The sequence below is a fragment of the Arenimonas sp. genome (genome assembly GCF_035312645.1).
In the GTDB taxonomy this organism is placed as follows: domain Bacteria; phylum Pseudomonadota; class Gammaproteobacteria; order Xanthomonadales; family Xanthomonadaceae; genus Arenimonas.
In genome coordinates, this window is record NZ_DATGBO010000053.1 from 1 (window position 1) to 42,290 (window position 42,290).

48 protein-coding genes are annotated in these 42,290 nt (G+C 61.9%); 36 read left to right on the plus strand and 12 right to left on the minus strand.

From position 1 onward, the window contains the following. From VKM35_RS04700 to VKM35_RS04735, 8 genes are all read left to right on the plus strand, one after another. Positions 1-558 (plus strand): hypothetical protein (locus VKM35_RS04700; RefSeq protein WP_324318870.1); only part of this gene is annotated, 558 nt, incomplete at its 5' end. Positions 559-635: 77 nt separating this feature from the next. Beyond that, a complete protein-coding gene (locus VKM35_RS04705) occupies positions 636-1,049 on the plus strand; it encodes an SRPBCC family protein (protein ID WP_324318872.1) in 414 nt (137 codons plus the stop codon). 85 nt (positions 1,050-1,134) lie between these two features. Beyond that, positions 1,135-1,596, plus strand: a complete 462-nt coding sequence (locus VKM35_RS04710) for a hypothetical protein (protein ID WP_324318874.1) — start codon at positions 1,135-1,137, stop codon at positions 1,594-1,596. A gap of 30 nt (positions 1,597-1,626) precedes the next feature. Further along, complete coding sequence (locus VKM35_RS04715) at positions 1,627-1,998, plus strand: VOC family protein (protein WP_324318876.1); 372 nt, start codon at positions 1,627-1,629, stop codon at positions 1,996-1,998. A 232-nt stretch (positions 1,999-2,230) separates the two neighbouring features. Beyond that, on the plus strand, positions 2,231-3,301 hold the full coding sequence (locus VKM35_RS04720; RefSeq protein WP_324318878.1) for a hypothetical protein: 1,071 nt from the start codon (positions 2,231-2,233) through the stop codon (positions 3,299-3,301). Positions 3,302-3,315: 14 nt separating this feature from the next. Further along, positions 3,316-3,813 carry a DinB family protein gene (locus tag VKM35_RS04725; RefSeq protein WP_324318880.1) on the plus strand — a complete coding sequence of 166 codons (498 nt, stop codon included), beginning with the start codon at positions 3,316-3,318 and terminating at the stop codon, positions 3,811-3,813. Next, complete coding sequence (locus VKM35_RS04730; RefSeq protein ID WP_324318882.1) at positions 3,810-4,175, plus strand: MmcQ/YjbR family DNA-binding protein; 366 nt, start codon at positions 3,810-3,812, stop codon at positions 4,173-4,175. The genes VKM35_RS04725 and VKM35_RS04730 overlap by 4 nt, the downstream gene beginning before the upstream one ends. 12 nt (positions 4,176-4,187) lie before the next feature. Further along, a complete protein-coding gene (locus VKM35_RS04735) occupies positions 4,188-4,730 on the plus strand; it encodes a DUF1697 domain-containing protein (RefSeq protein WP_324318884.1) in 543 nt (180 codons plus the stop codon). 94 nt (positions 4,731-4,824) lie between these two features. On the opposite strand, the gene VKM35_RS04740 is transcribed toward VKM35_RS04735, so the two are convergent. Both VKM35_RS04740 and VKM35_RS04745 read right to left on the minus strand, forming a co-directional pair. After that, positions 4,825-6,102 (minus strand): FAD-binding oxidoreductase, encoded by a 1,278-nt coding sequence (locus VKM35_RS04740; protein ID WP_324318886.1) that lies wholly within the window; start codon positions 6,100-6,102, stop codon positions 4,825-4,827. A 135-nt stretch (positions 6,103-6,237) separates the two neighbouring features. After that, complete coding sequence (locus VKM35_RS04745; protein ID WP_324318888.1) at positions 6,238-7,605, minus strand: glutamine synthetase family protein; 1,368 nt, start codon at positions 7,603-7,605, stop codon at positions 6,238-6,240. A 236-nt stretch (positions 7,606-7,841) separates the two neighbouring features. On the opposite strand from VKM35_RS04745, the gene VKM35_RS04750 reads away from it, so the two are divergent. The 16 genes from VKM35_RS04750 (at position 7,842) to VKM35_RS04825 (ending at position 22,168) form a co-directional block, all read left to right on the plus strand. After that, positions 7,842-8,609 (plus strand): gamma-glutamyl-gamma-aminobutyrate hydrolase family protein, encoded by a 768-nt coding sequence (locus VKM35_RS04750; protein ID WP_324318890.1) that lies wholly within the window; start codon positions 7,842-7,844, stop codon positions 8,607-8,609. Between the two features lie 2 nt (positions 8,610-8,611). After that, positions 8,612-9,997, plus strand: coding sequence for a glutamine synthetase family protein (locus tag VKM35_RS04755; protein WP_324318892.1), 1,386 nt, complete (start codon positions 8,612-8,614; stop codon positions 9,995-9,997). A gap of 128 nt (positions 9,998-10,125) precedes the next feature. Then, positions 10,126-11,502 (plus strand): aspartate aminotransferase family protein, encoded by a 1,377-nt coding sequence (locus VKM35_RS04760; RefSeq protein ID WP_324318894.1) that lies wholly within the window; start codon positions 10,126-10,128, stop codon positions 11,500-11,502. Positions 11,503-11,611: 109 nt separating this feature from the next. Next, complete coding sequence (locus tag VKM35_RS04765) at positions 11,612-12,751, plus strand: polyamine ABC transporter substrate-binding protein (protein ID WP_324318896.1); 1,140 nt, start codon at positions 11,612-11,614, stop codon at positions 12,749-12,751. 78 nt (positions 12,752-12,829) lie between these two features. Continuing rightward, entirely contained in the window at positions 12,830-13,978 is a 1,149-nt protein-coding gene (locus tag VKM35_RS04770; RefSeq protein ID WP_324318898.1) for an ABC transporter ATP-binding protein, read from the plus strand. Positions 13,979-13,980: 2 nt separating this feature from the next. Further along, on the plus strand, positions 13,981-14,892 hold the full coding sequence (locus VKM35_RS04775; RefSeq protein ID WP_324318962.1) for an ABC transporter permease subunit: 912 nt from the start codon (positions 13,981-13,983) through the stop codon (positions 14,890-14,892). Further along, a complete protein-coding gene (locus VKM35_RS04780) occupies positions 14,889-15,731 on the plus strand; it encodes an ABC transporter permease subunit (RefSeq protein ID WP_324318900.1) in 843 nt (280 codons plus the stop codon). The genes VKM35_RS04775 and VKM35_RS04780 overlap by 4 nt, the downstream gene beginning before the upstream one ends. Before the next feature lie 12 nt (positions 15,732-15,743). Further along, the gene (locus VKM35_RS04785) at positions 15,744-17,105 is read left to right on the plus strand and encodes an NAD-dependent succinate-semialdehyde dehydrogenase (RefSeq protein ID WP_324318902.1); all 1,362 of its coding nucleotides are present in this window, start codon (positions 15,744-15,746) and stop codon (positions 17,103-17,105) included. A 246-nt stretch (positions 17,106-17,351) separates the two neighbouring features. Continuing rightward, positions 17,352-17,663, plus strand: a complete 312-nt coding sequence (locus VKM35_RS04790) for a DUF883 family protein (RefSeq protein WP_324318904.1) — start codon at positions 17,352-17,354, stop codon at positions 17,661-17,663. 19 nt (positions 17,664-17,682) lie between these two features. After that, positions 17,683-18,063: a phage holin family protein gene (locus tag VKM35_RS04795; protein ID WP_324318906.1), complete on the plus strand. Its 381-nt coding sequence runs from the start codon at positions 17,683-17,685 to the stop codon at positions 18,061-18,063. Beyond that, on the plus strand, positions 18,060-18,383 hold the full coding sequence (locus VKM35_RS04800) for a hypothetical protein (protein ID WP_324318908.1): 324 nt from the start codon (positions 18,060-18,062) through the stop codon (positions 18,381-18,383). The genes VKM35_RS04795 and VKM35_RS04800 overlap by 4 nt, the downstream gene beginning before the upstream one ends. Before the next feature lie 134 nt (positions 18,384-18,517). Next, positions 18,518-19,051, plus strand: coding sequence for a hypothetical protein (locus VKM35_RS04805; protein ID WP_324318910.1), 534 nt, complete (start codon positions 18,518-18,520; stop codon positions 19,049-19,051). 97 nt (positions 19,052-19,148) lie between these two features. After that, entirely contained in the window at positions 19,149-19,511 is a 363-nt protein-coding gene (locus VKM35_RS04810; RefSeq protein ID WP_324318912.1) for a hypothetical protein, read from the plus strand. Between the two features lie 138 nt (positions 19,512-19,649). Next, positions 19,650-20,495: a DUF3667 domain-containing protein gene (locus tag VKM35_RS04815; protein ID WP_324318914.1), complete on the plus strand. Its 846-nt coding sequence runs from the start codon at positions 19,650-19,652 to the stop codon at positions 20,493-20,495. 72 nt (positions 20,496-20,567) lie between these two features. Next, positions 20,568-21,215 (plus strand): YdeI/OmpD-associated family protein, encoded by a 648-nt coding sequence (locus VKM35_RS04820; protein ID WP_324318916.1) that lies wholly within the window; start codon positions 20,568-20,570, stop codon positions 21,213-21,215. A 95-nt stretch (positions 21,216-21,310) separates the two neighbouring features. Then, positions 21,311-22,168: a PA4780 family RIO1-like protein kinase gene (locus tag VKM35_RS04825; protein ID WP_324318918.1), complete on the plus strand. Its 858-nt coding sequence runs from the start codon at positions 21,311-21,313 to the stop codon at positions 22,166-22,168. Positions 22,169-22,313: 145 nt separating this feature from the next. On the opposite strand, the gene VKM35_RS04830 is transcribed toward VKM35_RS04825, so the two are convergent. From VKM35_RS04830 to VKM35_RS04850, 5 genes are all read right to left on the minus strand, one after another. Beyond that, positions 22,314-23,195 carry a sterol desaturase family protein gene (locus tag VKM35_RS04830; RefSeq protein WP_324318920.1) on the minus strand — a complete coding sequence of 294 codons (882 nt, stop codon included), beginning with the start codon at positions 23,193-23,195 and terminating at the stop codon, positions 22,314-22,316. Continuing rightward, positions 23,195-23,665 (minus strand): SRPBCC family protein, encoded by a 471-nt coding sequence (locus VKM35_RS04835; protein WP_324318922.1) that lies wholly within the window; start codon positions 23,663-23,665, stop codon positions 23,195-23,197. The genes VKM35_RS04830 and VKM35_RS04835 overlap by 1 nt, the downstream gene beginning before the upstream one ends. A gap of 22 nt (positions 23,666-23,687) precedes the next feature. Then, positions 23,688-24,794 carry a hypothetical protein gene (locus VKM35_RS04840; protein ID WP_324318924.1) on the minus strand — a complete coding sequence of 369 codons (1,107 nt, stop codon included), beginning with the start codon at positions 24,792-24,794 and terminating at the stop codon, positions 23,688-23,690. A 142-nt stretch (positions 24,795-24,936) separates the two neighbouring features. After that, a complete protein-coding gene (locus VKM35_RS04845; RefSeq protein ID WP_324318926.1) occupies positions 24,937-26,010 on the minus strand; it encodes an SPFH and helix-turn-helix domain-containing protein in 1,074 nt (357 codons plus the stop codon). A gap of 74 nt (positions 26,011-26,084) precedes the next feature. Then, entirely contained in the window at positions 26,085-27,035 is a 951-nt protein-coding gene (locus VKM35_RS04850; protein WP_324318928.1) for a hypothetical protein, read from the minus strand. A 214-nt stretch (positions 27,036-27,249) separates the two neighbouring features. On the opposite strand from VKM35_RS04850, the gene VKM35_RS04855 reads away from it, so the two are divergent. Further along, on the plus strand, positions 27,250-28,143 hold the full coding sequence (locus VKM35_RS04855; RefSeq protein ID WP_324318930.1) for a pseudouridine synthase: 894 nt from the start codon (positions 27,250-27,252) through the stop codon (positions 28,141-28,143). Between the two features lie 12 nt (positions 28,144-28,155). Here VKM35_RS04855 and VKM35_RS04860 read toward each other — a convergent pair whose 3' ends face one another. Next, complete coding sequence (locus VKM35_RS04860; protein WP_324318932.1) at positions 28,156-28,590, minus strand: FKBP-type peptidyl-prolyl cis-trans isomerase; 435 nt, start codon at positions 28,588-28,590, stop codon at positions 28,156-28,158. 182 nt (positions 28,591-28,772) lie between these two features. Here VKM35_RS04860 and VKM35_RS04865 point away from each other — a divergent pair, with 182 nt between their 5' ends. The 3 genes from VKM35_RS04865 (at position 28,773) to VKM35_RS04875 (ending at position 30,998) form a co-directional block, all read left to right on the plus strand. After that, positions 28,773-29,096: an I78 family peptidase inhibitor gene (locus VKM35_RS04865; protein ID WP_324318934.1), complete on the plus strand. Its 324-nt coding sequence runs from the start codon at positions 28,773-28,775 to the stop codon at positions 29,094-29,096. A gap of 81 nt (positions 29,097-29,177) precedes the next feature. Further along, complete coding sequence (locus tag VKM35_RS04870; protein WP_324318936.1) at positions 29,178-29,567, plus strand: MAPEG family protein; 390 nt, start codon at positions 29,178-29,180, stop codon at positions 29,565-29,567. Then, positions 29,568-30,998: a dihydrolipoyl dehydrogenase gene (locus VKM35_RS04875; protein ID WP_324318938.1), complete on the plus strand. Its 1,431-nt coding sequence runs from the start codon at positions 29,568-29,570 to the stop codon at positions 30,996-30,998. It abuts the gene before it with no gap. 148 nt (positions 30,999-31,146) lie between these two features. Here VKM35_RS04875 and VKM35_RS04880 read toward each other — a convergent pair whose 3' ends face one another. Then, on the minus strand, positions 31,147-32,127 hold the full coding sequence (locus VKM35_RS04880; protein WP_324318940.1) for an alpha/beta fold hydrolase: 981 nt from the start codon (positions 32,125-32,127) through the stop codon (positions 31,147-31,149). A gap of 207 nt (positions 32,128-32,334) precedes the next feature. Between VKM35_RS04880 and VKM35_RS04885 the strand changes: the two genes are divergently transcribed. After that, the gene (locus tag VKM35_RS04885) at positions 32,335-32,616 is read left to right on the plus strand and encodes a GNAT family N-acetyltransferase (protein WP_324318942.1); all 282 of its coding nucleotides are present in this window, start codon (positions 32,335-32,337) and stop codon (positions 32,614-32,616) included. A 15-nt stretch (positions 32,617-32,631) separates the two neighbouring features. Continuing rightward, positions 32,632-33,234 (plus strand): YdeI/OmpD-associated family protein, encoded by a 603-nt coding sequence (locus VKM35_RS04890; protein WP_324318944.1) that lies wholly within the window; start codon positions 32,632-32,634, stop codon positions 33,232-33,234. 302 nt (positions 33,235-33,536) lie between these two features. On the opposite strand, the gene VKM35_RS04895 is transcribed toward VKM35_RS04890, so the two are convergent. The 3 genes from VKM35_RS04895 to VKM35_RS04905 all read right to left on the minus strand — a co-directional run bounded on the left by VKM35_RS04895 (position 33,537) and on the right by VKM35_RS04905 (position 38,099). After that, positions 33,537-35,237, minus strand: a complete 1,701-nt coding sequence (locus VKM35_RS04895) for a serine/threonine-protein kinase (protein WP_324318946.1) — start codon at positions 35,235-35,237, stop codon at positions 33,537-33,539. A 3-nt stretch (positions 35,238-35,240) separates the two neighbouring features. Further along, entirely contained in the window at positions 35,241-37,013 is a 1,773-nt protein-coding gene (locus VKM35_RS04900; protein WP_324318949.1) for a M14 family metallopeptidase, read from the minus strand. Positions 37,014-37,088: 75 nt separating this feature from the next. Then, positions 37,089-38,099, minus strand: coding sequence for an NAD(P)H-binding protein (locus VKM35_RS04905; RefSeq protein WP_324318950.1), 1,011 nt, complete (start codon positions 38,097-38,099; stop codon positions 37,089-37,091). Positions 38,100-38,194: 95 nt separating this feature from the next. Here VKM35_RS04905 and VKM35_RS04910 point away from each other — a divergent pair, with 95 nt between their 5' ends. The 6 genes from VKM35_RS04910 to VKM35_RS04935 form a co-directional block, all read left to right on the plus strand. Further along, the gene (locus VKM35_RS04910) at positions 38,195-38,773 is read left to right on the plus strand and encodes a GbsR/MarR family transcriptional regulator (protein ID WP_324318952.1); all 579 of its coding nucleotides are present in this window, start codon (positions 38,195-38,197) and stop codon (positions 38,771-38,773) included. After that, complete coding sequence (locus VKM35_RS04915; protein ID WP_324318954.1) at positions 38,770-39,240, plus strand: DUF393 domain-containing protein; 471 nt, start codon at positions 38,770-38,772, stop codon at positions 39,238-39,240. The genes VKM35_RS04910 and VKM35_RS04915 overlap by 4 nt, the downstream gene beginning before the upstream one ends. Before the next feature lie 92 nt (positions 39,241-39,332). Further along, positions 39,333-40,226, plus strand: a complete 894-nt coding sequence (locus VKM35_RS04920) for an acyltransferase (protein ID WP_324318956.1) — start codon at positions 39,333-39,335, stop codon at positions 40,224-40,226. Positions 40,227-40,329: 103 nt separating this feature from the next. Further along, on the plus strand, positions 40,330-41,001 hold the full coding sequence (locus tag VKM35_RS04925) for a glutathione S-transferase (RefSeq protein WP_324318958.1): 672 nt from the start codon (positions 40,330-40,332) through the stop codon (positions 40,999-41,001). Between the two features lie 78 nt (positions 41,002-41,079). Next, positions 41,080-41,688, plus strand: coding sequence for a rhomboid family intramembrane serine protease (locus VKM35_RS04930; RefSeq protein WP_324318964.1), 609 nt, complete (start codon positions 41,080-41,082; stop codon positions 41,686-41,688). A 61-nt stretch (positions 41,689-41,749) separates the two neighbouring features. Beyond that, positions 41,750-42,290, plus strand: a 541-nt coding sequence (locus VKM35_RS04935; RefSeq protein WP_324318960.1) for a DEAD/DEAH box helicase, incomplete at its 3' end; no start/stop codon positions are given.

Below are 42,290 nucleotides of genomic sequence, written 5' to 3' on the forward strand. Positions count from 1 at the left end.
GTTGAAGCTCGCGACCTGGCTGCAAGTACTGACGCTGTTGAGATATATGCAAGTTTTCTTGACGGCTGGGCAGGAAAGGAAAAAGATCCGATCAATGTCGCGTCTAGGCTCGAGGCACTTTCCTCGAATGACCTCAAGAAGTTTTCGAACTGCGCATACGAAGATGGAAAGCTCCGTGAGCTGTCAGTCGAATCAGTCGATGACCTCACAAGCTCTCTAGGCAAGCTCTCCTATGTTCATCTTGTGGACCCGCGTAAGTGGAAGCCTCGGGACCCGGGCGATCTGATTTCGCGAGGGAAAACAATTGAATCGGCCGTTGGGGAGGGGATTGCCAGCGGGCTGCTGACCTTTTCAGCGATTGCGTTCGATCCCTCTCGCGAGACGGCGATGTTTACGTATTCGTTCGTATGCGGTGCTCTCTGTGGCAATGGCGGCACGATAAAATTCAAGAAAGTGCGAGGAAAATGGGTTCAGGCCGAGAACCGCTGCGAGCGGTGGGTTTCCCACGCTCGGATAACCAGGTCTACCATTTCATCTCAGCCAGTCACTGCGGTCTAAGAGCTTGAGCAAAGACCCATGCCAGTCAACAACGAATTATTTCAGGCACCAAGCCTCATCAAAACAGGAGCCGCGAATTGGACATCACCGTCGAAACAACGATTGCCGCGCCGATTGAACTCGTCTGGCAAACCTGGACAACGCCGGAAGACATCAAGCAATGGAATGCCGCGTCCCCGGACTGGCATACGACGCAGGCGTCTGTCGATCTTCGCGTTGGCGGCGTCTTTTCGTCCAGGATGGAGGCGAAGGATGGAAGCATGGGCTTCGACTTTGCTGGCACCTACACAAAGATCGTTGATCACCAACTTATCGAAGCCGTGTTCGGCGAACGAACGCTGCGGGTCGAGTTTCTTCCAGTGCCGGGTGGCGTGACCGTCCGTGAGACGTTCATGGCGGAACAGACGCATTCGGAAGAGCAGCAGCGACAGGGCTGGCAGGCCATCCTCGACAACTTCGCCCGCCACGTCCTGAGCAAGCAAGCTTCTTGAGCCCGCGCACCAAGTACGCCGCGACCGAAAATTCATTCCAGCGGGCTGTCCTCGGCAGCTTGCGAACTCAGGCATCAATTGCCAAATGAAACCATTGCGCAACCTCGTGTTTCTTTTCTCGTGCCTCGCCTGCGTTGGTGCTGTTGCCGCCCAGCGTATTACGCACATGCGCTCCTTCTTTCCAAGGAAGGAAGTTGCCGCATCCCTGGTGAGCAGTCTGGATATCGCCAGCTTCCGCAGTTCGCTGGGGCCGAGGCGGGGGAGCAAGCGAACGTTCGCCGAGTTGGGAATGGTTCCGAGCAAGGTCACGGAAAGCGCGATCGAATTCGAAGACGCGGATTGGTACTACGGTATTCGCGTCCTGCAACGCTCGGACAGCAACAATGACGGCGTGGAGGACCTGGAAGTCTGCTTCACCGACCGCGCGAAGCAGGGTTCCTACTCCACCCAGCAACCCATGTTGGTGACGAAGTATTCCGCTTCCTCGCTTGCGGTAGCTTTGGCTTACCGGATTGACGGCTGCGACAGGATCGGCGGCGAAGACTGACAATTCATTCATGCCATTGGGAGGCCAGCCATGCGCATCAACTACGCAATCATCTTCATCAGCGACATGCAGCGCTCACTCGTGTTCTATCGCGATGTACTGGAGTTGCCGCTGCGCTTCGAGTCCCCGCACTGGTCGGAGTTCGCGACTGAAGGTGCGACCCTGGCGTTGCATGCAACCAATGTGGTTGCCGCGCCCTCCGATGATCGAAGCCATGAACATCCGGGCAGCTGTCGCCCTGGCTTCAGCGTCCCTGATCTGGATGCCTTCCATCAAAGAATGATCGCCGCGCATGTGGTCTGCGTGCAGCCACCGAAACCGGTATTCGGTGCGCGCGTCGCCCAATATCTTGACCCGGATGGGCTGGTGCTGTCGGTAGGTGAGGAAAGGCAGGGGCGGTAGCCTGCTTGCAGCCCGTCTCGAAGTAGAAGGCAAATTTCCACGATCAATTTTCATCCCGTCATCCCCGCGAAGATGGGAGGAGCTTTTCAACGGCGACAGCCGGTCATCCAGTGTCTTTGAATCGTTGAACAGCAAAAGACACTGGACCCCCGCCTTCGCGGGGGTGACGAGCACCAATATTCGGCGCGAGCAATCTGCGATGATGCAGGCATCAGGGGCTGGGGAGCTGCCGATGCAATCGATCAGGTCGTGGTTAGCGCAAGGCAGTCATCGGCTCTGGCTGTGCCTGTTGCTGGTCGCCGGCGCCGCCGAGGCGCATGTGAAATGGTTTGCGAAAGTCGATCCCGCAGAGACGCCGCGGCCGATTGGCGAGGTGCTCAGCGAGCCGTTCTTCGTGCAGATGCTGATGCTGTCCTTGGTCGCGATCTATTTCTTCTTCATCGTCGACCGCATCGCCTTGCGTCGCGGCGTGTTTGCGGCGCTGGACGCACGCATGAAGCGCTTCGACCATTCCTCGATCTGGGTGATGCGCGTCTGCGCGGCGATTTTCTTCCTGGCGCTGGCCGCTTGGCATTATCTCAACGGCGTCAGTTTCTACCTGACGCCGGAACTGGTCACGCATGCCGCCTGGGTGCCGTGGCTGCATCTGCTGATGGCGGTCTGCGCACTCTGGCGGCGGACTGCGCCGATCACCGGCGCTGGCATTGTCGTGTTATATGCGGCGGCGATTGGCGACTACGGCGTCTACCATCTGATCGACTACATGATCTTTCTGGGTATTGGCTATTTCTTCCTGACGTCCGGAATCGAACGCGGCAGTTGGCGCAAGTCCGGTTTCATCGTGCTGTTTGCGGCCACTGGTCTGACGCTTACCTGGGCGGCGATCGAGAAATTCGCCTATCCGCAATGGACGTTTGCATTGCTCGCGGCCAAGCCCGGCATGCTGATGGGCATGACGCCGATGAACTACATGATTCTGGCCGGCTTCGTTGAGTTCAACATCACCTTCGTGTTGCTGGGCGCCGCCTCGATGGTCGGGCGCGTGGTCGCATTCGGGCTGCAGACAGTGTTCGTGTTGGCGATCTTCGAGTTCGGCATGATCGATGCGATCGGCCACCTGATGATCATCGCGATTCTGTTCGTGCTGTTCTTCCGCGGCCCGACCGAGGCGCGCAACATGCTGGTGCTGCGCGACAAGGCTGTGTGGACGGAAGCGTATTTCATGACCGGCCTTTACACGCTGGCGCTGCTGGTGATGTTCATGGCGTACTACGGTCTGCATCATGTGTTCTACGGGCATTGAGCAGTGATCAATCCATGAGTCCGATCACCATCGCCACGCTGGCCGCATTTCCGCAGCAACTCGAAGCGCACTACGCCGCAATCCCCGAGGCGTACAAGCACTGGGCGCCGCCGTCCTGGGACGGCATCCCCAGCGAGCCATTCACCGCGATCGAACAGGTCTGCCATGTGCGCGACATCGAAATCGAGGGCTATCACCTGCGCCTGCAGCGCACGCTGACCGAGATCGATCCGTTCTTGCCGGCCATCGACAGCGAAGCCGTCACTGCGGAACGCCCTTATTCCAGCGCGAATACCGACGAGGTTTTCGCTTCGTTCCGTTCCGCACGCGCGAAGACACTGGCGATGATCGCCGCCATCACGCCCGAGCAGTTCGCGCGCCGCGCCGAGTTCGAGGGCTATGGCTCGCTGTCCTTGCGCAGCCTGGTGCATTTCCTCTGCAGCCACGACCAGCAGCATCTGGCGGGGCTGCAATGGCTGCTGGGGAAGATCGAGGCCGTGCGCTCGCAGTGAACACCGAGATGCTGAAAGCTTTCTGCGCAGGACTGCCCGGCGCGAGTTCGCGCCTGTATGGCGAGCCCAGCAATATTCTTGTGTATTCGCTGGACGAGAAGCGCTTCGCGTATTTCAAGACCAGCGAGCCGGAGCGTTGGCGCTTCAGCGTGCGTGTCAGTCCAGATCGTTTTCTGGAATTGACCGACGTGCCCGGCATCAAACCGGCGCGCTGGATGGCGCGCTTTCATTGGGTGACGATCGTCGATGTGCGCAGCGTGCCGGCAGCGTATCTTCGCGAGCTGGTCGAGTGGTCGTATCGCAAGGCGCTGGGGTCTCTAAGTCGACGCCGTCAGGCAGAATTGCTTCTGCCAAAGAAATGAGGGGTTCTTGATATGGCGCGCTACATCGCCTTCCTGCGTGCGATCAATGTCGGCGGCCATGTCGTCAAAATGGAAGCGTTGCGCGCATTGTTCGAGAACATGAAGTTGCAGGAGGTGGAAACCTTCATCGCCAGCGGCAACGTGATTTTTCGTTCGCGTGTGGCCGATGTCGCCGCATTGGAGCGGAAGATCGCCGCGCAGCTGCAGGCAGCGCTGGGTTACGAGGTGGCTACTTTTTTACGCAGCGATGCGGAGTTGGCGGCAGTCTCCGGATACGCCCCGTTTCCCGCGGACACGATCGCTGCGGCGCACGGGCTGTACGTTGGCTTCCTGACGGCGCCGCCGACAGCGAAAGCCAAGGCGGCGGTGCTCGCGCTGACCGACGATAAACACGAGTTCCATCTCGCTGGTCGCGAAATCTATTGGCTGGCGCATATCGGCCAGAGCGAATCAAAATTGTCCAATGCCACGATCGAGCGCGCGCTGCAGGGCAGGGCGACGTTCCGGAATATCACCACGGTGCGGAAGCTGGTGGCGAAGTATCCGGCGGGGTAGTCTGCGCGCCGCGCAGGTCGAGAATTATTTCGTCGCAGATCATCGCGGTCATGCCCGCTCCCATGAGCCCGATCCCGGAAACCCGCCCCACGGGTCAGAACATCGCGTCGCGTAATTTGTACCAGGCCATCGCCGCGACCAGCATCGGTGTACGGAAGGTGCGGCCGCCAGGGAAGGGGAGGTGCGGGATTTTCGCGAAGACATCCAGGCGTTCGGACTGGCCGCGAATGGCTTCGGCGATCACGCGGCCGGCGAGACCGGTGGCGGCGATGCCATGGCCGGAAAATCCCTGCGCGAAATAAACATTGCTGCCGAGTCGACCCCAGTGTGGCGCGCGGTTGAGGCTGATGTCGACGTAGCCGCCCCAGACTTGTTCGAACTTCACGTCCTGCAGCTGCGGAAACACGCGGCGCATGCGTCGACGCATCGTACCGGCAAGATCCGGCGGCGGCAGCGTCGAATAACTCGCGCGGCCACCGAACAGCAGGCGGTGATCGGCACTGAGTCGAAAATAATCCAGCGCCCAGTTGATGTCGGCGACCGCCATGCCGTTGCCGATCAAGGCTTGCGCGCGCTCGGCACCCAGCGATTCGGTCGCGCCAATATAGGTGCCGACCGGCATGATCCGGCTGTCGAGTTCGGGTGCGATTCCGCGGACATAGGCGTTGCCGGCCAGCACCGCGAAATCGCAATTCACGCTGCCATTTTCGGTGCGCATCACCGGCTTGTCGCCGCGAACCAGCGCGGTGACTTTCGAGTTCTCGAAAATTCGCACGCCCAGCGATAGCGCCGCACGCGCCAGGCCCTGCGTGTATTTGAGCGGATGCAGGTGGCCACTGTTGCGATCGAACAGTGCGCCGAGGTAGCGGTCGCTGGCGAGTTGTTCGCGCAGTTGTTCGCGACTCCACCACTGCGTTGCGTAGCCGTGCGTCTCTTCAAGATCACGCTGCCACTGCTGCAGTTCCAGCACCTGGCGCGGCTTGATCGGCACGTGCGCGTGGCCATCGCGCCAATCGCAGTCGATGGAATATTTCCGGCAGCGCTCGCGCAGCAGATCCAGCGCTTCCAGTGACCAGTCGAATAATTTCTTCGAATCGTCCTGGCCGATCAACGCGGTGATCTTCGCCTGGTCGCAGCCGTATCCGAAGATCGCCTGGCCACCGCTGCGCCCGGACGCGCCCCAACCGATGCGTTGTGCTTCAAGCACGATGACTTTGTAGCCAGCCTCGGCGAGTTCGATCGCCGTCGACAAACCCGTGATGCCGGCGCCGAGGATGCAGACATCGGCGCGCTCGTCGCCGGCCAACGCCGGTTGCACAGGGAAGGGCGGGGCGCTGGCAGTGTAGTAGGAGGGGATGTGTTGGGCGGTCACGTCGCTGCTCGTAGGATTCAGTCCCTCCCCCTGCTCGCAGGGGGAGGTCAGGAGGGGGTCGAAGTTCATCGCGAGGTTTTACCCCACCCCAGCCCTCCCCTGCGTGCAGGGGAGGGGGCGATCAGCATTTGCGCCTCATACCTGCCGTAGATACCAGGCCACTTCCAGCGAGGTGACTTCGGTGTAGAAGCTGCGCATTTCCTTGAGCTTGAGCTGGCCGTAGATGTGGTGGAACTCGGCGCCGAAATTTCGTGCGATAAACGCGCTGGCCATGAAATCATTGATCGTGTCGCGCCAGAACAAGGTGCGTGCTTCGGTTTGTTCGTAGGCGTTGCCGACGATCGGCGGGCCCGGGTCGCCCTTGCTTTCCAGGCCCTCGAGAATGCCAGCGAGTACGGCGGCGGTGACGAGATAGGGATTCGCGTCGGCGCCGGCGATGCGGTGTTCGATGCGGGTGTTTTCCGGATCGCTGTGCGGCACGCGCATGGCGACGGTGCGGTTGTTGAATCCCCAGCAATCGTTGAGTGGCACGAAGGCATTGAGCACGAAGCGGCGGTAGCTGTTGGCATGCGGCGCGAACATCAGCATGCAGTCCTTCGACGAGGCCTGCAGGCCGGCGATGCCGTGGCGCAGGTTGTCGTTGGGCTGCTCGGGCGTGCCGGCAAAGATGTTGTCGCCGTTCTTGTCGAGCACGCTCACGTGGATGTGCGTGCCGCTGCCGGCCTGGCCGACGAAAGGCTTGGCCATGAAGCTCGCGAGCAGGCCGTCGTTGCCGGCGGTCGCCTTGATCGCACGCTTGAGCAGGATGGCATCGTCGCAGGCGAGCAATGCATCCTTGCGATGCTTGAGGTTGATCTCGAACTGCCCCGGCGCGTACTCGGCGACGGCAGTATCGGCAGGAATATGTTGTGCGCGGCAGGCTTCGGTCACCGCGTCGGTGAATTGCTGGTAGTCGTTGAGGTCTTCCATGTAGTAGACCTGCGTGGACGTATTGCGCGTGCCGGTGACCGGATTGATCGACGTGCGCGGCTGGCCGGCTTCGTCCAGACCCTGGTCGAGCAGATAGAACTCCAGTTCCACCGCGACCACCGGCGTCAGCCCTTTCGCGGCGTAGCGGTCGAGCACGCGCTTGAGCACTTCGCGCGGATTGGCGGCGAACAACCCGCCCTTGCCGTCTTCCATGGTCAGCAGCACCTGCGCCATCGGCCGGCGCTGCCAGGGCACGACTTTCAGCGTGCCGGGGATCGGACGACAGATACGATCCTCGTCGCCGATGTCATAGCCGAGTCCGGATTCCTCGACGGTATTGCCGGTGATGTCGGTGGCGATGAGTGACATCGGCAGGCAGACGCCGCTGGCGTAGATTTTTTCGAGGGCATCGCGGGTGATGCGTTTGCCGCGCAGCAGGCCATTCATGTCCGGCAGCAGCAGATCGATCATCTCGCAGCCGGCGATCTGCTGGAGTTCGGCGGCATCGTCGTCGGGCAGCAGATCGCTGGTCATCATCTGTTTCCATTGCGGATTGGCAGGGCTGCCGGGAGTCTAGCAGACTGGATAAAACTGTAAAAAATCCTCAACGCCCCATGATCGCAGCGATGACGGGAATGACGCTGTCAGGGCCATGACAGGCCACATAGCCTCGAAAAACCGCCGGTCGAGGTGCTCAATATCCTGATCTACCGTTGATAAAATCAAACGGCAGGGGTAGTGTTCGATCCATCGCAGACACCGAGCCTCGCATGCCGTCAGCACCGCTCGTCGGGCTTCCGTCCGACCGCAAGCAGATCGGGCATCACCCCTTCCAGGCGGTGGGCGAAAAATACATACGCGCGGTGGTCGATGCCGCCGGCTGCGTGCCAATGCTGATTCCTTCGCTGTCGCCGCCGCTGGATCTGCCCGATCTGCTGTCGCGTCTCGACGGCCTGCTGCTTACCGGCGCCTACAGCAATATCGAGCCGCATCATTACGGCAGCGAAGCCAGCTACGCCGGCAACCTGCACGACCCCGCCCGCGATGCCAATACCTTGTCGCTGGTGCCGCTGGCGATACGCATGAAGGTGCCAGTGCTCGCGCTTTGCCGCGGCCTGCAGGAAGTCAACGTCGCACTCGGCGGCAGCCTGTATCAGAAAGTGCACGAAACGCCTGGCTTCCACGACCATCGCGAAGACCTCGATGCCACGCTCGATGATCAATACGGCCCCGCGCATCCGGTGCAGTTGAGCGCGGGCGGATTGCTCGCGAAGATCGCCGGTGCCAGCGAGGTGATAGTCAATTCCCTGCATGGGCAGGGCATCCGCGATCTCGGTGCCGGCCTGCGCGTCGAAGCGCGCGCCGCCGATGGCCTGGTCGAGGCGGTGTCGCTGGCGTCGGAAGAAAGTTTCCTGCTCGCCGTGCAGTGGCATCCGGAATGGAAAGTGCACGAGAGCCCGTTCTATCTCGGCACATTCCAGGCATTCGCGGCCGCCTGTCGCGAACGCGCTGAAAAACGTACCAGTCAACGAGCCTGATCATGTCGAAGAAAAAAGCTGCCAAGCAAGCCTCTCCGCAAGCGCAGGAAAGCTCGCTGCTGCGCTGGCTCAAGGATAGGCGCATCACTGAAGTCGAATGCCTGGTGCCCGACATCACCGGCAACGCCCGCGGCAAGATCATCCCGGCGGCGAAGTTCTCGCACGATTACGGCACGCGTCTGCCCGAAGGCATCTTCGTCACCACGGTCACCGGCGATTATCCCGACGAATATTACGAACTCGTCTCGCCTTCGGATTCCGACATGTATCTGCGCCCGGATCCGGAAACCGTGCGCATGGTGCCTTGGGCCAGCGACCCGACCGCGCAGATCATCCACGACTGCTACACCCGCGACGGCAAGCCGCATGAGCTGGCGCCGCGCAGCGTGTTGCGGCACATGCTCTCGCTCTACGACGAGATGGGCTTGAAGCCCATCGTCGCGCCGGAGCTGGAATTTTTCCTGGTGCAGAAGAACACTGATCCGGATTTTCCGTTGCAGCCACCGGCCGGAAGATCGGGCCGGCCGGAAACGGCGCGGCAGTCGTATTCGATCGACGCGGTCAACGAATTCGATCCGATCCTGGACATGATGTACGACTACGCCGAGGCGATGGAGCTCGACGTCGATACGCTGATCCACGAATCGGGCGCGGCGCAATTGGAAGTGAATTTCCAGCATGCTGATCCGATGTCGCGCGCCGACCAGGTGTTCCTGTTCAAACGCACGATGCGCGAGGCGGCGTTGCGCCATGGCGTGTACGCGACTTTCTTGGCCAAGCCGATGGAAAACGAGCCCGGCAGCTCGATGCATATCCATCAAAGCATGGTCGATGCCAAATCCGGCAAGAACATGTTCGCCGGCAAGAAAGCCGGCGAGCACAGCAAGCTATTCCAGCATTATCTTGGCGGCCTGCAGAAATACGTGCCGATGGCGATGCCGTTCTTCGCGCCGAACGTCAATTCCTACCGCCGCCTGGCGATGGGCGAGGTCGCGCCGATCAACGTGCAATGGGGCTTCGACAACCGCACCTGCGGCCTGCGCGTGCCGATGGACGATATCGAAAACACGCGCGTGGAAAGCCGCTTCGCCGGCTCCGACGCTAATCCCTACCTGGCGATGGCCGCAACCCTGGCCTGCGGCTACCTGGGCATCAAGGAAAAACTGCTGCCTACCGATCCCGTCGCCGGCAGCGCGCAGGATCTGGGCTATCAACTGCCGCGCTCGCTGGAAGAATCCCTGCGCCAGCTCGATGGCTGCGCGCCGCTGCGCGAACTGATCGGCGACCGTTTCGTGCGCGCCTTCATCGCCGTCAAGCAAAAGGAATACCAGACGTATTTCCGCGTGATCAGCTCGTGGGAACGGGAGTTTTTGTTGTTGAATGTGTGAATTCTAAAAAGACAATTGCCCGTCATCCCGGCGTAGGCCGGGATCCATTGTGATCTGGCTGCGACAGAAGAAAATGGGTCCCAGCTTTCGCTGGGATGACGACAAAAAAAGTGTATGCCGGAGTGCCCATGGACCCCCACCACCGCCAGACCCTGCAGCAACTCGATGCCGCGCATCACCTGCATCCGTTCAACGATAACGCCGCGCTGGCGAAGAAGGGTACGCGCATCCTCACCAAGGGCGAGGGCGTCTACGTCTGGGATGCCGAGGGCAATAAGCTGCTCGATGCATTCGCCGGCCTGTGGTGCGTGAACGTCGGGTATGGCCGCAAGGAACTCGGCGTCGTCGCCGCGAAGCAGATGGATCAGCTCGCCTACTACAACAGTTTCTTCAGCTGCACGACCGAACCGACCGTGCAGCTGTCGGCCAAGCTCGCCGAGCTCACGCCGGGCGATCTCAACCACGCTTTCTTCACCAACTCCGGCTCCGAGGCCAACGACACCATCCTGCGCATGGTCCGGCATTTCTGGGCGGTGCAGGACCAGCCGCGAAAGAACATCGTGATCGGCCGACACAACGGCTATCACGGCTCCACCGTCGCCGGCGCCAGCCTCGGCGGCATGAAAGGCATGCACAAGCAGGGCGGCCTGCCGATCCCCGACATCCATCACATCGATCCACCATTCTGGTTCGCCGATGGCGGCGATCTGTCGCCGGAGGAATATGGCCTGATCGCTGCGCGCCGGCTCGAGGAAAAAATCCTCGAACTCGGCGCTGATCGCGTCGCGGCGTTTATCGGCGAGCCGATCATGGGCGCGATCGGCGTGTGGATCCCGCCGATGAGTTACTGGCCGGAGGTTGAACGCATCTGCCGCAAATACGACGTGCTGCTGATCGCCGACGAAGTGATCTGCGGTTTCGGTCGCACCGGCGAGTGGTTCGGCCAGCAGTATTTCGGTTTCCAGGCCGACATCATGCCGATCGCCAAAGGCCTGAGCTCGGGCTACATCCCGATCGGCGCGGTGATGTTCAACGATCGCGTCGCCGGCGTGTTAAAGGAAAAAGGCGGCGAACTCGCGCACGGCTATACGTATTCCGGACATCCGGTTTGCGCGGCGGTGGCGCTGGAAAACATCCGCATCCTGCAGGACGAGAAGATCGTCGAGACCTGCAAGAACGACACCGCGCCGTATCTGGCGAAAAAATGGGCACAGCTTGGCGAACATCCGTTGGTCGGCGAGGCGCGCATCGTTGGCATGGTCGGCGCGTTGGAGCTGGTGCCGGCGAAACCAGCGCGGCATACCTTCGAAGAGCGTGGCAAGGTCGGGGCGGCTTGCCGCGACCACGCCTTGAACCAAGGGCTGATACTGCGCGCGACCAATGACGCGATGCTGCTGTCGCCACCACTGGTGATCAGCAAGGCGCAGATCGATGAAATGGCCGAGAAGACCTGGAAGGCACTGGATCTGACCGCCCGCGAATTCGGCCTCGCTGGCGGCAGCTGACTGGCCCGGCATCGTAGTATTGTTGCGCGAACCACCCGGGCCACTGCGCCGTTGCGCGGCCGGCTCCGGATTTCACAGACCGATGCGTATCCAACCGGAGGAGTGAGCAATGAAAGCGCGCTTGTTAGTGGTAGCCATCGCGGGCCTGATGCTCGCCGCATGCAACAAGTCGACATCCGATACTGCGCCGGGCACCGCCGCGACCGGAGCGCCACCCGCTGAGGAGGCTGTGCTCAACATCTACAACTGGTCCGATTACATTGCGCCCACCACCATCGCGAAGTTCGAGAAGGAGACCGGCATCAAGGTCACCTACGACGAGATGGACAGCAACGAGACGCTGGAATCGAAAATACTCGCTGGCGATACCGGTTACGACATCGTCGTGCCGTCGTCGTCCTTCCTCGGTCGTCAGATCAAGGCGGGCGCTTACCAGAAGCTCGATCGCAGCCAGCTCAGCAACTGGAAGAATCTCGATACCGGCCTGATGGCCAAGCTCACCGACGTCGATCCCGGCAATGCCTACGCCGTGCCGTATCTGTGGGGCACCACCGGCATCGGCTACAACATCGACAAGGTCAAGGCCGCGTTCGGCACCACCGACGTCGTCAACAGCTGGGACCTTGTGTTCAAGCCCGAAAACATCGCCAAGCTCAAGTCCTGCGGCGTGACCTTCCTCGATGCCGGTTCGGAAATCATTCCGTCCACGCTGCACGCGATCGGTGAAAATCCCAACAGCTTCGACATGAAGGTGATCGACAAGGCAGCGGCAGCACTGGAAGCGATCCGCCCCTCGATCAGCAACTTCCATTCCTCCGAATACATCGAAGCGCTGGCCAGCGGCAACGCCTGCCTCGTGGTTGGCTGGTCGGGCGACGTGATCCAGGCCAAGGCGCGTGCCGAGGAAGCCAAGAACGGCGTGCACATCGGCTACAGCATTCCCAAGGAAGGCGCGGCGATGTGGTTCGACATGCTGGCGATCCCCAAGACCGCCAAGCATCCGGGCAACGCGCACAAGTTCATCAACTTCATCATGCGCCCGGACATCATCGCCGAGATCTCCAACTTCGTGTCCTATCCGAATCCGAATGCCGCCTCGCAGCCGCTGGTCGACAAGAAGATCACCGATGACCCGATGATCACGCCGAGCAAGGAAACCATCGACACCAAGCTGTTCGGTCTTGCGGTGTTGCCGCCGGAAGTCGCCGAGAAGTACACGACGGTCTGGACTGAGCTCAAGAGAAAGTAGGCAGCTGACAGCACGGAGCCGGTTCGCCGGCTCCGTTCGTTTTTATTGGCGGAATCGATCGCCAGCGCAGGAGCTCCCATGGTTTCGCAGACCGTTACCCAGCCGCCGGAGTCGCTTGCACGCGGCGAAAAACTCGGCGACCAGAATTACGTCCGCATTGTCGAAGTGCGCAAGGAGTTCGACGGTTTCGTCGCGGTCGACGACGTCAGCCTGTCGATCCGCAAGGGCGAGATCTTCGCGCTGCTCGGCGGCTCTGGCTGCGGCAAGTCGACGCTGCTGCGCTGCCTGGCCGGTTTCGAGCGGCCGACCTCGGGCAAGATCGAATTGGACGGGCAGGTCATGAACGACATGCAGCCCTATGATCGCCCGATCAACATGATGTTTCAGTCGTATGCGCTGTTTCCGCACATGACCGTCGAGCAGAACATCGCTTTCGGCCTCAAGCAGGACGGCCACGGCAAGGAAGCGATCGCACGGCGCGTCGAGGAGATGCTCAACATCGTGCAGATGAGCCGCTTCGCCAAGCGCAAGCCGCATCAGCTCTCCGGCGGCCAGCAGCAACGCGTGGCCTTGGCGAGATCGCTGGCGAAAAGCCCGAAACTGTTGCTGCTCGACGAGCCCATGGGCGCACTCGACAAGAAACTGCGCTCGCAGATGCAGCTCGAGCTGGTCAACATCATCGAAAAACTCGGCGTGACCTGCGTGATGGTCACCCACGACCAGGAAGAGGCGATGACCATGGCGCATCGCATCGCGCTGATGGACGCCGGGCGCATCCGTCAGGTCGGCACGCCCGATGAAATCTACGAACAACCGACCAGCCGCTTCGCCGCCGAATTCATCGGCTCACTCAATGTGATCGAGGGCAAGGTGGAAACGGACGAATCCGATTTCGTCACCATCCGCTCGCCAATGCTGCCCGACCTGATTCATATCGGTCATGGCATCAGCGGTTTTGAAGGCCAGGAAGTCGCGTTCGCAGTGCGTCCGGAAAAAGTCAGCATCAGTCGCGAGGAGCCGGCGCAGACCAACAACAAGGCGCAGGGCGTGATCGAGGACATCGCCTATTACGGCAGCCACTCGGTCTATCACCTGCGTCTGCCCAGTGGTTTCAAGATGATGGCGAACTTCGCCAACCGCAAACGCTGGGCCAGCGAATCGTTCACCTGGAACGACCAGGTCTGGGTGTCCTGGGGCGAGGATGCCGGCGTGGTGCTGACCGCATGAACATGCTGCGCACCTTGTTGAAGCGGCTGTTTCCGCATCCACGCTGGGGCGTCATTTCCGTGCCCTATTTGTGGATGCTGGTGTTTTTCGCCATCCCGTTCTTCATCGTGCTCAAGATCTCCTTCGCCACCAAGGCGACTGCGATCCCGCCGTATACGCCCATCCTCGAATACATCAACGACGCACTCACGCTCAAGCTCAACCTCAGCAACTACATCGAGCTGGTCAACAACTCGCTGTACATCGAGGCCTACCTGACCTCGCTCAAGATCGCGGCGATCTCCACTTTCTTCTGCCTGATCATTGGTTACCCGATGGCCTACACCATCGCGCGGATGACGCCGTCTTCGCGCAACATCGCGATGATGCTGGTGGTGCTGCCGTCGTGGATTTCCTTCCTGATCCGCATCTACGCCTGGATGGGCATCCTGCAGAGCAACGGCCTGCTCAACAATTTCCTGCTCGCCATCGGTCTCATCCACGAGCCGCTGCGCATCATGAACACGCCGCTGGCGGCATATATCGGCATCGTCTACGCCTACCTGCCTTTCATGATCCTGCCGCTGTACGCCAATCTGGTGAAGCTCGACATGCGCTTGCTGGAGGCAGCCTACGACCTCGGCGCGAAACCCTGGAAAGCGTTCCTCAGCATCACCGTGCCGATGTCGCGCTCGGGCATCATCGCCGGCTGCATGCTGGTGATGATTCCCGCGGTCGGCGAATTTGTGATCCCGGAACTGCTTGGCGGCCCGGACACGCTGATGATCGGCCGCCTGCTGTGGAGCGAATTCTTCAGCGCCAACAACTGGCCGATGGCCTCGGCGGTGGCGATCGTCATGCTGGTGATGTTGCTGATTCCGATCATCCTGTTCCAGCGCTTCCAGCAGCGTGAGCTGGAAGGGCGGCTGACATGAGTACGCAGATGCGCTCCGGCTGGGGCGGCGAGGTCGTCCTCGCGCTCGGCTATGGTTTCCTCTATCTGCCGATCGTCCTGCTGATTGTGTTCTCGTTCAACGAATCGCGGTTGGGATCGAACTGGACGGGTTTCTCGCTGAAATGGTACGCCGCGTTGTTCGACGACAACTCGATGCTGAGCGCGGCGATGATCAGCCTGAAGATCGCGTTTTTCGCCGCGACTGCCGCCGTGGTTCTGGGCACGCTGGCGGCGATGGTGATGACGCGGTTCAAGCCGTTCCGCGGCAAGACCGTGTTCGGCGCGCTGATCACCGCGCCGCTGGTGATGCCGGAAGTGGTCACCGGCCTGTCGCTGCTGCTGATGTTCGTCACGCTGTCGGCACCGTTCGACTGGACGCCGAAAGGCATCTTCTCGATCTGGATCGCACACGTTACTTTCACCATGTCCTTCGTCACCGTGGTCGTGTCCTCGCGCCTTGCCGAGCTCGACAAGTCGCTGGAAGAAGCGGCGATGGATCTGGGCGCGAACCGCCTGAAGGTGTTTTTCGTGATCACGCTGCCGATCATCATGCCGGCGCTGTTGTCGGGCTGGCTGCTCGCCTTCACGCTGTCTTTGGATGATGTCGTGATATCAAGCTTCGTCGCCGGCCCGGATTCGACCACCTTGCCGATGAAGATTTTCTCCTCGGTACGGTTGGGCCTGAATCCGAAGATCAATGCGCTGGCCAGCCTGCTGGTGCTGGTGGTGTCGACCGCCGCACTGATCGGTTGGTGGGTTTCCTATCGGGAAGAAAAGCGCCGCCTGCGCGACATGCAACTGGCCGTGCAGAACGGCTGAAGCGAGGATGCGATGACTGTCGAGATCACCAATCCCTGGACCGGGCAGGTCGATTACCGCTACGAGTATTTCGATGCGGCTGCGGTCGAGCAGGTTCTGGCGCGATCACAGGCCGCGTTCCCGACATGGTCGGGATTGTCGCTGGTCGAGCGCGGTGGATTTCTCGTCAAGGTTGGCGCAAACCTGCGCGAACATCGCGAGCGCATCGCCGGCATCATGTCGGCCGAGATGGGTAAGCTGCATCGCGAGGCGGTGGCCGAAGTCGAAAAATGCGCCGGTGCCTGCGATTACTACGCCGCGCATGCCATCGATTATCTGGCCGATCAACCGATCAGCACCGAGGCCGCGCGCAGCTACGTCACCTACGAACCACTGGGTTGCGTGTTCGCGGTGATGCCGTGGAATTTCCCGATCTGGCAGGTGTTTCGTTTTCTCGCGCCGGGTTTGATGGCGGGCAATGTCGCTCTGCTCAAGCACGCGTCCAATGTGCCGCGCTGCGCCGACGTCATTGCCGAGATGCTTCAGCTTGCTGGCATTCCCGACGGTGTTCTCGGCGTACTGCATGTCGACAATGCAACCGCCGCGGAAGTGATCGCCGATCCGCGCGTGCAGGCGGTGACCTTGACCGGCAGCGACAAGGCCGGGCGCTCGGTGGCGTCGACGGCCGGGCAGAGCCTCAAGAAATGCGTGATGGAACTCGGCGGCAGTGATCCGTTCGTTGTGCTCGACGATGCCGACCTCGACCTGACCGTGCCGCTGGCGGTGAGCTCGCGCTTCGGCAATGCCGGCCAGACCTGCATCGCCGCCAAGCGCTTCATCGTCACCGAAAAAATCGCCGATGCTTTTGTGCAGCGCTTCGTCGAAGCAGCCGGAAAGTTGCAAGTCGGCGACCCTGGCGATGCCGCGACCACGCTGGCGCCGATGGTGCGCGCCGATCTGCGCGATGAACTGCACAGCCAGGTCAGCAAAAGCATCGCGGCCGGCGCGAAAGTACTGCTCGGCTGCGTGCCGGGCATGGGCGCGAGCCACTATCCGGCATCGATTCTTGATTCCGTCAAACCCGGCATGCCTGCTTACAGCGAGGAGTTGTTCGGCCCGGTCGCGGCGATCATCCGCGTCAAGGACGATGCTGACGCCGTGCGCGTGGCCAATGACACCAGTTTCGGCCTCGGTGCCAGCGTCTGGACCACCGACAAGGCGCGCGGCGAAGCCGCGGCGCGACAGATTCGCGCCGGTGCCTGCTTCGTCAACGCGATCGTGCGCAGCGATGTGCGCATGCCGTTCGGTGGCACGAAGTCCTCAGGTTTTGGCCGCGAGTTGGCCGAGCATGGCATCCACGAGTTCATGAATATAAAAACCGTCTACGTGGCCTGAGTGCGAACACCGAAAGCGATTTAGCGCGAGTTCGGTTTTGTCGTCGATCCGTGCTGTATCGATTTTGATCCGGGCATTTTGCCGAAGGCCGGCTACCTGATTTCCGGCGCCTGCACGATGCTGCCATGCAATGCGCCGGGTCCGGGACCATTCTGCCCGCGCTTGCCGTGGCGACACCATCCCGACCTATACTGTCCCAGCTCGCCCCGTAAGACCTCCGATCCCTATCCCCCAAGGAGAAGTGCGATGGCTAAGTCGAAGAACGCCGATCAGGAAGAATTGATGGCCGATCTGCAGGATGTGCTGGCCGATACCGAGGCCATGCTCAAGGATGTCGCCAACGAAAGCGGCGAGATGGCGTCGGCGCTGCGCGAACGCATCACTGCGAATCTGCAGAACGTGAAAGCCAAGCTGATCGAAACCGAGCAATTGGTCACGCACAAGGCCAAGGTCGCCGCCAAGGCTACCGACACTTACGTGCACGACAATCCCTGGCAGTCGGTCGGCGTCGCCGCCGGCATCGGATTTTTGGTCGGTCTGCTCGTTTCCCGTCGCTGATCGCCGCGGCTGACACCGCATGAGCGACGACGAGATCAAGAAAGCGCCGCCGGGGCCCTTGCAGCGATTGGCTGCAAGTTTCCTCGGCTTGATGCAATCGCATCTCGGCCTTTTCAGCATCGAGCTGGAAGAAACCCGCGAGCGTCTGATCAAGACGCTCGTGCTGGTGATCGTCGGCGCTGGTGCGATCGTGTTGTGCCTGCTTACCGTGACGCTGGCGGTGATCCTGATGGTCGATGAAGCGCATCGCCTGTATGCGGTGCTCGGCCTGCTCGCGTTCTTCATCGTGCTCGCGCTCGCCTGCCTCGGCGCGGCCTGGTACGGCGTCAAGCACGGCCCCGAACCCTTCGCGATGACCCGCGAAGAATTGCGTCGCGACCGCGAGCGCCTGCTGCCATGAGCGCACAGACGCGGCAATCGCATCGCGACCTGCGCAAACGTCTGCTGCGTCTCGAAGCAGAAACGCACCGTCTGGAAATGGTCGCGAATCTTCGTGAACTCCGCGACCCCGTCTCGCACCTGCAACGCGTGCCGGCATTGCTCGGATTGCTTGGCGGCAGTGCTGGTGGTTTTGGTGCCGCCGCTGCCTTCCTTTCATCCTCGCGCTTTGGTTGGATCGTGAAAGCGATACCACTGGCGTTGGCGGGGTGGCGGATCGCGCGACGGGTCAGGGAGCTGTTGGCGAAGCGAGCCAGGCATCGTGATGTTGCCGAGGATTGATCGCGTTGTTCGAAACAGGAAAGGCTGCGAAAGCGGCCTTTTTGTTTGCTTGATCATCAGGGGGCGGAGTACGCTTTTTAGCAGTACTCTGCCCCCTGTTCTGTAGACGGACTCTCGGAATGTGGATGCAAGCCATGAAATATCGCAGCTCCGTATATCTCGTGGCCGCACTGTTGGCAGCATCGTGCTCCCGGGAGACCATAAGTGGGACTGCAGGTCGCTCGCAGTCCGCATTAATCGTCGAATCGCACGCCGAGCTTAAGGAACCAAAGAGCAAAGGGTTGCTTGTTATCAGCGACCGTTACGGAATTTGCTTGCCGAAAGAGTTTGCCGCTCATGGGACATATACCACTCGCAGGGATGTCTTATTCTCATACGGCGAGTATGTGTTCGTGGAGAACGATCAGGCGCATAAGATATCTTTTATGGCCGGGAAGACTGTCGGGCCGCCGGGGATAAAGCTTGAACAATCGGAAGCAAGCGATCCAACCAAGCGCTTCTTTGAAGGCGAGTACGACTCAACTAGAGTGTTAAGCGTCGAATCCTTAAATTCCGATGAAGGCTCGCGGCTGTGGTTCGAGTTCAAGAGCGATGATCAAGTTGCAGAAAAAGAGGCGTGGAGACTTGCGAGAGGGTTGATCAGGTGCGAGATCGTAGCAAAGTACTAGTGCCAAAATGGTGAGCAAAACGGGGTCAGGTTCACTTGCAACGTAAGACGTCCGCAAGAAGTGAACCTGACCTCGTTCTCTGCTATTGGAGGAAGTTATGAAGAGAGCCGTTTTTGTAATTTCTATGGCTCTGCTGTTCCTAGCATCTTGCAAGTCAGTGGAGCGTGGCACGGTTCAGCAGAAGACCTATTACGATATGAACGAAAGGTATTCGCTTTCCGTGGAGCAATTCTCTAAGTTCAGATCACTCTCGCTGAGAGGCGATGGCGATGCCTCATTCAAAATTGCGCAGGACTTCATTTATGGCGGCGATGCAGGGGAGGGATACTTTTGGCTGCGTTTGAGTGCTGAGCAAGGAAATTGCGACGCTTTGGATGTATTTAAGCATATGGACGATCTTTCGAACCCAGCTGCGGCGCGCCTGGCTCGAAAGGCGCTGTCCGAGTGCTCCGGCAAGTAGTAATCAAAACGGAGAAAAATGGGGTGAGCAAAACGGGGTCAGGTTCACTTACAGCGTAAGGCGTCCGCAAGAAGTGAACCTGACCCCGTTCTCGTGGCACTCTTGCTTTCATGGCCCACTAACCACGAGGTTGTCGCCATGGCCGACAAGACGTCTTGGACGTGCCCCACCTGCAAGGTCATGGTGAGAACGCCATTCTGTGGTCGGTGCGGCGAAGAACTGCTTACGCCATCCGATCTCACCGCGCGCGGCCTCATCGCGAAGATAATTCATGCCTTTACGAATATCGATGCGCGCGCCGCAAGATCGGCCCGAATGCTTTTGCGCCATCCGGGCGAACTCACGTTGGCGTGGATCGGCGGCATCCGTAAGCCGTACGTGGCGCCGTTCCAATTATTTCTGATCGCCAACGTTCTCCTCTTCGCGGTGCAGTGGGCGACCGGTGAAAACGTCTTCAGTTCGTCGCTTGACTCGCATCTTCACCACCAGGATTGGAGTGACTTGGCCCAGGCGTCGCTGTCGCGCCGACTTGAGGCCACTCACGGAACCCTCGCCCAGTACGAGCCGATTTTTGACCGCGCCGTCGTGCTGAACGCGAAGTCGCTCATTCTCCTGATGACCTTGCCGTTCGCAATGCTGCTGCAGTTGGTCTTCGTACGTGAACGACGCCCCTTCATGACGCACGTGATCTTCTCGCTGCACCTCTATACATTTCTCTTGCTGCTTTTCTGTGTTGCCCTCCTTGCGGCCAAGTTGAGTGCATTGTCAGGCTTTGGCGGACTCGAGGCTCCGATGGTGGACGACGTGCTAAGCGTCGTAAATCTCGCCGCGTGCGCTGGCTACATTTACCTGGCGATACTCCCGGTCTACGGTGCCGCAGGGGCTCAGCGGATTGCGAAAGCAGCCCTGCTGTCGCTCGCGGTAGCGGCCATCGTGCTTGGCTATAGGTGTGCGCTATTTTTCATCACCTTGTACGGAACCTGAGTTGGCGAGAGGCAGGCACCGCATTGCTTTGACATGGCGGCAGTGGCCGTCGCGCTCATGAGCGCTCCTACGATGGCCGAGCTTTCAAGGCATAGTCACCAGCAAGACACTGAGCCCAGCTCCTTCGGCGAATCGATTTCTCCTATGTCACCACACTTCTTCGCCACACCCGCCGAGTTTCGCCGCTGGTTGCAGAGCAACCACGAATCTGCGAGCGAGCTGATCGTCGGATTCTGGAAAACGGGTTCCGGTGAGGCGTCGATCACCTGGCCGGAGTCGGTGGATCAGGCGCTGTGTTTTGGCTGGATCGATGGCGTGCGGCGGTCGATCGATGCGCGCAGTTATTGCATTCGTTTCACGCCGCGCAAGCCGGTGAGCATCTGGAGTCAGGTCAATATCGCGCGGTTCGCGGTGTTGAAAGAGGCAGGTTTGGTGGCGCCGGCGGGCGAGGCGGCGTTTGCGCGCGGGCAGCATCGCACCAAGTTGTATTCGTATGAGAACGAAGAGGGTGAGTTGTCGGCAGAGGAACTTGCGCGCTTCAAGAGGGACAGGAAAGCCTGGGCGGCATTCGAGGCGCGGCCGGCCTGGTATCGCAAGCAGGCGGTGTGGAAAGTGATCAGCGCCAAGCAGGCGGCGACGCGCGAGCGGCGGCTGGCGGCGCTGATCGAGGACAGCCGCAACGGCGTCGAGATCCGCTGGCAGAGCAAGAACAAGGCCTGATCCGGGCTTTCAGTGGCAGCCGCTGAACGGCCCAGATTTCGGGAATCCGCCGCCGGCCCGTATCCTTGCCGGATGCGACAGTCACTCCGGAACCAATGAAAGCGCCCAAAGACCTGCAAGCCCTGATCGACGACGGCATCATCGACGCAGTAGTCAGACCCCTGAAAAGCGGCAAGGAAGCGGCGGTCTACGTCGTGCGCTGCGGTGCCGAGGTGCGCTGCGCCAAGGTCTACAAGAACATGGCGCACCGCAGTTTCCAGGCGCGGGTGCAATACCAGGAAGGGCGCAAGGTGCGCGGCAGCCGGCAGGCGCGCGCGATCGGCAAGGCTACCAAGTTCGGCCGCAAGGAACAGGAAGCGGCCTGGAAGAACACCGAGGTCGACGCGCTGTACAAGCTCGATGCCGCCGGTGTGCGCGTGCCCAAGCCGTTCGGCTATTTCAACGGCGTGCTGGTGATGGAGCTGGTCACCGACGACGAAGGCCAGTCGGCACCGCGGCTGGGCGAAGTCGAACTCTGGGCCGAGGAAGCGCGCGAATTCCATCGCTTCCTGATCCGCCAGGTCGTGCGCATGCTCTGCATCGGTCTGATCCACGGCGATCTTTCCGAATACAACGTCCTGGTCGCGCCCGACGGCCCAGTAATCATTGATTTTCCGCAGGTGGTCAGCGCCGCCGGCAACAATGCCGCCCGCGCGATGCTTATCCGCGACGTCAACAACCTCAGCGCGAGTCTCGCGCGCTTCGCGCCCGAATTACTGGCCACGCGTTACGCCGAAGAAATGTGGGCGCTGTTCGAGAAGGGTGAATTGAAGCCCGACAGCGTGCTCACGGGGTTGTTTGTCGATCCGGACGCGGCCGTCGATGTCGATGCGGTGATGTGGGCGATCAACGACGCCCGCGAGGAAGCGATCATCCGTCAGCAGGGCAGGGAAGCGGCGGAGGATGGGGATTGATTTTTCTGCGGTGAAAAATGTGTCCCGTCATCCCGGCGCAAGCCGGGACCCATTTTTCTCTTGCGAAAATCAACATGGGTCCCGGCTTGTGCCGGGACGACGGGCCGGTTTTATTTTCTTCGATTTTATTGACCTGCCCGATTGATCATCCCGATATCTTCGCTTCCTCATCTTCTACCCGCATCGATAGCGCAGGCTGCGCAACTTCCGAATACGCCCGCTCCGGCGGCCCGAACATCTGCTTGAGGCGCGACAGCAGCGGTTGCGGCCTTGCTGCGTCGGTGAACATCGCCACCCATTCGTGGAAGGTGAGCGTGATCGGGTTGTGCGAGTGAATAGGTTTGACGATGCCGTAGTCGCAGGGCACCGCTTCGTCTTCCTCGACGAAGCTGCCAAATAATTTATCCCAGATGATCAGCACGCCGGCGTAATTGCGATCGATGTACTTGGGGTTGCGCGCGTGGTGCACGCGGTGATGCGAAGGCGTGTTGAACACATATTCCAGCCAGCCGAGCTTGCCAACGGTTTCGGTGTGCACGAAAAATTGGAAACCGAGATTGATCGCGACCACCGCGACGATGTTCTTCGGCTCGAACCCGAGCCAAGCCAGCGGCAGCCAGAAAATCCACATGCCCGAGACGGGATAGGTGAGGCTCTGTCGGAACGCCGTGGAAAAATTCAGGCGCTCCGACGAGTGATGCGTGACATGCGATGCCCACATCCAGCGGATGCGGTGGTGGGCGCGATGGAACCAGTAATAGAAAAAATCCTGCGCAACGAACAGGGCGACGATCGTCCATGCCGAGGCCGGCAGGTCGAACAGACGGTGCTGGTAGATCGCGTAATAGATGCCGATCACCAGCAGCCAGGCGACGGCATCGGCACCCTGATGCATCAAGGCCAGCGCGGCATTGGATAGCGTGTCGCGCAGCGTGTAGACGGCGCGTTTGCCATGCCAGTACCACGCCTCCCAGATTACGAATCCCAGGAATACCGGCGCCATGCCGAGCAGGATCCAGCGTTCCATCAGTTCTTTCCTTCGAGTGTATTTGCCATCGCATCCAAACAGCGACGCATCGCCCCCTGCATGAATATTTTCAGCAGTGGCAGGCAGACCGGCCAGGCCAGCGGCGAGCTCAGCGTGAACGTGTAGTTCCAGGTGATGCCCGCGCCCGTTTCCGTATTGGCGATACGCCAATCCGCTTCGCCGAGTTTCACCAGCCAGGAAAACGGCGCGGTGAATCCGCTAAGCACATAGGCGTGGCGCGAAGGTGGATCGAGCGCGGTGATGCGTTCGCTGAGCACCGAACCGTCGGCGTTGTGGATGCGGCGCGTGCTGCCGATAGCCAGCGGCGCGTCCAGTGTGACTTCGCGGATCGCCGAGATCGGGCCGCAACCATGGAACAAGGACGGAAAGCGCTTTGCATCAATGCATAACAGATAGGCCGCCATCGCCGGGGCGGCGATCTCGCGCTGGGCTTGCAATTGGATTTTCATGGCAGCGGCGCGCGTCGTCGCCCTAGTCCGAATTCGCGAACGCGAACAGGAAGATCGACAACACGATCAATGCCGCCAGCGCCGCGAAGAAAATCTTCACCCAGCTGCGCGGATGTTCGCCCGCCAACGTGCCGGTGTAGCCGTTGGCGACGACCTGAAAACTGCGCGCGCCGTAGGTGTAGCTGACCAGCCAGACCGGCACCAGGATGTGCTTGAAGGTGCGGCCCTGGTATTGCGCCTGCACCTGCAGGCCGCGCTGGGTGTCGCCGGGGACTTCCGCCGAACACAGCTGTTCGGTCTTCGCCTGCATATCCTGCTGGTTGAGTTCGGACGCTTTGCGCAGGTCGACCTGGTAGCGCTCTACCGTCCAACCGCGCACGAATTCCGGTGAATAGGCCTTGAGGTCGGTGAGCGTCGGGAAAGGTTCGATCTGTCGTAGCAGATCTTCGCGCACGCCAACGGTACCAGCGACGAGTTCGTCATCGAAGAAATGCGCAAGGTCGCCGCTGGCCGATTCCCAGCGCGTGTGCCGGACTTCGCGTGTCTGCGACCGGCCCTGGCTGTCGGTGTAGCTCTCGGTTTCGTAGTAGTAGTAACCGGCCTCGGCAGTCCAGCTCGCCTGCACGTGCGCGTCGAAGGTCCAGTACGGCAGGTAGATGCCGCGCAAGGTGTCGGTGAGCGCGGCGGTTTTAAGCCGATCCGGCGCAAACCAGCGCGAGCCGTACCATTTGCGTATCAGGTCGCGGACCTGGCCGTCGCTGATCTTGAACGGCAGCAGGCTCTGCGGCGTGATCGCATCGCGCGCGCTCTCGTGCGCGATGATCGATGGCGAGCCGCAGAACTCGCAGCGTTGCGCGACCTTGCCATCGACGAACACCGAAATCGCATGGCAACTCTGGCACTGAACCTCGCGGCGCTCATCACCCCAGTCGCGCGCGACCTGCGGATTTTGCAGCGCCGCGGCGAGATCGAGTTCCTGGATCGTGCCGGCATCGGCCTGTTCCGCCGGCGACCACGGCACCAGCGTGCCGCAGTAAGGGCAGGCCAGCGATTGTTTGGCCGCATCCCATTGCAGATCCCCGCCGCATTCCGGGCAGGGATGCTTGCCGATGGTGCTCGCATTTTCCATAGCTACTCAGCTTCCTCGCATGCCGACGTGCGTTCGCGGGCTCGTGGCTGGCGCCACTCGAATTCCCCGCATGTCCGGCCCGCCGGCTTGCATGCCGACGTGCGTTCGCGGGCTCGTGGCTGACGCCACTCGAAATCCCCGCTCACCCACGTAGGAATTCGTCGAGGGCGGTTTTGGCGATGCGATAGGCGTTGCCGATCTTGCGCGCCTTCAGATCGCCCGAAGTGATCGAAGCCATCACGTCTTCAACGGAGACGCCGAGCGTGGTTGCGGCCTGTTCCGGCGTGAGCACATCAAGCGCCTGCGTTGCGGCCGCGGCGCCTGGAGCTGCTGCCGGCACCGGTGGTGGTGTCGCAGCGCCGGGCTGCATGTCGCGCATCATCTGCTGCGCCATGCCGAAGCCCATCGCCATCTGCGCCGGCATCGTCGCGGCCGCGCCGGCATCGCCGCCTTGCGTCATCGCCTGGCCCATCTGGTATTTCACGTAGTCGTTGAGGTTGCCGATCACGCCCATGCTTGAGCGCTTGTCGATCGCCTGCTCGACTTCCGGCGGCACGGAAACATTTTCCAGCAGGAAGCTGGTGATCTCGATGCCGTACTTGCTGGTCACCGCAGGGTTGATGATCGGCAGCAGCGCGTCGCCCATCTCGCTGTAACGCGAGGCGACATCGAGCGCCGGCACTTGTGCGGTGGCGAGCGCGTCGGTGAACACGCTGACGATGCGCGAACGCATGGTGTCGGCGAATTCGTCGAGACGGAAATTCTGATCGGTACCAGCGACTTCCTTGAGGAATTTCGGCACGTCGACGATATGGAAATCGAAGGTGCCGAAGGCGCGCAGGCGGACCACGCCGAAATCCTTGTCGCGCATCATCACCGGGTTGGACGTGCCCCACTTATTGCCGGTGAACAGCCGCGTGTTGACGTAGTAGACGTCGCATTTGAACGGCGACTTGAAACCGTATTTCCAGCCGAGGATGTCGGACAGGATCGGAATGTTCTCGGTGGTCAGCGTGTGCTTGCCCGGCTCGAACAGGTCGGCGTACTTGCCGGCCGCGACGAACTGCACCTTCTGCGACTCGCGCACGATGAGCTGCGCGCCGTTCTTGATTTCCTTGTCGTCATCGGGGAAGCGATAGGACAGCGTGTCGCGGGAATCGTCGGTCCATTCGATGATTTCCAGCAGCTGGCCCTTGACCAGATCGAGAATGCTCATGACGCGCTCCTTGTGACGAAGGGTGGCTGCTTTGGGAAAAGCGGCGACGGGAAGCCGATTCTAGTCGGACGAGGTCATGTTGCAACGCCCGGCCAGGTGAACGGCACGGCGATGCGCTCGATGCGGCGCTGGCAGGATGGGCAGTTGACCGCCGCGCCGCCGCCATCGAGCAGAAGCACGCTGCCGCAGCCATCGCAGGTCAAGGGTCGATCCAGGCGCAATTGATGGCCGCAGCGGTCGCAGACGCTGCGGCGCGCGCCCGGCAGGATCGCAATCGGCGCCTGGCAGTGGCCGCAGATGCCGCCTTTGCCCTCGACCGGAGCCACGCTGAGGTATTCCTGCGCCAGCCCGGTGCGATCGAGTAGCTTGTGCGCGCTCGCTTCGTCGAGGTAGGGCAGCCAGCCCTGCACGAACATCGCCTGCGCCATGCGTTTTTGCAATGCTGGCGAGGCAGCATCGGGTTGCGGCGATATCTGCGCCTGCACGGCATCGGACAGCGCGTGGTCGAGGCTGGCCAGAACGGTTTCCAGTACTGGTTCGAAACTGCCGGCGCGCACGCGCGCGGGTTTACCAATCGTCCCCGCCTCCCATTGCAGTTTTGTCACGGCGGCATTCATGCGCTCGCTGAGCGCGATCGATTCCGGATCGAAGGCCGCGAACGTGCCGGCATCGGCAAGATTGGCGATATACGCGCGGCGGTACTCGGCATCGCGCACGCGCGGCGGCACCGCGCTCGGGCAGGCATCGACCCAGGCTTCGTAGATTTTCACCTGCAACTCGCGATGGGCGCTGCGGTCGCCCGCGGCCAGCGCGGCGGCAGTTTTCTTCTGCAGCGCCGCGACCAGGTTCCGGTAGACCGGCCCGGGCATCTGCTGCGGCTGTTCGCAGGCCCTGCGGAAATCGTAGTCGGCGAGTGCTCCGCAGAAATCGCAGTAGACATAAGCGGTGACCGAGGCGCGGCTCTTGGCAGCACCACAACTCGGGCAGCGGCTGGCGAGAATGTAGATCGGAGCAGGGTGGGGCATGGATGCAGGCGTCCGAATCGGAAGGGGTTACTCTAGCCACGAAGCGATGATTGAGGGGAGTCGTCATCCCGAAGAAAGCCGGGATCCATTTTGATTTTCACACGAGCAACATGGATCCCGGCTTTCGCCGGGATGACGGAATCTTTTTCCCAAAAAGACTTTTGACAAGACTCCCGTCTACCCATTCCCCATTCCCCATTCCCGAATCATCGCATTGTCCAATCCCACACCCACACTCGACGGCCTCGCCGCCAGCACGCTGCAATTGCCGCCCGGATCGTGGACGACGGTACTCGATTGCCTGTGCGCTCACTTCACTGCGATCCCTCGCGAGCAATGGCTGGACCGGATGCAGCGCGGCCGCGTGCTGGATGCGTCCGGTCACGCGCTGACGCCGGAGAGTGCGTATCGACCCGGCCTGCGTGTGCATTATTTCCGCGAGGTCGCCGACGAAGTGGTGATCCCGTTCCTGGAAACGATATTGCATGCCGACGAAGATCTCGTCGTCGCCGACAAGCCGCATTTCCTGCCGGTGACGCCGGTGGGCAGTTATGTCGAACAGACGCTTCTCGTGCGCCTGATCCGCCGTCTGGCCAACCCCGATCTCGTGCCGCTGCATCGCATCGATCGCGGTACCGCCGGGCTGGTGTTGTTTTCCGCCAATCCTGCGACGCGATCGCGCTACCAGGCTCTGTTTCGCGAGCAGAAAATACGCAAGCGCTACCAGGCGATTGCGCCACGCTTGCCGAATTCGGAATTTCCACAAGTGCGCCGCACGCGCATCGTGCGCGGCGAGCCCTTTTTCCTCAGCCAGGAAATCGATGGTCAGGCCAATGCCGAGACGCGCATCGAAGTGATCGAGAAAATGGGCGCGCATTGGCGTTATGCACTCTCGCCGATCAGTGGCAAGAAGCATCAGCTGCGTCTGCATATGGCTGCGCTGGGTGCGGCCATCGTCAACGATGATTTCTATCCGCGCGTGCTACCACGCGCTGCCGATGACTTCAGTGCGCCACTGCAGTTGTTGGCGCAGGGGCTGGAGTTCGTCGATCCGCTCAGCGGTGTGACGCGGCAGTTCGAGAGCGGCCTGCGGCTCTCGCTGGAGTGAGCGCGGCAGGGTTCAGCGCTTGCGCAACTCCAGCAACTCGATCTCGAACACCAGCGAGGCATTCGGCGGAATCAGGCCATCGCCGGCGCCATCGCTGCCGTAGGCAAAGTCGGCTGGCACCAGCAATACACGCTTGCCGCCGACGCGCATGCCGATCACGCCTTCGTCCCAGCCACGGATCACCTGGCGGCCACCAATGAAAAAAGTGAAGGGCTCGCCATGATCGCGCGAGCTGTCGAACTTCTGCCCACGGTGATCCTTGGCTTTTTCGTCGTACAACCAACCGGTGTAGTGAACCACCGCATCCATGCCGGCATCGGCGGTGGCACCAGTGCCGACCACTTCGTCGACGAGCTTGAGTTCGGCCACGCTGCCACCGGGCGGCGGCGATGCCGTCGTGCAGGCGGCGAGGGCGAGCAGGAAAGTCAGCAGCAGGGGCAGGCGCATCGCGATGATCTCCGGAAAGTGGGCAGAGTGCCTTTTGTGGCGCGAAACGGGAAGTCCGGTGCAGACCGGGTTCGGCGGGACATCGTCGCGACTGGACAGGGCCGGCATTGCTGGCGACACTCGCCGCTGCGCTTCGTGTCTCGGCGCGCCCGTATCCACCGCTCGCTTCCGGAGAACCAGCGATGAAGAACCAGGCAAAGCGCTTGATCGGCATTGGCGTAGTGGTGATCGCGGCATCGATATTGACAGCCTGTGCGAGCTCGCCGCCGATCGCGACCGAGCCCCCGCCAGCGACAAAGCCCATGACCTGCGAGCAATCGCGCGCCGCCTGGGCCATCGGAAAATTCGCTGAACCCTCATTGCTGGCGAAAGTGCGCGAGATCAGCGGTGCAAGAGTCGTCCGCGTGATCAAGCCCGGACAAATGGTGACCATGGAATTCAATGCCGAACGCGTGGATGTACGCGTGGATGGCAAGAACATCGTGCTGGGCATCACCTGCGGTTGAGGCGGATCATCGTGGCATCGTCCTGCCGAGGTCGCATCGCAGCCCCTCGCTTGTTGTTCAATAACAAAAGGAAATAGACGCATGACCACCGAACTGCAAATGTTGCTGTGGACCGTGGTGCTGGGATTGGTGCAGATCGCCGTGAGTGCATCGATCTCGACGCATACCCGAGGTATTGCCTGGAACGTCGGCGCCCGCGATGACGCGCCGAAACCTCTGACTGCCGTCGGTGGCCGCCTTGATCGTGCGTTGCGCAATCTGCTGGAGACGTTTCCGTTCTTCGCGGTCGCGGTGCTGGCAGTGACGATCACCCAGCGTGGCACGCCGCACAGCGCGCTTGGCGCACAGATCTATTTCTGGTCGCGGGTCGCGTTCGTGCCGGTGTACGCGGCTGGCATTCCCTATCTGCGTACCTTGATCTGGGGCGCGTCGATCTTCGGTCTGCTCATGGTTCTTTCGCCGGTGCTGTGAATGACTGAGCGTCGCGTCGACGTCGCGATCATCGGTGCCGGCAGTGCCGGGCTGGCGGCGCATGCGTCGGCGCGTCGACTCACCGCCTCGGTGTTGATGATCGAAGGTGGTGTCTACGGCACGACCTGCGCCCGCGTCGGTTGCATGCCCAGCAAGTTGCTGATCGCTGCCGGCGACAGTCGTCAGGGCATCGCGGAGGCAGGGATCTTCGGCATTCGCGTCGGTGACGTCGCAGTCGATGGGGCGGCGGTGATGCGGCGCGTGCAGTCGCTGCGCGACTACTTTGTCGGCGGCGTGTTGGCTTCGGTGGCGAAGATTCCCGAGACGGAGCGGCTCGCCGGCCATGCGCGTTTCGAAGCGCCGCTGTCCCTGCGCGTCGGGGACGTCGGCATCCAGGCGAAAAGCATCGTCATCGCGACCGGCTCCGCGCCGTTCGTGCCGGACGCCTTTCGCGATATCGGTGATCGCCTGCTGACCACCGATTCGCTGTTCGAACTGCCGACCCTGCCGACTTCGCTGGCAGTGGTAGGCGGCGGCGTGATCGGGCTCGAGCTCGGCCAGGCCTTGCATCGCCTCGGTGTGCGCGTGCGGCTTTTCCACCGGAGTGCGAGCCTGGGCGCGGGCGGCGATGCCGTGATCGCCGCGCTCGCGACGAAGTTGTTCACCGCATCATTGCCGTGTGAGCTTTCTACCGACGCGCAGCCGCTGTCGCATGATGCGGCTGGTGTGGACATCGCCTGGCATGATGCCGGCGGCACGGCGCGCAACGAACGTTTCGAATACGTGCTGGTCGCGACCGGCCGCAGACCCCGGCTGGAAGCGCTGGATCTTGCGAAAGCCGGCATCGCGCTGGATGCGCATGGCGTCCCGACCTTCGACCCCGCCACGATGCGTTGCGGCGAAAGTGCGATTTTTCTCGCCGGCGATGTCGATGGCCAGCGCGCGATGCTGCACGAGGCGACCGAATCGGGCCGCATCGCCGGCGAAAACGCCGCGCGCTTTCCCGAGGTTGCGACACATCGGCGGACGCCGCGCCTGGCGATCGGTTTCACCTCACCGCAATTCGCCGTAGTCGGGGCGTCGTTGTCGGAATGCGATCCCGCGCAGACGGCGATTGGCGAAGTCTCGTTCGCAGATCAGGGCCGCAGCCGCGTGATCGCGCAAAACGTCGGTCTCGGTCGGCTTTATGGCGATCGCAGCAGCGGTCGCCTGCTGGGCGCGCAGTTGCTGGGGCCAGCGGCGGAACATCTCGCGCATCTCCTCGCCTGGGCGATCGCGCAGGAGCTCACCGTGCAGCAGATGCTGGACCTGCCTTTCTATCATCCGGTGATCGAGGAAGGCCTGCGTACCGCGCTCAAGGATCTGCGCCGCGAACTCAAGCGCAAGCCCGCGCCAGCGCGCGACGCCATGGATTGCGGACCGGGGACCTGAAGTCGGGTGGCGTTGCGGCTTTGCGGGAGTGAGCGGTGAGTGGTGAGTGGTGAGTGGAAAGATCTTGCCCGTCGTCCCCGCGTAGGCGGGGACCCAGTGCCTTTCGCGGCGATCACGACCAAGACGCCAGTCAGGCGGAAAGCGCAGATTAATCGGCGCGCAACTGCGTCTGCCAAGGCTGCACGCCGGGAATGCGCGTCGGGATGTCGCGCGCGCTCAGGTCGCCTTTGAGCGTGTCGAACAGGTCGCGCACGAAACGCTGATTGCCGAAGAACCAGGAGTGTTCGAACGAGCCCGGCGTCGCCAGTTGCTCCTGCTGGCGCAAAGCGGCCGAGCTCTGCAATCGTTCGAAATATGCCGTGCAATCCACATCGACCGCGCGCGGGCCGGGCTGGTCCGGCAGACCGACGCGGCCAACGCGCGGCGCAACGCCAAGCCGCTTGGCGTTGGACAGCTTGAGTACGCCGTCATTGCGATTGTAGTAATTGGTCAGGCGCACGCAGTGCCGGTACAGCGAATCGCTGCTGGAATTTCCGGCAGCAAGGGAGCCCGAGGAAACATCACCGGCGATCAGGCATATCTGACTGACCACCCAATCGTTGCGATCCAGACGAGTATCGTCGGCGTCGTCGAAGGCTTCGCGCACCACGAAGGCGCCCATCGAATGCGCGAGAATATGGATGTTGATGCTGCAGTCGGGCGTCTGCAGTTTCGCCAACAGCGCGATGCCGTCGCTGACCAGGCGCATCGCGGTCTGTTTGGCATCGTGGCGGTCGTCGAGATAATTGAACGCCGATGAGGCGCTGGGCCAGTCGTAGGAGACGATAACGCCCTTGAAGCCGATGCCGTGCAGATCCGTTTGCAGCTGCCGGTGCCGGTTGATGACGGTGTCGGGCGAGTTGTTGAAACCGTGCACGAACACCAGAATGTCACCGCGCGGGTGACCAGTGCGCGCGTCCACGCCCCAGGTGGCAGCCTGACGAATCTGTTTCGTCCAGAGCGGTGCGGCGACGGCATGCGCGGGCGCGGGCGCGGCGCCCGGCGGAACGAACAGATAGCCGGTGGGGCCAGGGTCGTTGCTGTATTGGCCGTTGCGTGTGCGCCGGGCGGTGAGGACATAGTCGGTCATGGCGGTGTTCCATGCAGGGATTCGATCAAGGCAACGCGAGCACTGCGGAAAAACGGCAAGTCTGCGGCGGTCGAGCTTGTTCAGCTTGTTCGATTGCGACCGAGCGGCCCACTGCGGGTCATGCTACGCCGGAGTTTCGGATTAAGCTGCGCCCTGACGGTCGATCGGGCCGTCGCGAGTGTCACGATTCCATGGGAGGAAGAGCGCATGAGTTTTTCGATCCAGCACAATGCGGCGGCCAGCCGTTTCGAGGTCGTCGTCGACGGCCAGCTCTGCGTGCTTGAGTACAGGTTGCAGGGGCAGGTGATGACGATCACACATACGGGTGTTCCCACGGAAGTTGGCGGCCGCGGCATCGCTGCCGATCTTGCAACGGCCGCTTTCGAAGCCGCGCGCGCCTCCGGCTGGAAAGTGCTGCCGGCGTGCTCGTATGCTGCGGTTTTCGTCAAGCGGCACCCCGAATACGATGATCTGATCGTATCGGCCTGATCCGGAGGAAAACGCATGGCCAAGCTCGATCCGCGTGTCGATGCCTATATCGCCAACGCCGCCGAATTCGCCCGCCCGATTCTGGTTCATCTGCGCGAACGCGTGCATGCCGGTTGCCCGGACGTGGAAGAAACGCTGAAATGGAGCATGCCCACCTTCATGCACCACGGCATTCTCTGTGGCATGGCGGCGTTCAAGCAGCACTGCACGTTCGGCTTCTGGAAGAGCGAGCTGGTGGTGGCCGAGGGCGACAACGACAAGGCGATGGGACAGTTCGGGCGCATCGTCAAATTGTCCGATCTGCCTTCGAATAAGATTCTCGCCGGCTACATCAAGCAGGCGATGAAGCTCAACGAGGAGGGCGTGAAGACACCGCGCCGCAGCAAGGCTGCAACGCCGAAACCGGCACCGGTCGTGCCCGAGGATCTGCTGGCGGCGTTGAAGAAGAATCGCAAGGCGCAGGCGACGTTCGATGCTTTCAGCCCGAGCAACCGTCGCGAATACACCGACTGGCTGGCCGAAGCCAAACGCCCCGAGACCCGCGAACGCCGCCTCGCGCAGACCATCGAGTGGCTGGCCGAGGGCAAGGTGCGGAACTGGAAGTATTTGAATTGTTGAGGTGGTGGGCGGTGAGCGGTGAGCGGTGAGCGGTGAGCGGTGAGCGGGAAAAGCATATGGGATTTCGTCATCCCCGCGAAGGCGGGGATCCAGTGTCTTTGCTTTCCAGTGTTTCAGAAGAAACGATCAAAGAGCCAAGTCACTGGATCCCCGCCTTCGCGGGGATGACGGTAGACAGACCGGCGAGTTTTTGGTGGGCGGCTTCGCCGCTGAAACTGCTTCCAGTTTCGCGGGAGCGGCCAATTTAAATAGCAGCGACCCGCAGCACATGTGCTGTATGCCTAGGCGAGTTCATCGAAATATCAACGCCCCGCGTGATATTCCCCGCGCAGCGCCGCCGTATCGAGTTTTCGGGATTGTTCCGCGTCGTAAGCCAGCTTGACGCCGTCGCCACCGAGCCCGGGCAGGTACAACTCGACCAGCATGGTGTTTTCCGGATAGCGCTTGCGCATCACCAGCATCACGTAGTCACTGCCGTCATGCTGGAAGAAATAATCCTTGCCTTCATAGGCGGCGGGACGGACCTGGGTGCGGATCACCTGGCCGTCGAGCGGATTGTTGACGCCCTCGATCTTGATGTAGACGACATCACTACCAGCCACCTGCGCGACGGAGACGGTTTCGTTGTGCTCGCCGACATAGACGTTGCCGTATTTTTCCATCGCTTCGGACGGCTTCGCTTTTTCTTCCTTCGCTACCTCGGGCTTCGTCGTCGGCGCGGCGGCTGGAGGCGAAACCGCCGCAGGCACAGGCGTCGCGACGGGCTTCGAAACCGTGCTCGTGGGCGCGGGCAGCGTTTCGACCTTGGTCGCTGTTGGTGCTGGAGATGCAGCATTCGTCGCGACGACTGCCGGAATCGTCGCGGCCGCTGTTGTCGCGACGCTCGTATTTTCCGGTAGCGCATCGGGCCGTGGCACTTCGGTCGTCGAATGCCATCGCGTCCAGATGAGTGCGCTGACGGCCAGCGCTGCGGGAATAGCCCAAAGCAGAGTTTTGCCCGGCGATTTTCTTTCCGACATCGCCTGCGTCGATTGCGTCGCCTGCGCGGGAAGCGTTGCCGGCGGGCTCGGCGTCGCCAGTGAAGTCGCAGGCAATGGCGCCGCGGCTTTGGCCAGGCCCGGTGTCGCCAGCATCGTCGCTGCAGCGCTGGGCTGGCGCGCCTGCACCTGCAGGTCGCCGCCTTGCTGGATCAACGGATGCGCGGCGAGCGCGGCCAGCAACTGCCTCGCACTTTGATAACGAGCGGCCGGTTCTTTCGCGAGAAGCTTGCCGAGAATTTCCGCGGTTGTGTCATCGACCTTGGCATTGAGCGTGCGGATATCGGGGATGTCCGACTCGACCACGCTGAGCATCAGCTTGAACGGGCTTTCGGAATTGAACGGCAGGCGGCCACTGAGCATCTCGAACAACACGACACCGAGCGCGAACAGATCCGAGCGCTCGTCCACCGGCTTGCCCAGGCAGACTTCCGGCGACAGGTAACCGGGCGTACCGACGACGTCGCCGGTCGCGGTGAGTTTCTTGCTGAGGTCGCGCTGGGTGAGGGCGATGCCGAAATCGGCGATCTTGAGCTGGCCGCGTTTGCTTAGCAGCAGGTTGCCCGGCTTGATGTCGCGGTGGATGACGCCGTGTTCGTGCGCGGTCGCGAGACCGAGCGCGGCTTGGCGCAGCAGGTTCAGCGCATCGCTTGTCGCAAGCGGACCTTCGCGTTCGATCAGGGTCGACAGGCTTTCGCCGTCGACGAATTCCATGGCGAAATACGCCTGTTCGTTTTCCTGGCCGATGTAGTGGATCTGGATGATGTGCGGGTCGTTGAGCGCGGCCATCGAACGCGCCTCGCGCACGAAGCGTTCGACCAGCGCGGGATCGTGCGACAGCGCCGCCGACAATTCCTTGATCGCGACGTAGCGATCCAGCGACGGCTCGAACGCCTTGTAGACCACGCCCATGCCACCGCGACCGAGTTCGGCGACGATGCCGTAGTGTCCGAGTTGCGTCTTCATGCGTCAGCGCGGCGCGGTGGCGGTGCGCAGCACGGGGTAGAGGTTGTAGCGCTCGTCCCAGGACGAATGCCGGCGCGCGAAAAACTGCAGGCGCGCCGCCGGACTCTTGGCGAAGCCCGGATCGCTGGCGAGTTTTTGCTTGAATTCGGCAGCGAGCGCGGGATCGGCGGCGAGTTGTTCGCGCGCGACGTCCTCGGCAACGTAGTCCTCCATGTATTCCTTCTGCTCGAAGGCATTGTTGAATTCGCCCCAGGCGACCAGCGAATCGCCCGACTGCGGTTCCAGCAAGGTCATCACCAGCCGCGCTTTCGCCTGCGCGATCGGCACGAACAAGGCGCCTGCGCCGATCTCGCGCTGTTCGGGTTTCCAACTGCCCTGCGCATTCACGCGCTGGTGGCCTTCGACGGATTGCCCACTGATGTCGGTTTTGTTGGCGCGATAGGTTTCGACATCGGCCTTGTGCAGCGGACCGGTGATTGCGCGAAAAGAAATTCCATGCAGCCGGAGTTTTTCGCCGACCCAGGCGGCGTGCGCGGCGGGGACGATGTAACCGGCCTCCGGCGCAATGACTTGCGTGCCGGGATGGATGTCGTCGCGCAGTCCGACGTGCCAGACCTGCGGCTTGCTCTCGTCGTAACGCGTCATCAGCGCGCCGGAAATATCCGAAAGCGTGCGCGTGTATTCGTAGCCGAGGAAATCGATATCGCGGACCTTGTCGGAAGCGACGTAGTCGAGTGCCACGTTTTTCCCGCCCAGCGTCATCGCGCGCGCGTCGGCGGCATGCGCATCCTTGAGCCAGCTCGCACCGTGCGTCGCGACCTGGTTGAGCAGGGAGACGATGGTGTTGTGGGTGATGCGCACGCGGGTCGGGTAGTCCTTCCACGAATGCGTTTCGACCAGCATCGCCATGCGGTTGCGCAACTGGAAGTAGCCGGTGGAGAAACGCGGCGTCGCGACGCCGTCGGTGAAGCCGGAGCTTGGATCGTCGCCGACGTTGAACGAGGGATAGAACGCTACCGGCCGCGAACCCTGCGCGCTGAGATCGGCGATCACCGCGCTGCGCAATGCCAGGCCGTCCCTACGGAATTCCGGGTCGCCGGAATTGACCGGTTCGACCTGGATCGCGACATCGTGCTGGAACTTGGCGCCGTCGGTGACATGCAGGTCGATATAGGCGAGCGGATCCCATTGATTGACCAGGCGCAGCATCGCCTGCATTTCCGGCGCGTCGGCTTTGACGTAATCGCGATTGAGGTTGTAGTTCTGTGCGGTGGTGCGCCAGCCCATTTCCTCGGGGCCGCGCTGGTTCGGGCGATTCCATTTTCCGAAGCGTTCGTGGCCGTCGATGTTGAACACCGGCACGAAGATCAGCACCTGTTTTTCCAGCGCGCCTTTCGCGGCCTTGCTCTCGAGGGCTTCGCGCAGCGCGAGGAAGCCGGCGTCCTTGCCATCGATTTCACCGGCGTGGATGCCGCCCTGGATCAGCAGCACTGGCAGGCCGCGGTCGCTTGCTTGTTTGGCAGTAAGAGCGCCGCTGCGCGAGACGATCAGCGCTTTCATCGGTCGGCCTTCCGGCGTGCGGCCGAAATCGATGCAGCGCACGGCGTCCGGATATGTCTTCTGGAACGCGGCGCAGAGCGCGATCACTTCGTCATAGCGGCCGGTCTTGAGGAAGCCCGAGCGTTCGGCCACGGTGCTCAGCGGTGCATCGGTGGCGTGGGCGCTGGCGATGGCGCCGAGGGCGAGCGTCAACGCGAGACAAAGAGGACGGATCATGGGCGCGCCTGGTCGTGTGGAAGCGCGATGATGCCTGCGGATGCGCGTGGGGAATAGTGAGGATGGTTGGGGAGGTCATTCGCCCATGGGGGCGGGCATGACCGCGACTTCATGATCGCCGTGAATGGATGGAGTCGCGGCCATGCCCGAGCCTGCGGGCGCCGCACCGATTGCGCGCGGGGCGCGGCCGAGCAATTCCGGCAGGCGATTGCGCTGCGGGCAGTTGTCGTGGCGCAGCAGCTCCCAATGGCCGAATGAAAACGGCGTCCAGTGCAGCAGGTCGCAGACGTGACTACCCAGGCGCGCGAGCAGGCTGGGCACGCGCAGGCAGCGCGCGGGCTTGTCGTGATGCAGGCGGCGGATCGCTGCAATGTAGTCGGACAGGGTGCGCTGGTCGGGTCCGCCGAGATCGAATTCGCGATCACGATCGTCGGGTGTTGTCGTTTCGATGCGCAGCGCGAGATGGGCGAGGGCTTCGCCGAGTTCGCCGACATCGAGCGCGGCGATCTGGCCGACGGCATCGGCCGGCAGCAACTGGATCGGCCAGTGCGCGACGCGCCGGATCCACAGCGCGCCATAGCCGCCGTCACCATCAAGCAACGACGGCCGGACGATCCGCCAATCGGCGCCGCTGGCACGCAACGCGGCTTCGCCATCGACTTTTGAGCGCAGGAAACGGCTGCGCGCCGGATGGTTCAGTCCCAATGCCGACACGTGGATCAGCCGCAGCTGGCGTTGCCGACAAGCTTCGGCAAGCGCTGCGGGCGCGTGGTGGTGGACACGCTGATAGGTTTCGCGCCCGCGCTGACGCAGGATGCCGACGCAGTTGACTACGGCATCGACGCCTTCGAGCGCGGCGGCCCAATCGTCAGGCGTTTGCAGTTCTTCAAGCCGGGCTTGCCGGCGTAGGCAGGTCAGGGCGCCCTCGGGCAGTTTGCGATCAATGCGTCCGGGCTGGCGGCTGCCGATGATGACTTGCGCGCCCCGCACCAGCAGAGCAGTGACCGCATGCCGGCCGATAAAGCCGGAGCCGCCCAGGACCAGGACGACGGCGCGGCGCGCATGAGGGAGGTCGGCTTGATCCATGGACTGCCTGCGACTCTCGTCAGTTATTTCTGTCTTGACAGAAATATATGACCAAAATACGATCCGGGCAAGCGCAGATTCGCGGGAATCCCACCATGAGCAGCATCGATCCGATCCCTGCTTCCAACCCGACCGCCGCCGACCGCCTGACTCCCGTGAGCCGGCGTTTCGTCCTGCATTGGGGCGAAATGGGTTCGCGCTGGGGCGTCAACCGCACCGTCGCGCAGATCCACGCGCTGCTGTTTCTTTCCGGGCGGCCGATGCCGGCCGATGAAATCGCCGAGATCCTGGTGGTCGCGCGTTCGAACGTCAGCAACAGCCTGCGCGAGTTGCTCAGCTACAACCTGGTGAAGGTGGTGCACCTGCTCGGGGATCGTCGCGATCACTACGACACCGGCAAGGACGTCTGGGAGTTGTTCCGCACGGTGACGCGCGAGCGCAAGTCGCGCGAATTCGATCCGACCATCGCGGTGCTCGGCGATTGCGTGGCCGATCCGGCATTTTCCCGCGAGGATCGCAACACCCAATTGCGGATCAAGGAGACGTTGACGCTGATGACCACGATGTCGGCCTGGGGCGAGGAAATGCTGCGGCTGGAGCCGTCGACCTTGATGCAGGTAATGAAGCTCGGCAGCCGCATCCAGAAACTGCTGCGCGATGGCGGCGGCAAATGAGCGCTGTCGTTGCCCGTTTTCCGCTGACGATTTTCTACGATGCCGGCTGCCCGCTGTGCACGAAGGAAATGCATGCGATCAAGGACTACGACCAGCACGATCGTCTGCACCTGGTGGATTGCTCCGACGTGGATTTCGCCGATATCGACGCGGCTCGCGCCGGTATCGCCAGGGCCGACATGATGCGGCTGATCCATGCCCGCGATGCGGCCGGGCGCTGGTTCATCGGCATGGATGTCTTCGTGCTCGCGTACCGTGAAGTCGGTATCGAAGCGATGGCGCAGCTGTGGTCGAATCGTTGGTTGCGGCCGCTCTGGGATCGACTGTATCCGTGGGTGGCGGACCACCGCATGGGCTTGTCGCGGATTGGCTTCACCAATGCTTTCGATCTGCTGCTGCGCTGGGCGGCGAGGCGTGCGCAGAAACAGGCGCAGGCCTGTCGCGATGGCCGTTGCGAGCTGCCTTGAATGCAGGCCGCGATTGTGCAAGCGCCATCAGCGGAAGAAAAATCCTTGGGCTTCGGGCGATAATCGCCGCTGCATCGTCAGGACCCGTGTCCATGTTCGCCTTCCTGCCCCTGTTTCTCCGCCTGCCTCTGGTCGCTCTGCTGATCGCGCTCAGCACGTTGGCGCATACGCTGCCCTTGTTCGTCGTGGCATTTTTTAAATGGTTGTTGCCGCTGCCGGCGTTCCGGCGCGCGTGCAATCACGTGCTGGTCGGATTGGCGGAAAGCTGGATCGCGGTGAACAGCGCTTTGTTCGGCCTGTTCACGCGCACGAAATTCGTGATCGAGGGGCTGGAGGATCTGAAGACCGACGGCCATTACCTGGTGTTCGCCAACCACCAGAGCTGGGTCGATATCCCGGTGCTGCAGAAAGTGTTCAACCGTCGCATTCCTTTCCTGCGCTTTTTCCTCAAGAGCCAGCTGATCTGGGTGCCGCTGCTGGGTCCGGCCTGGTGGGCGCTCGATTTCCCCTTCATGAAGCGCTACAGCAAGGAAATGCTGGCCAAGCGTCCAGAACTCGCCGGTCAGGACACCATCGCCACGCGCCGCGCCTGCGAAAAATTCCGCGACATGCCGGTGTCGGTGATGAACTTCGTCGAGGGCACGCGCTTCACGCCGGAAAAGCACGCGCGGCAATTGTCGCCGTTCGCGCACCTGCTCAAGCCCAAGGCTGGCGGCGTGGCGTTCGTGCTTGATGCGATGGGTAGCGCGTTGCATTCGATCGTTGACGTCACCCTGGTGTATCCGGGCGGCAAACCGACGATGTTCGATCTGATGGCCAATCGCGTTCCCGAGGTGCGCGTGCAGGTTCGGCAACGGGCAATTCCCGCCGAATTCCTCGCTGGCGATTACGAGAGCGACAGGCCTTTTCGCGCGCGCTTCCAGCAGTGGATGAATGGCGTGTGGCGCGACAAGGACGAGCAGATCACGCGGATGCGCGTGGACTGATCCCTTGCTGCCGGGTAGCGGGTTTCCGGCCGGCGACGTGGGTTGCATCCAAATCATGGCGTGATGGCGTACCTTGTCGATTCGTCCACGCAGGGTTTTCACCATGATCGTCGTCCACCATCTCAACAACTCGCGTTCGCAACGCGTGCTCTGGTTGCTCGAGGAACTGGGCCTGCCTTACGAGATCAAGCGTTACGAGCGCGACGCCGTGACGATGCTGGCACCGCCGTCACTGCGCGCGGTGCACCCGCTGGGCAAGTCACCGGTGATTACCGACGACGGGCAGACGGTGGCGGAATCGGGCGCGATCGTCGAGTACCTGGTCGACAAATATGGCCAAGGTCGTCTTGCGCCGGCAGCAGGGACACCGGAACGATTGCGCTACACCTATTGGTTGCACTACGCGGAAGGCTCGGCGATGCCGCCGCTGCTGATGAGCCTGATCTTCGCGCGGGTACGCTCGGCGCCGGCACCTTTTTTCGTGCGGCCGATCGCGCGCGCGATCGCCGACAAGGTGATGGATTCCTTCGTTCGTCCACAGATAAAGACGCATCTGGATTTCATGGAAGGCGAGCTGGGCAAGTCGGCGTGGTTCGCCGGCGCGGAGTTCAGCGCTGCCGATGTCCAGATGAGTTTTCCGCTCGAAGCCGCGGCATCGCGTGGCGGCCTCGACGCCAGCCGCCCGAAGCTGATGGACTGGCTCGCGCGCATCCATGCCCGGCCTGCTTATCAGCGGGCGCTGGAAAAAGGCGGCCCTTATCAGCTGATGAGTTGAAGTGCAGGGCGACGCGCCTGTGTGCTTGAATACGCGACCGGAAATTTCCGGCCGCCACGCGGAACAAGGTCAAGCATGCTGTCGTCCACTCTGATCATCATCGCCATTACCTGCGCGATTTCGTTCCTCGCGTTCAATCAGACGTCGATGCGCGAGGCCCTTATCCTCTGGCCGCCGGCGATTTCCCGCGACAACGACTGGTATCGCCTGGTCAGCTACGGCCTGATCCACGCCGACTTCCAGCATCTGTTCTTCAACATGCTCACGCTGTATTTCTTCGGGCGTGCTGTCGAGCCGTTCTACGATCAACGGCTGGGCGAACTGGGCTTCGTGCTTTTCTATGTGCTCGGGCTGATTCTTTCGATCCTGCCGAGCTACCTGAAGAATCGCGGCAATTCCGAATACCGCAGCCTCGGCGCGTCCGGCGCGGTGTCGGCGGTGCTGTTCGCCTTCATCCTGCGCGATCCGTGGTCGTCGATCTATCTGTACATGGCGATCAAGATCCCGGCAATCGTGTTTGCCGTGTTGTACACCGCGTATTCGATCTACATGGACCGGCGCGGCAAGGACAACGTGAACCATAGTGCGCACCTCTGGGGCGCGGCGTATGGCGTGGTGTTCACCGTGCTGATCGATCCGAAGGTGCTTTCGGCGTTTTTCCTGCAGCTGAGCCACCCGCGGTTCTGAGCCTGGGTAGCAATGGCCCGGCTAGAGCCAGCCGTCAAAGCGCTTCATGCGACAATCGCGCATGACTGAATTTTCCTCTCTCCGACTGCAACCCGCGCTGCTGCAAGGCGTGGCCGATCTCGGCTACGCGGCGATGACACCCATCCAGGCTGGCAGCCTGCCGCCCATCCTCGAAGGCCGCGACGTGATCGCCCAGGCCCGCACTGGTAGCGGCAAGACCGCCGCATTCGGGCTGGGCCTGTTGTCGCGACTCGACCCGGCCATCGCCCGCGTGCAAGCGCTGGTGCTGTGCCCGACGCGCGAGCTGGCCGACCAGGTAACCACCGAGATCCGCCGCCTGGCGCGCGCCGACGACAACATCAAGGTGGTGACGCTGTGCGGCGGTGTTCCCCTGCGCGGGCAGCTCGCGACGCTGGAGAACGGCGCGCACATCGTCGTCGGCACGCCGGGGCGCCTGCGCGACCACCTGGAGCGCGGCAATCTGCAGATCGGCGGCCTGAAGGCGGCGGTGCTCGACGAGGCCGACGAGATGCTCGACCTCGGCTTCCGCGAGGAGATCGAGGAGATCCTCGACGCCACGCCCGAGGACCGCCGCACGCTCT

Coding starts and splice junctions, on each gene's coding strand:
- VKM35_RS04880 (WP_324318940.1), bottom strand. CDS start 32,127: ATGACCGACTATGTCCTCACCGCCCGGCGCACACGCAACGGCCAATAC.
- VKM35_RS04905 (WP_324318950.1), bottom strand. CDS start 38,099: ATGGATCAAGCCGACCTCCCTCATGCGCGCCGCGCCGTCGTCCTGGTC.
- VKM35_RS04865 (WP_324318934.1), top strand. CDS start 28,773: ATGAAGAACCAGGCAAAGCGCTTGATCGGCATTGGCGTAGTGGTGATC.
- VKM35_RS04720 (WP_324318878.1), top strand. CDS start 2,231: ATGCAATCGATCAGGTCGTGGTTAGCGCAAGGCAGTCATCGGCTCTGG.
- VKM35_RS04780 (WP_324318900.1), top strand. CDS start 14,889: ATGAGTACGCAGATGCGCTCCGGCTGGGGCGGCGAGGTCGTCCTCGCG.
- VKM35_RS04835 (WP_324318922.1), bottom strand. CDS start 23,665: ATGAAAATCCAATTGCAAGCCCAGCGCGAGATCGCCGCCCCGGCGATG.
- VKM35_RS04860 (WP_324318932.1), bottom strand. CDS start 28,590: ATGCGCCTGCCCCTGCTGCTGACTTTCCTGCTCGCCCTCGCCGCCTGC.
- VKM35_RS04925 (WP_324318958.1), top strand. CDS start 40,330: ATGATCGTCGTCCACCATCTCAACAACTCGCGTTCGCAACGCGTGCTC.
- VKM35_RS04915 (WP_324318954.1), top strand. CDS start 38,770: ATGAGCGCTGTCGTTGCCCGTTTTCCGCTGACGATTTTCTACGATGCC.
- VKM35_RS04805 (WP_324318910.1), top strand. CDS start 18,518: ATGAAATATCGCAGCTCCGTATATCTCGTGGCCGCACTGTTGGCAGCA.
- VKM35_RS04790 (WP_324318904.1), top strand. CDS start 17,352: ATGGCTAAGTCGAAGAACGCCGATCAGGAAGAATTGATGGCCGATCTG.
- VKM35_RS04795 (WP_324318906.1), top strand. CDS start 17,683: ATGAGCGACGACGAGATCAAGAAAGCGCCGCCGGGGCCCTTGCAGCGA.
- VKM35_RS04750 (WP_324318890.1), top strand. CDS start 7,842: ATGCCGTCAGCACCGCTCGTCGGGCTTCCGTCCGACCGCAAGCAGATC.
- VKM35_RS04840 (WP_324318924.1), bottom strand. CDS start 24,794: ATGGAAAATGCGAGCACCATCGGCAAGCATCCCTGCCCGGAATGCGGC.
- VKM35_RS04900 (WP_324318949.1), bottom strand. CDS start 37,013: ATGATCCGTCCTCTTTGTCTCGCGTTGACGCTCGCCCTCGGCGCCATC.
- VKM35_RS04755 (WP_324318892.1), top strand. CDS start 8,612: ATGTCGAAGAAAAAAGCTGCCAAGCAAGCCTCTCCGCAAGCGCAGGAA.
- VKM35_RS04715 (WP_324318876.1), top strand. CDS start 1,627: ATGCGCATCAACTACGCAATCATCTTCATCAGCGACATGCAGCGCTCA.
- VKM35_RS04765 (WP_324318896.1), top strand. CDS start 11,612: ATGAAAGCGCGCTTGTTAGTGGTAGCCATCGCGGGCCTGATGCTCGCC.
- VKM35_RS04810 (WP_324318912.1), top strand. CDS start 19,149: ATGAAGAGAGCCGTTTTTGTAATTTCTATGGCTCTGCTGTTCCTAGCA.
- VKM35_RS04830 (WP_324318920.1), bottom strand. CDS start 23,195: ATGGAACGCTGGATCCTGCTCGGCATGGCGCCGGTATTCCTGGGATTC.
- VKM35_RS04870 (WP_324318936.1), top strand. CDS start 29,178: ATGACCACCGAACTGCAAATGTTGCTGTGGACCGTGGTGCTGGGATTG.
- VKM35_RS04760 (WP_324318894.1), top strand. CDS start 10,126: ATGGACCCCCACCACCGCCAGACCCTGCAGCAACTCGATGCCGCGCAT.
- VKM35_RS04920 (WP_324318956.1), top strand. CDS start 39,333: ATGTTCGCCTTCCTGCCCCTGTTTCTCCGCCTGCCTCTGGTCGCTCTG.
- VKM35_RS04775 (WP_324318962.1), top strand. CDS start 13,981: ATGCTGCGCACCTTGTTGAAGCGGCTGTTTCCGCATCCACGCTGGGGC.
- VKM35_RS04825 (WP_324318918.1), top strand. CDS start 21,311: ATGAAAGCGCCCAAAGACCTGCAAGCCCTGATCGACGACGGCATCATC.
- VKM35_RS04890 (WP_324318944.1), top strand. CDS start 32,632: ATGGCCAAGCTCGATCCGCGTGTCGATGCCTATATCGCCAACGCCGCC.
- VKM35_RS04815 (WP_324318914.1), top strand. CDS start 19,650: ATGGCCGACAAGACGTCTTGGACGTGCCCCACCTGCAAGGTCATGGTG.
- VKM35_RS04885 (WP_324318942.1), top strand. CDS start 32,335: ATGAGTTTTTCGATCCAGCACAATGCGGCGGCCAGCCGTTTCGAGGTC.
- VKM35_RS04910 (WP_324318952.1), top strand. CDS start 38,195: ATGAGCAGCATCGATCCGATCCCTGCTTCCAACCCGACCGCCGCCGAC.
- VKM35_RS04710 (WP_324318874.1), top strand. CDS start 1,135: ATGAAACCATTGCGCAACCTCGTGTTTCTTTTCTCGTGCCTCGCCTGC.
- VKM35_RS04850 (WP_324318928.1), bottom strand. CDS start 27,035: ATGCCCCACCCTGCTCCGATCTACATTCTCGCCAGCCGCTGCCCGAGT.
- VKM35_RS04895 (WP_324318946.1), bottom strand. CDS start 35,237: ATGAAGACGCAACTCGGACACTACGGCATCGTCGCCGAACTCGGTCGC.
- VKM35_RS04785 (WP_324318902.1), top strand. CDS start 15,744: ATGACTGTCGAGATCACCAATCCCTGGACCGGGCAGGTCGATTACCGC.
- VKM35_RS04800 (WP_324318908.1), top strand. CDS start 18,060: ATGAGCGCACAGACGCGGCAATCGCATCGCGACCTGCGCAAACGTCTG.
- VKM35_RS04820 (WP_324318916.1), top strand. CDS start 20,568: ATGGCCGAGCTTTCAAGGCATAGTCACCAGCAAGACACTGAGCCCAGC.
- VKM35_RS04745 (WP_324318888.1), bottom strand. CDS start 7,605: ATGACCAGCGATCTGCTGCCCGACGACGATGCCGCCGAACTCCAGCAG.
- VKM35_RS04770 (WP_324318898.1), top strand. CDS start 12,830: ATGGTTTCGCAGACCGTTACCCAGCCGCCGGAGTCGCTTGCACGCGGC.
- VKM35_RS04875 (WP_324318938.1), top strand. CDS start 29,568: ATGACTGAGCGTCGCGTCGACGTCGCGATCATCGGTGCCGGCAGTGCC.
- VKM35_RS04845 (WP_324318926.1), bottom strand. CDS start 26,010: ATGAGCATTCTCGATCTGGTCAAGGGCCAGCTGCTGGAAATCATCGAA.
- VKM35_RS04725 (WP_324318880.1), top strand. CDS start 3,316: ATGAGTCCGATCACCATCGCCACGCTGGCCGCATTTCCGCAGCAACTC.
- VKM35_RS04735 (WP_324318884.1), top strand. CDS start 4,188: ATGGCGCGCTACATCGCCTTCCTGCGTGCGATCAATGTCGGCGGCCAT.